The sequence below is a fragment of the Streptomyces sp. P1-3 genome (assembly GCF_050613155.1).
Classification (GTDB): Bacteria; Actinomycetota; Actinomycetes; order Streptomycetales; family Streptomycetaceae; genus Streptomyces.
In genome coordinates this window covers 5,805,811-5,861,976 of sequence record NZ_CP192512.1, presented here as the reverse complement: position 1 = coordinate 5,861,976, position 56,166 = coordinate 5,805,811, and the positions used below count along the sequence as shown (strand labels likewise).

Annotated in this window: 50 protein-coding genes, 1 pseudogene and 1 riboswitch (2 of these 52 cut by a window edge); of the genes and pseudogenes, 27 read left to right on the top strand and 24 right to left on the bottom strand. The window is 72.0% G+C overall.

Annotation, left to right across the window (positions count from 1 at the left end):
• The 4 genes from ACQUSR_RS24980 to ACQUSR_RS24965 form a co-directional block, all read right to left on the bottom strand.
• Positions 1-995, bottom strand: the 5' portion of a protein-coding gene (locus ACQUSR_RS24980) for an NlpC/P60 family protein (protein WP_431044850.1). The gene continues 52 nt to the left of window position 1, outside the view; only the first 995 of its 1,047 coding nucleotides appear in the window; it begins with the start codon at positions 993-995; the stop codon falls past the left edge of the window.
• A gap of 231 nt (positions 996-1,226) precedes the next feature.
• Positions 1,227-2,249, bottom strand: coding sequence for an NlpC/P60 family protein (locus ACQUSR_RS24975; protein ID WP_431044849.1), 1,023 nt, complete (start codon positions 2,247-2,249; stop codon positions 1,227-1,229).
• 306 nt (positions 2,250-2,555) lie between these two features.
• Positions 2,556-3,896, bottom strand: coding sequence for an NYN domain-containing protein (locus ACQUSR_RS24970; protein ID WP_431047820.1), 1,341 nt, complete (start codon positions 3,894-3,896; stop codon positions 2,556-2,558).
• Positions 3,897-3,937: 41 nt separating this feature from the next.
• Entirely contained in the window at positions 3,938-4,183 is a 246-nt protein-coding gene (locus ACQUSR_RS24965) for a hypothetical protein (RefSeq protein WP_431044848.1), read from the bottom strand.
• Positions 4,184-4,383: 200 nt separating this feature from the next.
• Between ACQUSR_RS24965 and ACQUSR_RS24960 the strand changes: the two genes are divergently transcribed.
• Positions 4,384-5,100, top strand: coding sequence for a rhomboid family intramembrane serine protease (locus tag ACQUSR_RS24960; protein WP_431044847.1), 717 nt, complete (start codon positions 4,384-4,386; stop codon positions 5,098-5,100).
• A 42-nt stretch (positions 5,101-5,142) separates the two neighbouring features.
• Positions 5,143-5,424, top strand: a complete 282-nt coding sequence (locus ACQUSR_RS24955) for an Lrp/AsnC family transcriptional regulator (protein WP_431044846.1) — start codon at positions 5,143-5,145, stop codon at positions 5,422-5,424.
• Between the two features lie 39 nt (positions 5,425-5,463).
• Here the strand turns inward: ACQUSR_RS24955 and ACQUSR_RS24950 are convergent, their stop codons facing one another.
• From ACQUSR_RS24950 to ctaE, 6 genes are all read right to left on the bottom strand, one after another.
• Positions 5,464-6,837 (bottom strand): aminotransferase class V-fold PLP-dependent enzyme, encoded by a 1,374-nt coding sequence (locus ACQUSR_RS24950; protein WP_431044845.1) that lies wholly within the window; start codon positions 6,835-6,837, stop codon positions 5,464-5,466.
• A gap of 133 nt (positions 6,838-6,970) precedes the next feature.
• Positions 6,971-7,088, bottom strand: a riboswitch (SAM riboswitch).
• An 85-nt stretch (positions 7,089-7,173) separates the two neighbouring features.
• Positions 7,174-8,241, bottom strand: a complete 1,068-nt coding sequence (gene trpD / locus ACQUSR_RS24945) for an anthranilate phosphoribosyltransferase (protein ID WP_431044844.1) — start codon at positions 8,239-8,241, stop codon at positions 7,174-7,176.
• Between the two features lie 232 nt (positions 8,242-8,473).
• Complete coding sequence (qcrB, locus tag ACQUSR_RS24940) at positions 8,474-10,105, bottom strand: cytochrome bc1 complex cytochrome b subunit (protein WP_431044843.1); 1,632 nt, start codon at positions 10,103-10,105, stop codon at positions 8,474-8,476.
• Complete coding sequence (qcrA, locus tag ACQUSR_RS24935) at positions 10,102-11,160, bottom strand: cytochrome bc1 complex Rieske iron-sulfur subunit (RefSeq protein WP_431044842.1); 1,059 nt, start codon at positions 11,158-11,160, stop codon at positions 10,102-10,104. The genes qcrB and qcrA overlap by 4 nt, the downstream gene beginning before the upstream one ends.
• A complete protein-coding gene (qcrC, locus tag ACQUSR_RS24930) occupies positions 11,157-11,966 on the bottom strand; it encodes a cytochrome bc1 complex diheme cytochrome c subunit (RefSeq protein WP_431044841.1) in 810 nt (269 codons plus the stop codon). Before qcrC ends, qcrA begins: the two co-directional genes overlap by 4 nt.
• A 92-nt stretch (positions 11,967-12,058) precedes the next feature.
• The gene (gene ctaE, locus ACQUSR_RS24925) at positions 12,059-12,679 is read right to left on the bottom strand and encodes an aa3-type cytochrome oxidase subunit III (protein WP_431044840.1); all 621 of its coding nucleotides are present in this window, start codon (positions 12,677-12,679) and stop codon (positions 12,059-12,061) included.
• A gap of 169 nt (positions 12,680-12,848) precedes the next feature.
• Between ctaE and ACQUSR_RS24920 the strand changes: the two genes are divergently transcribed.
• Positions 12,849-13,253 (top strand): hypothetical protein, encoded by a 405-nt coding sequence (locus tag ACQUSR_RS24920; RefSeq protein ID WP_431044839.1) that lies wholly within the window; start codon positions 12,849-12,851, stop codon positions 13,251-13,253.
• Positions 13,254-13,267: 14 nt separating this feature from the next.
• Here ACQUSR_RS24920 and ACQUSR_RS24915 read toward each other — a convergent pair whose 3' ends face one another.
• From ACQUSR_RS24915 to ctaC, 4 genes are all read right to left on the bottom strand, one after another.
• Entirely contained in the window at positions 13,268-14,521 is a 1,254-nt protein-coding gene (locus ACQUSR_RS24915; RefSeq protein WP_431044838.1) for an Ig-like domain-containing protein, read from the bottom strand.
• Between the two features lie 109 nt (positions 14,522-14,630).
• Entirely contained in the window at positions 14,631-15,029 is a 399-nt protein-coding gene (locus tag ACQUSR_RS24910) for a cytochrome c oxidase subunit 4 (RefSeq protein ID WP_431044837.1), read from the bottom strand.
• Positions 15,026-16,765: an aa3-type cytochrome oxidase subunit I gene (ctaD, locus tag ACQUSR_RS24905; protein WP_431044836.1), complete on the bottom strand. Its 1,740-nt coding sequence runs from the start codon at positions 16,763-16,765 to the stop codon at positions 15,026-15,028. Before ctaD ends, ACQUSR_RS24910 begins: the two co-directional genes overlap by 4 nt.
• A complete protein-coding gene (gene ctaC, locus ACQUSR_RS24900) occupies positions 16,762-17,733 on the bottom strand; it encodes an aa3-type cytochrome oxidase subunit II (protein ID WP_431044835.1) in 972 nt (323 codons plus the stop codon). The genes ctaD and ctaC overlap by 4 nt, the downstream gene beginning before the upstream one ends.
• A gap of 349 nt (positions 17,734-18,082) precedes the next feature.
• Between ctaC and ACQUSR_RS24895 the strand changes: the two genes are divergently transcribed.
• Entirely contained in the window at positions 18,083-19,477 is a 1,395-nt protein-coding gene (locus ACQUSR_RS24895) for a cysteine desulfurase/sulfurtransferase TusA family protein (protein ID WP_431044834.1), read from the top strand.
• A 73-nt stretch (positions 19,478-19,550) separates the two neighbouring features.
• On the opposite strand, the gene ACQUSR_RS24890 is transcribed toward ACQUSR_RS24895, so the two are convergent.
• Positions 19,551-20,525: a carbohydrate kinase family protein gene (locus ACQUSR_RS24890; RefSeq protein WP_431044833.1), complete on the bottom strand. Its 975-nt coding sequence runs from the start codon at positions 20,523-20,525 to the stop codon at positions 19,551-19,553.
• 287 nt (positions 20,526-20,812) lie between these two features.
• Here ACQUSR_RS24890 and ACQUSR_RS24885 point away from each other — a divergent pair, with 287 nt between their 5' ends.
• Positions 20,813-20,995, top strand: a complete 183-nt coding sequence (locus tag ACQUSR_RS24885) for a hypothetical protein (protein WP_431047818.1) — start codon at positions 20,813-20,815, stop codon at positions 20,993-20,995.
• Positions 20,996-21,153: 158 nt separating this feature from the next.
• Positions 21,154-22,776 (top strand): hypothetical protein, encoded by a 1,623-nt coding sequence (locus ACQUSR_RS24880; protein WP_431044832.1) that lies wholly within the window; start codon positions 21,154-21,156, stop codon positions 22,774-22,776.
• 68 nt (positions 22,777-22,844) lie between these two features.
• Here ACQUSR_RS24880 and erpA read toward each other — a convergent pair whose 3' ends face one another.
• Positions 22,845-23,201 (bottom strand): iron-sulfur cluster insertion protein ErpA, encoded by a 357-nt coding sequence (erpA, locus tag ACQUSR_RS24875; protein ID WP_304461287.1) that lies wholly within the window; start codon positions 23,199-23,201, stop codon positions 22,845-22,847.
• Between the two features lie 270 nt (positions 23,202-23,471).
• Between erpA and nadA the strand changes: the two genes are divergently transcribed.
• Positions 23,472-24,650: a quinolinate synthase NadA gene (gene nadA, locus ACQUSR_RS24870; RefSeq protein WP_431047816.1), complete on the top strand. Its 1,179-nt coding sequence runs from the start codon at positions 23,472-23,474 to the stop codon at positions 24,648-24,650.
• A gap of 133 nt (positions 24,651-24,783) precedes the next feature.
• On the opposite strand, the gene ACQUSR_RS24865 is transcribed toward nadA, so the two are convergent.
• Genes ACQUSR_RS24865 through ACQUSR_RS24850 form a run of 4 tightly spaced genes read right to left on the bottom strand, consistent with a single transcriptional unit; the run spans position 24,784 to position 27,902 of the window.
• The gene (locus tag ACQUSR_RS24865; RefSeq protein ID WP_431044831.1) at positions 24,784-25,461 is read right to left on the bottom strand and encodes a response regulator; all 678 of its coding nucleotides are present in this window, start codon (positions 25,459-25,461) and stop codon (positions 24,784-24,786) included.
• Entirely contained in the window at positions 25,458-26,744 is a 1,287-nt protein-coding gene (locus ACQUSR_RS24860) for a sensor histidine kinase (protein ID WP_431044830.1), read from the bottom strand. The genes ACQUSR_RS24865 and ACQUSR_RS24860 overlap by 4 nt, the downstream gene beginning before the upstream one ends.
• Positions 26,745-26,796: 52 nt before the next feature.
• Entirely contained in the window at positions 26,797-27,075 is a 279-nt protein-coding gene (gene pspAA / locus ACQUSR_RS24855) for a PspA-associated protein PspAA (RefSeq protein WP_304461290.1), read from the bottom strand.
• A 38-nt stretch (positions 27,076-27,113) separates the two neighbouring features.
• On the bottom strand, positions 27,114-27,902 hold the full coding sequence (locus ACQUSR_RS24850; protein WP_431044829.1) for a PspA/IM30 family protein: 789 nt from the start codon (positions 27,900-27,902) through the stop codon (positions 27,114-27,116).
• A gap of 263 nt (positions 27,903-28,165) precedes the next feature.
• Between ACQUSR_RS24850 and ACQUSR_RS24845 the strand changes: the two genes are divergently transcribed.
• The 3 genes from ACQUSR_RS24845 to ACQUSR_RS24835 all read left to right on the top strand — a co-directional run bounded on the left by ACQUSR_RS24845 (position 28,166) and on the right by ACQUSR_RS24835 (position 30,996).
• Positions 28,166-28,762, top strand: coding sequence for a DUF3043 domain-containing protein (locus ACQUSR_RS24845; protein ID WP_431044828.1), 597 nt, complete (start codon positions 28,166-28,168; stop codon positions 28,760-28,762).
• Positions 28,763-28,845: 83 nt separating this feature from the next.
• Positions 28,846-29,562: a class I SAM-dependent methyltransferase gene (locus ACQUSR_RS24840; RefSeq protein WP_431044827.1), complete on the top strand. Its 717-nt coding sequence runs from the start codon at positions 28,846-28,848 to the stop codon at positions 29,560-29,562.
• 324 nt (positions 29,563-29,886) lie between these two features.
• Positions 29,887-30,996, top strand: coding sequence for a S1C family serine protease (locus tag ACQUSR_RS24835; RefSeq protein WP_431044826.1), 1,110 nt, complete (start codon positions 29,887-29,889; stop codon positions 30,994-30,996).
• Positions 30,997-31,288: 292 nt separating this feature from the next.
• Here ACQUSR_RS24835 and ACQUSR_RS24830 read toward each other — a convergent pair whose 3' ends face one another.
• On the bottom strand, positions 31,289-31,489 hold the full coding sequence (locus ACQUSR_RS24830; RefSeq protein WP_431044825.1) for a hypothetical protein: 201 nt from the start codon (positions 31,487-31,489) through the stop codon (positions 31,289-31,291).
• A 193-nt stretch (positions 31,490-31,682) separates the two neighbouring features.
• On the opposite strand from ACQUSR_RS24830, the gene ACQUSR_RS24825 reads away from it, so the two are divergent.
• The 4 genes from ACQUSR_RS24825 to ACQUSR_RS24810 all read left to right on the top strand — a co-directional run bounded on the left by ACQUSR_RS24825 (position 31,683) and on the right by ACQUSR_RS24810 (position 37,031).
• Positions 31,683-32,879, top strand: a complete 1,197-nt coding sequence (locus tag ACQUSR_RS24825; protein ID WP_431044824.1) for a bifunctional adenosylcobinamide kinase/adenosylcobinamide-phosphate guanylyltransferase — start codon at positions 31,683-31,685, stop codon at positions 32,877-32,879.
• A 266-nt stretch (positions 32,880-33,145) separates the two neighbouring features.
• Positions 33,146-34,192 carry a nicotinate-nucleotide--dimethylbenzimidazole phosphoribosyltransferase gene (gene cobT, locus ACQUSR_RS24820; protein WP_431044823.1) on the top strand — a complete coding sequence of 349 codons (1,047 nt, stop codon included), beginning with the start codon at positions 33,146-33,148 and terminating at the stop codon, positions 34,190-34,192.
• A gap of 101 nt (positions 34,193-34,293) precedes the next feature.
• Positions 34,294-36,060: a phosphatidylglycerol lysyltransferase domain-containing protein gene (locus ACQUSR_RS24815; RefSeq protein WP_431044822.1), complete on the top strand. Its 1,767-nt coding sequence runs from the start codon at positions 34,294-34,296 to the stop codon at positions 36,058-36,060.
• Positions 36,057-37,031 (top strand): hypothetical protein, encoded by a 975-nt coding sequence (locus ACQUSR_RS24810; RefSeq protein WP_431044821.1) that lies wholly within the window; start codon positions 36,057-36,059, stop codon positions 37,029-37,031. The genes ACQUSR_RS24815 and ACQUSR_RS24810 overlap by 4 nt, the downstream gene beginning before the upstream one ends.
• Here the strand turns inward: ACQUSR_RS24810 and ACQUSR_RS24805 are convergent.
• Positions 36,977-37,702: pseudogene (locus ACQUSR_RS24805) on the bottom strand (hypothetical protein); the annotation flags it as partial. The gene ACQUSR_RS24810 and the pseudogene ACQUSR_RS24805 overlap by 55 nt on opposite strands.
• A gap of 34 nt (positions 37,703-37,736) precedes the next feature.
• Between ACQUSR_RS24805 and ACQUSR_RS24800 the strand changes: the two are divergent.
• The 7 genes from ACQUSR_RS24800 (at position 37,737) to ACQUSR_RS24770 (ending at position 48,566) form a co-directional block, all read left to right on the top strand.
• Positions 37,737-38,561 (top strand): adenosylcobinamide-GDP ribazoletransferase, encoded by an 825-nt coding sequence (locus ACQUSR_RS24800; protein ID WP_431047814.1) that lies wholly within the window; start codon positions 37,737-37,739, stop codon positions 38,559-38,561.
• Positions 38,562-38,769: 208 nt separating this feature from the next.
• The gene (locus ACQUSR_RS24795; protein WP_431044820.1) at positions 38,770-40,308 is read left to right on the top strand and encodes a leucyl aminopeptidase; all 1,539 of its coding nucleotides are present in this window, start codon (positions 38,770-38,772) and stop codon (positions 40,306-40,308) included.
• Positions 40,309-40,601: 293 nt separating this feature from the next.
• Positions 40,602-41,990, top strand: a complete 1,389-nt coding sequence (lpdA, locus tag ACQUSR_RS24790) for a dihydrolipoyl dehydrogenase (RefSeq protein ID WP_431044819.1) — start codon at positions 40,602-40,604, stop codon at positions 41,988-41,990.
• Positions 41,991-42,038: 48 nt separating this feature from the next.
• On the top strand, positions 42,039-43,814 hold the full coding sequence (gene sucB / locus ACQUSR_RS24785; protein WP_431044818.1) for a 2-oxoglutarate dehydrogenase, E2 component, dihydrolipoamide succinyltransferase: 1,776 nt from the start codon (positions 42,039-42,041) through the stop codon (positions 43,812-43,814).
• Between the two features lie 134 nt (positions 43,815-43,948).
• The gene (locus ACQUSR_RS24780) at positions 43,949-44,575 is read left to right on the top strand and encodes a GntR family transcriptional regulator (protein WP_431044817.1); all 627 of its coding nucleotides are present in this window, start codon (positions 43,949-43,951) and stop codon (positions 44,573-44,575) included.
• A 250-nt stretch (positions 44,576-44,825) separates the two neighbouring features.
• Positions 44,826-47,480: a pyruvate dehydrogenase (acetyl-transferring), homodimeric type gene (aceE, locus tag ACQUSR_RS24775; protein ID WP_431044816.1), complete on the top strand. Its 2,655-nt coding sequence runs from the start codon at positions 44,826-44,828 to the stop codon at positions 47,478-47,480.
• 54 nt (positions 47,481-47,534) lie between these two features.
• Positions 47,535-48,566 carry a helix-turn-helix transcriptional regulator gene (locus ACQUSR_RS24770; RefSeq protein ID WP_431044815.1) on the top strand — a complete coding sequence of 344 codons (1,032 nt, stop codon included), beginning with the start codon at positions 47,535-47,537 and terminating at the stop codon, positions 48,564-48,566.
• Positions 48,567-48,603: 37 nt separating this feature from the next.
• Here ACQUSR_RS24770 and ACQUSR_RS24765 read toward each other — a convergent pair whose 3' ends face one another.
• Entirely contained in the window at positions 48,604-49,539 is a 936-nt protein-coding gene (locus tag ACQUSR_RS24765) for an SDR family oxidoreductase (protein ID WP_431044814.1), read from the bottom strand.
• 193 nt (positions 49,540-49,732) lie between these two features.
• Here ACQUSR_RS24765 and ACQUSR_RS24760 point away from each other — a divergent pair, with 193 nt between their 5' ends.
• The gene (locus tag ACQUSR_RS24760) at positions 49,733-50,251 is read left to right on the top strand and encodes a DUF4240 domain-containing protein (RefSeq protein ID WP_431047812.1); all 519 of its coding nucleotides are present in this window, start codon (positions 49,733-49,735) and stop codon (positions 50,249-50,251) included.
• 320 nt (positions 50,252-50,571) lie between these two features.
• Positions 50,572-51,885 (top strand): NAD(P)/FAD-dependent oxidoreductase, encoded by a 1,314-nt coding sequence (locus ACQUSR_RS24755; protein WP_431044813.1) that lies wholly within the window; start codon positions 50,572-50,574, stop codon positions 51,883-51,885.
• A 44-nt stretch (positions 51,886-51,929) separates the two neighbouring features.
• On the opposite strand, the gene ACQUSR_RS24750 is transcribed toward ACQUSR_RS24755, so the two are convergent.
• The gene (locus ACQUSR_RS24750) at positions 51,930-53,381 is read right to left on the bottom strand and encodes a regulator (RefSeq protein WP_431044812.1); all 1,452 of its coding nucleotides are present in this window, start codon (positions 53,379-53,381) and stop codon (positions 51,930-51,932) included.
• A gap of 301 nt (positions 53,382-53,682) precedes the next feature.
• Here ACQUSR_RS24750 and lipB point away from each other — a divergent pair, with 301 nt between their 5' ends.
• The 4 genes from lipB to ACQUSR_RS24730 form a co-directional block, all read left to right on the top strand.
• Positions 53,683-54,498, top strand: coding sequence for a lipoyl(octanoyl) transferase LipB (gene lipB, locus ACQUSR_RS24745; protein ID WP_431047810.1), 816 nt, complete (start codon positions 53,683-53,685; stop codon positions 54,496-54,498).
• A 151-nt stretch (positions 54,499-54,649) separates the two neighbouring features.
• Complete coding sequence (gene lipA / locus ACQUSR_RS24740; protein ID WP_431044811.1) at positions 54,650-55,627, top strand: lipoyl synthase; 978 nt, start codon at positions 54,650-54,652, stop codon at positions 55,625-55,627.
• Between the two features lie 194 nt (positions 55,628-55,821).
• The gene (locus tag ACQUSR_RS24735; RefSeq protein ID WP_431044810.1) at positions 55,822-56,022 is read left to right on the top strand and encodes an SCO2195 family GlnR-regulated protein; all 201 of its coding nucleotides are present in this window, start codon (positions 55,822-55,824) and stop codon (positions 56,020-56,022) included.
• Positions 56,023-56,032: 10 nt separating this feature from the next.
• Positions 56,033-56,166, top strand: partial view of a DUF4191 domain-containing protein gene (locus tag ACQUSR_RS24730; RefSeq protein WP_431044809.1) — the 5' end (the start) only. Its footprint extends 547 nt past the window's final position; 134 of the gene's 681 nt are visible here — the first part of the coding sequence; its start codon is at positions 56,033-56,035; its stop codon lies off the right edge, out of view.

Below are 56,166 nucleotides of genomic sequence, written 5' to 3'. Positions count from 1 at the left end.
ACCGCCGCCCCCGGATACGGCGCGTGGATCACCTGGCCGTTGCCCGCGTACATGCCGACGTGGCTCGCGTCGGAGCGGTAGACCACCAGATCGCCGGGCTGGGCCTGGGACAGCGGCACGGACCGCCCGGCGTAGCGCTGCGCCTGCGAAGTCCTCGGGATGGCCACCCCCGCGGCACCGTACGCCCACTGGGTCAGCCCGGAGCAGTCGAAGGCGCCCGGCCCGGCCGCTCCCCAGGCGTACGGCAGGCCGACCGCCTGCCGCGCCGCCGCCAGCGCGGCCGCGGCCCGCGGGGAGGAACCCGTCATGTCCGGGAACGGCAGGAGCCCGCCGTCCGCGCGCCGGCCGTGCCGCGACGCGCGCGCGAACCGCGCCCGCTCCTCGGGAGACAGGGCGTTGAGCAGTCTTTGGGCGGTGGCGAGCTTGCGCTGCACGGTCCTCTTGTGGCGGACCACGGCCTTCCGGCTGTCGGAGAGTTCGACGAGCTTGCCCGCCGCCTCCGTACGCTGCTGCCGCAGGCCCCGCAGCGCGGTCCGCAGCGAGCGCAGCCGCTCCGCGTGCCGCTGCCCGATGCGCTCCAGCGCCGACGCCTTGTCCAGATAGCCGTCGGGGCTCTCGGACAGGACCAGCGCAATGGCCGGGTCGAGGCCGCCGGAGCGGTACTGCGCCCCGGCGAGCCCGCCGAGCGCGTTCCGTATCGCGTTGACGCGCTCCTGGCCGCGGGCCGCCCGGTCGCGGAGCAGGTCGACCTCCTCGGTCAACTTCCGGGAGCGCTCCTCCGCGGCGTTGAACAGTTCGGTGGCGCGCTCGGCCTGCGCGTAGAGCCGGTCGACCGCGCCGCGGGCCGATACCGCGTCGGAGGGCGGGTCCTCGGGCTGGGCACCGGCCGGCACGGCCGACAGTGCGGCGGCCGCGGATGCCGCGGCCGCGGACAGAACGGTGACCCGCTTCGTCCGGTCGAGGCCGGACGACGAGGGACGGCGATGGGACGCCACGGACGCCGCACTCCCTTCCGCTGGGACGCGGCCCGTACACCGGGCCGCGGGGAACTGCGCGCAGACAGTAGCCGCACGGACACGCACCGTACAAAAAGGCCGTGCCGGGCGGACAGCGCGACGCCCCGCCGGAGACGCAGGTCACCGGCGGGGCGCGGGGTCAGCGGACGGTACCGGGATTCGCCCTAACGGGCGTCTCCCGGCGCGTTCTTCGGATCGGACGGCCGCGCCTCAGACGCGCACGCCGAACATGAACGGCATGTTGTTGATGGACTCGTAGCGCACGTTGGCGCCCGGCTTCGGGGCGTGCAGCACCTGGCCGTTGCCCGCGTACAGCCCGATGTGGTGCAGGTCGTCGTAGAACAGCACCAGATCGCCCGGCTTGAGCTGGTCCTGCGAGATGCGGGTGCCGTTGTTGGCCTGCGCCTGCGAGGTGCGGTCCAGCTGCACGCCGGCCTGCGCGTACGCCCACGAGGTGAGCCCGGAGCAGTCGAAGGAGCTGGGGCCGGTGGCGCCCCAGACGTACGGCGAGCCGATCTTGGTCTTGGCGGCGGACAGGGCGGCGGCGGCACGCTGCGACTCGGGCACGTCGTCGCCCAGGTCCACGCGGTCGTTGGAGCGGTTTGCGCGCTCCTCCTTCTCCGCGAGTGCCTGGCGCTCCTTCTCGGTGAGGGTGTTCAGGAGTTCCTGGGCCTTGGCGAGCTTGCCCTGGATCTCCTCCTTCTTCTCCCCGAGCGACTTGCGGGTCTCGGCGAGGTCCTGGAGCTTGGTGGTGGCCTCGGCGCGCTGCTGCTTGAGCGTGCGCTGCTTGTCGCCGATCTGCTTGAGCGCGCCGGCCTGCTTGCCGCTGAGCTGGTCGAGGGTGGAGGCCCTGTCGAGGTACTCGTCCGGGTCGGAGGAGAGGAGCAGCTGCACGGACGGGTCGATGCCGCCGGAGCGGTACTGCGCGGTGGCCATCGAACCCAGGCCGTCGCGCAGCTTGTTCAGGTCCTCCTGGCCGCGCGCGACCTTGTCCTGGAGGTCGTCGACCTGCTCCTTGAGCTTGTCCTGCTTGGCCTTGGCCCCGTTGTACTTCTCGGTGGCCTGCTCCGCCTCTTCGTAGAGCTTGTCGACCTTGGCCTTGACATCTTCCTTGGACGGCTTGGGTGCGGCTTGGGCCGCCTGGGAGCTCAGGGCCACGGCAGCGGCGGCGGTCGCGGTGAGCACGGTTACCCGAGTGCGGCTCGGCTGCTTGGGTCGACGGTGGGACGCCACGAAGGCGATCTCCTTCTTCCTCCAGCCGCCTACCGGGTGGTGGGGGTTCAAGACCCCGGCTCCGCGCACGTGCTCCACGGACTCGGCGGTACCTCCGCTGTCACCCCGGTTGGGCGATCAACCACGCGGAGATTCGTGGCCTGAGATTAGTAAGCTCATCGTGATCGCTTCAAATCCCACTGACGAAAATCTCGCTCGTGAGGCACATCTTTTACAAACATCACACGTTTGGTGACGGGAGTTCGACGCTGCGCTGTTGAATCGCGCCGATGAACCGTGCCGAGACGCCGATGAACCGTGCCGAGATCAGGTGCGCGCAAGTCGCCTGAGCAGCAGAGCGGATGCCACCGGGCGCGCCCCGACCTTCGCCACGCCGTCCGCCACCTCCCGGTCGGTCGAGACCACGACCACGGGTCGGCCCGGTGGTTCGGCCCGTACCAGCTGCCTGATGAGCTCGTCCGCCGTCACGCCCGGCTTGCTGAACAGCACCCGCACCCCGCGCGGGGGCGCGAGCAGCACCGGCGCGGCCAGTTCGGCCCCGTCGAAGACGCAGGTCATCTCCGCGCCGGTCTGGGCGGCCAGCACCGCGAGCCCGCCCAGCAGGCGCAGCCGCTGCTTCTCCAGCGGCATCGTGGGATAGCCGGTCTTGGTGACGTTGTAGCCGTCCACCACCAGATGCGCCTGAGGCAGCGCCAGCAGCTGGTCCAGCAGCGCGGGATCGGTCTCCGACAGCGCCCGCCGCGCGATGTCCTTCGGGGTCATCTTGCCCGGCTCGACCGCGTCCACGGTGTCCGCCGGGCGGCTGAAGGCCGGCGGCAGCGCCAGCTCCCGGCGCAGCCCCTGGGCCGCGTCCAGCACCGTGTCCAGCAGCAGCCGCACCCGCATGTCCTCGACGCTGCGGCCCTCGCGCGCGGCCCGCCGGCTCGCCTCCAGCGCCGACTCCGCCTCCGCCAGCCGGGACCGCAGCCGTCGGGCCTCCCCGTCGACCGTCGCCGCCTGCGCCGCGGCCGCGGACCGGACCGACTCCAGCTCCGCCTCGGCCTTGCGCAGGGCCGCCTCGCCGCGCTTGACGTCGCTGAGCGCGCTGCGCAGCTTCCGGTGCAGGCCATCGGCCTCCTTGCGGGCCGCCTCCAGCTCCGCCCGGGTCCGCTCCGCTTCCGTACGGGCCGCGGCGCGCGCCTGCGTCAACTCCTCCCGCAGCCGCCGCAGCTCGCGCTCGGCCTCCTCGCCGGCGCGCTCGGCGTCCGCCCGCTGGGCCTCCTCGCCCGCCGCCTCGACGAGCTTCACCCAGCCCGCCGGGCGCAGCACGAAGGCCAGCGCCGCCACATCCACCGGATCGGCGGCGGCGGGCGGCGAGCCGCCCTCGATGGCCTCGGCAAGCTCGGTGTGCGTCTCGCGCAGTCGGGCCCCGATCCGCTGCCGGAACAGCGGCTCGGTCTCCACCGCGGCGGCCATCGCGTTCCCCGCGAACTTCGCCCGACGGGTCGGGGTGAAACGGGCGTACTGCCGCAACTGGGGTGGGAGTTCGGTGACCGTGAGGCCGCCGAAGGCATCCGCGACGAGCGCCACGACGCGGCGCCGCACACCCTCCGGCAGGGGACGGTCCAGCGCCTCGGTGCCGCCGCTGTCGACGTCACCGGCCGCCATGGGCCCGTCCGTCCGCTCCACCACCTGTCACCGCTCCGTTCTCAGGCGCCCGCGCCCGCGCCCGGGCGGTCCACCAGCTCGATCCGGTCGACCGCGTTGCACCAGCGGCAACGCACCGACTCGATGGTCTCACCGAGCACCTCGCGCTCCTCGACCGTGGGCTCCCCCGCGAGGTCCAGATGGACGTACTCCACGGCCCTGGTCGACCGGGTGACGTCGAAGCGGGTGAGGTTGCCGCACAGCGTGCAACGCCACCGGGTCCGGTCGGTCGGCTGGGGAACGGCCATCGTCCTGTCCTCTTCCTCGGGTGCCGCGTCTGGGCGGGCGCGGCTGGGGGCACCACCAGCGTCAGCCGGGGGAGGCTGCGACATGCCGCGTGCTGTAACCCTACGGCCTGAAGGGTGGGAGGCGCCGGGGCCGGGCCGCCGCCGACGGGCGGCGGCGAGGCGCTCTGTGCACGTTGTGCCCGGTACGCCATGATCTGGCCATGATCGATACGTCAGCGGGCCCGGGGCGGCCCACCGTGACGTACACCCTCATCGGTGTCTGCTGCCTGGTCTTCGCCGTGAGTCCGGCCTCCGGCCTCAACCCCGGATACGGCTCAGGTGGCGCGCTGCTGGAGGCGCGGGCCGCCTTCTTCGAACGCTGGGGCGTGGTCCCCGGTGCGCTGTGGAACGGCCCGGCGGCCGAGGCCCTCACCCCGCTCACCGCGCTCTTCGTACACGGGAACTGGCTGCACCTGCTCGGCAACATGCTGTTCCTGTACGTCTTCGGCGCGATGGCCGAGGAGCGCATGGGCCGGTTGCAGTTCACCCTGTTCTACCTGGCCACCGGCTATCTGGCACTGGTCGGCTACGCCGCCGCGCACGCCGACTCCACCCAGACCCTGGTCGGCGCCTCCGGGGCCATCTCCGGGGTGCTGGGCGCCTTCCTGTGGCTCTTCCCGCGCGCCCGGGTGACCAGCCTCTTCCCGTTCCTGCTCTTCCTGCCGCTGCGGTTCCCCGCCTGGGCGGTACTCATCTTCTGGTTCGCCCTGCAGTGGCTCGCCATCCAGCAGGCGGGCCCCCGGCCCGGTGTGGCGTACCTGGCCCACCTGGTCGGGTTCGTGCTCGGCTTCCTCTTCGCGTGGGCCCGCTTCGGGCGGGAGTCCAAGGGGCGCGGAGCACCTTCCTTTGAGGGCGGTGGCGGGAGACGGGAGGGATAGAGTGAGCGGCGCAGCCCGCCCCACAGAGGGAGACAGCCCACCGTGATCACCGCGATCGTGCTCATCAAGACCGATGTCGACCAGATCCCCGAGATCGCCGAGAAGATCGCCGCCCTGGACGAGGTCAGCGAGGTGTACTCCGTCACGGGCGTGCACGACCTGATCGCGATGGTGCGGGTGGCCCGGCACGACGACCTCGCGGACGTGATCCCGGGCCGGATCAACAAGGTGCCGGGCGTCGCCTCGACGGAGACGCATGTGGCGTTCCGTACGTACTCCAGCCACGACCTGGAAGCGGCGTTCGCGATCGGCCTGGACGCGTAGCCCTTCGCGGGGGTACTCCGCGAGCACCCCCGCCAGGCATCAGCCGCGGTCCGGCACGCAGCGGCCGTCCTCGGTCCGGTAGGACCACTTCGCCCCGTCGCGGACCAGTTCCCGCACCGCCCGTACGAACCGCTCCACGTGCTCGTCCGGGGTGCCCGCGCCGAAGCTGACCCGGATCGCGTTCAGCGACTTCTCGCCGGGGGCCGCCTCAGGGGCGCCGCACTCCCCCGGGTCCTCCGGCTCGCTGCCCAGCAGGGTCCGTACCAGCGGGTGGGCGCAGAACAGGCCGTCGCGTACGCCGATGCCGTACTCGGCGGAGAGCGCCGCCGCGAAGTGCGAGCTGTTCCAGCCGTCCACGACGAAGGACAGGACGCCCACCCGGGGGGAGTCGTCGCCGAACAGCGACAGCACGCGCACCTCGGGCACCTGGGCCAGCCCGCGCCGGACCGTCTCGATCAGCTGCCGCTCGCGCGCCACCAGGGCGTCGAACCCGGCCTCGGTCAGCGCCTTGCACGCGGAGGCGATGGCGTAGACGCCGATGACGTTCGGCGAACCGGCCTCGTGCCGGGCGGCCGTGGTGTGCCATTCCACGTCGACCCCGCCGTCGCCGCGGCGCGCCACCGTACGGCTCGCGCCGCCCCCGGCCAGGTACGGCTCCGCGTCCCGCAGCCAGTCGGCGCGCCCGGCCAGCACCCCGGAACCGAACGGCGCGTACAGCTTGTGCCCGGAGAAGGCCACCCAGTCCACGTCCCACTCCGCGACGTCGACCGGGTGGTGCGGGGCGAGTTGGGCGGCGTCCAGGACGATGCGGGCGCCGTGCGCGTGCGCGGCGGCGGTCAGCTCCCGCACCGGCCACAGCTCTCCGGTGACGTTCGACGCGCCGGTGACGCACACCAGCGCCGGGCCGTGGGGTTCACGTGCAGCCAGCGCCCGCTCCAGGGTCTCGATTGCCTCGCGGTGCGACCGGGGCGCGGCCAGGTAGGTCACCTCGACGTCGTCCCGGCGCTCCCAGGGCAGCAGCGAGGCATGGTGCTCGGTCTCGAAGACGAAGACCCGGGCGCCGGCCGGGAGAACGGCGGCGAGCAGGTTGAGCGAGTCGGTGGTGGACCGGGTGAAGACGACCTGGTCGTCGGGGCGGCAGCCGAGAAACGCGGCGACGTCCTCGCGGCTGCTCTCGAACAGGTCGGTGGACAGCTGCGAGAGGTAGCCCGCGCCGCGGTGGACGCTGCCGTAGTACGGGGCGAAAGCGGCGACGTCGTCCCAGACCCGCTGGAGCGCCGGGGCGCTCGCCGCGTAGTCGAGGGCGGCGTACGTGACCTCTCCGCCGGTCACGAGCGGCACGAGGACATCTCGGCCGAGAACCGGCAGCGGGGAACAAACCGACGGGTCGGTGGCAAGGGTGGAGGCAGACATGGCGGACTCCCGGAAATGAGCAGGCGAAACCAGGGGAAAGGGTGGGTGTGCGGAGAACGGGCCGATCGGCCCTAACGCATTCGCTTGCTCACGAGACTGCTCCCTTGAGGACCAGGACCCCAGGGGCTGCAGGGGTCCGCGCTTGCCGCAGACCTCGCTGCCTGCGGCCTGGTCATCACCCGGGGCACCCCGCCACGGACGGAGGGTTGCCGGACAGCGGGCCGGGGCCGAAGTCGCTGTCACTCGTGACCTGCGGAGCAGTATGCCAGCTGATCACCGACACGCAAGTAGCCGTCCGCATAGCGGAACGGGGGTCCGACTGGACCCCCGTCACGGCTACGCGTTGGTGGCCTCGACCCAGCGTTCCAGGGCCCGCTGGGCCGCCCCCGAGTCGATGGACTCCGCGGCCTTCGCCATGCCCGCCGCGAGCTGCTCGGCGAGCGTCCCGCCGCCCGGCTCCAGGGCGACCAGCGCGGCGGCGGAGTTGAGCAGCACCGCGTCCCGTACCGGCCCGGTCTCGCCGGCCAGCAGCCGCCGGGCGACGTCCGCGTTGTACGAGGCGTCGGCGCCGCGCAGCGCCTCCACCGGCACCAACTCGATCCCGACGTCGCGCGGGTCGAACGACTGCCGCGTGACGGTGCCGTCCCGGACCACCCACACCTGCGAGGTCGCGGTGGTGGTCAGCTCGTCCAGCCCGTCGTCGCCGCGGAAGACCAGCGCGGAGGAGCCGCGCTCGGCGAGCACCCCGGCGACGATGGGCGCCATCCGGGCGTCCGCCACGCCCGTCGCCTGGGCCTTCACCCGCGCCGGATTGGTCAGCGGGCCGAGGACGTTGAAGGTGGTGGGGATGGCCAGTTCGCGGCGGGCCGGGGCGACATGGCGCAGCGCCGGGTGGAACTTGACCGCGAAGCAGAAGGTGATGCCGGCCTCCTCCACGACCTCGGCCACCCGCCGCGGGGACAGGTCCAGATTGACGCCGAGCTTCTCCAGCACGTCCGAGGCGCCGCTGGCCGACGAGGAGGCGCGGTTGCCGTGCTTGACCACCTTCGCGCCGGTGCCGGCGACGACCAGCGCGGACATGGTGGAGATGTTGACGGTCTTGGCGAGGTCGCCGCCGGTCCCGACGATGTCGACGGTGCGGCCGGGCACCTCGATCACGTTGGCGTGGGCGTACATCGTGCGGACGAGTCCGGTCACCTCGGCGACGGTCTCGCCCTTGGCCCGCAGCGCGACCAGGAATCCGGCGATCTGGGCGTCGGTCGCCTCCCCGAGCATGATCCGGTCCATGGCCCAGGCGGTGTCGTCGGCGCTCAGGTCGGCACCGGCGAGCAGCGACTTCAGTACGTCGGGCCAGGTGCGGGCCGTCGCGCGGTTGTCGCCTCCGGCTGGGGTCACAACGTTCATGGTCCGCTCCTGGGTCCGACGATGGGCACGGGGCCGTCTCGGGGCCCCGGCGCCAGCCTAGCGGCGGATCGGCCCGATGCCGTCGCCGTGCCCGATGACTGGACATCCCCCGGACGGCCGGCCGTCCGCGGGCGTTCGGCCGTCAGCCGCCGCCCATGGCCGAGGGCCCCGGCCCGCCCCCGGGAAGGGGCGGGGCCGAGGCCCTCGGACGTGGCGTCAGCGGATGCGCGGCTCAGTGGTGGCCGTGGCCGCTGGTGATCTCCTGGTACTCCTCCGCGGTGGCCTTGGGGATCTGCGTGCCGTCGCCGTAGAAGCCCTTGGAGAGCTTCACCCGGAGCTTCTGACCGCGCGTCACCTTGCGGCGCACGCCGTTCTCGTCGACCTCCGGGCCGAGTTCGAGCGGCTGCGGCTGCTCGTGCGAGGTCAGCGTGTGCAGCTGGTCCTGCGGGAGCGGCTCGTGTACCTCGATGAACTCGCCGTGCGGCAGCCGCTTGATGATGCCGGTCTCGCGACCGTGCAGCACCTTGTCGCGGTCGCGCCGCTGCAGACCCAGGCAGATCCGCTTGGTCGCGATGAACGCGAGCACCGGGCCGACGAAGAAGCCGATCCGCACGAACCACGTGATCGCGTTGATCGACAGGTGGAAGTGCGTGGCCCACAGGTCGTTGCCACCACCGATGAGCATGATCAGGTACGCGGTCAGCCAGGCCACACCGAAGGCGGTGCGGGTCGGAGCGTTGCGCGGCCGGTCCAGCAGGTGGTGCTCGCGCTTGTCACCGGTGACCCAGGACTCGATGAACGGGTACACCGCGATGGCCACGAGGACGAGCGGGAAGAGCACGATCGGGATGAAGACGCCCAGGACGAGCGTGTGACCCCACAGGTTGATCTCCCAGCCCGGCATCACACGCACCAGACCCTCGGCGAAGCCCATGTACCAGTCGGGCTGGGCGCCGGTGGACACCTGGTCCGGCCGGTACGGGCCGATGGCCCAGATCGGGTTGATCGTCGCGATCGCGGAGATGAACGCGATGACACCGAAGACCAGGAAGAAGAAGCCGCCCGCCTTGGCCATGTAGACCGGCATCAGCGGCATGCCGACGACGTTCTTCTCGGTCCGGCCGGGGCCGGGGAACTGCGTGTGCTTGTGGTAGAAGACCAGGATCAGGTGCGCCACCACGAGGCCGAGCATGATGCCCGGCAGCAGCAGGATGTGCACCGAGTACAGCCTCGGGATCACATCCATGCCGGGGAACTCGCCGCCGAACACGAACATCGAGATGTACGTGCCGACCAGCGGGATCGACAGGAACACACCCTGGATGAACCGGATACCGGTACCGGAGAGCAGGTCGTCCGGGAGCGAGTAGCCGGTGAAGCCGGTGAACATGCCCAGCACGAACAGCAGGAAGCCGAAGAGCCAGTTGATCTCACGCGGCTTGCGGAACGCGCCGGTGAAGAACACGCGCATCATGTGCACGAGCATGGCGCCGAGGAAGATCAGCGCGGCCCAGTGGTGGATCTGCCGGATGAGCAGACCGCCGCGGACCTCGAAGCTGATGTCCAGGGTCGAGGCGAACGCCTCGGACATCCGCATGCCCTGCATCGGGACATACGGGCCGTGGTAGACGACCTCTTCCATGCTGGGGTGGAAGAACAGCGTCAGATACACACCCGTGAGGATGATGATGATGAAGCTGTAGAGGGCGACCTCGCCCAGCATGAAGGACCAGTGGTCCGGGAAGACCTTGCGCAGGTTGGCCTTGGCGGCACCGTAGATGCCCAGCCGGCCGTCCATCCAGTCGGCGACCCGCTCCCCGCGGGGTGCCGGCTTGCCGCGGCGCGGCGTCTCGTTCGTACTCATCCGCGCTCCCAAAACGCCGGGCCGACGGGCTCCCGGAAGTCGCTCACGGCTTCGAGGTAACCCTCCTTGTTCACGGTGATCTGCAGCTGCGGCAGGGCGTGGCCGGCCGGGCCGAAGATCACCTTGCCGCCGTCGGCCAGGTCGAAGGTCGACTGGTGGCACGGGCACAGCACGTGGTGGGTCTGCTGCTCGTACAGGCTGATCGGGCAGCCGACGTGGGTGCAGATCTTGGAGAACGCGACGATGCCCTCGTGCGACCAGTCCAGCTCGCGCTTGTCCTTGATGTCGTCCGGCTGGATGCGGACGATCATCAGGGCGGCCTTGGCGATCTGCACCTGGAAGTCGTGGTCCTCCTCGTGCATGCCCTCGGGCATGGCGAAGGTCAGCGAACCGACGGCGATGTCCTCGGGGCGCAGCGGCTGCATGGTGTTCTGGTTCATCAGCCGCTTGCCCTTGCCCCACTTGGTGTGGCGGAGCTTGTCCTCCGGCAGCGGGCCGAGGTCGCGCAGCAGGACGATGCTGGAGAGCGGCAGCAGCGCCAGGGCGCCGAACATGGTGTTGCGGGCGAGCTTGCGGCGGCCGAAGCCGGAGTCCGCGGCGCCGTCCCGGAAGTCCTGGAAGACCTTCTCCTTGACTTCGGGGGTGGCCGCGATCGGGTGCCGCTCGTGGACGATCTCCACGTCGGACATCAGGGTGCGGGCCCAGTGGACCGCGCCCGCGCCGATGCAGAACAGCGCCACCGCGAGCGTGATGCCCAGCGAGAAGTTCAGCGCGCTGACGTGCCCGATCGGGAAGATGTAGACGATCTTGTCGACCGGGAAGGCCACGAAGGAGGCGATGAAGCCGACCGTGGCGAGCATCGAGAGCGTGAACAGCAGGGCGACGGTGCGCTCGGAGCGCTGGGCGGCCCGGGCGTCGATGTCCTGGACGCGGTGCTCGTGCGGCGGCAGCCCGGGGTCGGCGAAGGGGTTCTCGCGGACCGCTACCTCTTCGCTGCCCTTGGCGACCTGCTCTTGCGGCAGGTTCTCTTCTTCTGGAATGTCTTGGGTACTCATGACTTCTTGGCCTTTGCGGTCCGGGCGGCGACCCAGATGGTGACGACGATCATGGCGCCGAGACCGAAGATCCAGCCGAACAGGCCCTCACTGACCGGACCGAGCCCGCCCAGTTCCATGCCGCCGGGGGTCTCGGTCTGGGAGCTGTTGACCTTGTCGAGGTACGCGATGATTTCCTTCTTCTCCTTCTCCGGCATGACCGTGTCCGGGAAGGAAGGCATGTTCTGCGGGCCGGTCTGCATGGCCTCGTAGATGTGCTTCGGGTCGACGTTGTCGAGCTTCGGCGCGTACTTGCCGTTGGTCAGCGCGCCGCCCTTGCCGACGAAGTTGTGGCACTGCGCGCAGTTGGTGCGGAACAGCTCGCCACCGCGGGCGGCGTTGGCGTCCCCGGGGTTGTACTGCTCCTTGGTGGGCGTCACCGGGCCGGGGCCGAGCGAAGCGATGTACGCGGCCAGCTGCTCGGTCTCAGCGTCCGTGTAGATCTTCTTCTTCTTGGGCACCTGGGCGCCGGGCTGCTGGGCGGGCATACGGCCGGTGCTGACCTGGAAGTCCACGGCGGCGGAGCCGACGCCGACCAGGCTCGGACCGTCGGTCGTACCCTGACCGCCCGTTCCGTGGCAGGTCGCACAGCCCACGGAATAGAGCTTCTTGCCCTCCTCGATGGTGAGGGACTGGGAGGCGTCGTCGGCCTTGGCCTTGTCCGCGGGCGCGAACGCGGCGTACAGCCCCCCAGTGACCGCCAGCGCGAAGAGTAGGACGACGACCGCCGCCAGCGGATGGCGTCGTCGTGCGGAGAGCTTTTTCACGGATTACCCCGGTGTCAGGATCTTCTGCGTCGATGCTTTAAGGACGTGGTTCCGGTGCGGGGCGCGAGGGGTCCTCGGGCCCGGGAGCCGGATTACTTGATCATGTAGATCGTGGCGAAGAGGCCGATCCAGACGACATCGACGAAGTGCCAGTAGTAGGACACGACGATGGCCGCGGTCGCCTGCTCGTGGGTGAACCTCTTGGCCGCGTACGTCCTGCCCAGGACCAGCAGGAAGGCGATGAGTCCGCCCGTCACGTGCAGGCCGTGGAAGCCTGTGGTCAGGTAGAACACCGAGCCGTACGGGTCCGACGAGAGCGACAGGCCCTCGTGCTTGACGAGCTCGGTGTACTCGAAGACCTGGCCGCCGACGAAGATCGCGCCCATGATGAAGGTGATCACGAACCACATGCGCAGCTTCTTCACGTCGCCGCGCTCTGCCGCGAAGACGCCGAGCTGGCAGGTGAGGGAGGAGAGCACCAGGATCGTGGTGTTGGTGGCCGAGAACGGGAAGTTCAGCGCATCGGCCATTTCCTTCCAGTGCTCGGCGCCCGTCACCGATCGCAGGGTGAAGTACATCGCGAAGAGGGCCGCGAAGAACATCAGCTCGGAACTGAGCCAGATGATGGTTCCGACACTGGTGAGGTTCGGCCGGTTGACCGACGGGTGCGCGTGCCCGGTATCTACTGCTGTTGCTGTCGCCACGACCGACATTATGTCGGTCGCTTATCCAGCCCTCACTCCGGGGGGTGCCGTTCGGTGTGTCAACGCCGTGTGCGCGGCCCGAACGGCCCATCCGCGCGCGGTACGACACCCTGCCCGCCCCTCGGGTGACGGAGTAGCATCCGCGCCAAGGTTCCCGAACCAACGACGCGGAGGAACAATGCAGCCGACCGCCACGGTGCTGGTCTACAGCGACGACGCCACCATCCGCGAGCAGGTCCGGCTGGCCGCCGGGCGGCGCCCCGCCGCCGACGTCCCGCCGGTCGAATTCCTGGAATGCGCCACTCTGCCCGCCGTGTTGTCGGCCCTGGAGGAGGGCGGCGTGGACGTCTGCGTCCTGGACGGCGAGGCCGTTCCCGCGGGCGGGATGGGCGTCTGCCGGCAGATCAAGGACGAGATCTTCCAGTGCCCTCCGGTGCTGCTGCTGATCGGCCGCCCGCAGGACGCGTGGCTGGCCACCTGGAGCCGCGCGGAGGCCGCCGTCACCCATCCGGTGGATCCTGTGGAGTTCGCCGACGCGCTCGCCGGGCTGCTCCGCAAGGGCAGGCGGCTGGGCGCCGCCTGAGCCGGCCGCCGGGCTCAGACCTCGGGGCGGAGCCTGGCCGCGTCGGCCGGGCCGCTCCCGTCCGGCCGGGTCTGGGCCAGCGCACTGCCCTCCTGCCATTCGGTCCACGTCAGATTCCAGTCGCCGAAGCCGTTGCCGAAGGGCGTCATGGTCTCGCCTCCGGTGCCCACAACCTTGACGATGTCACCGACATGGATGGTGTCGAAGAACCATTTGGCGTTCGCGGTGCTCATGCCCGTACAGCCGTGGCTGACGTTGGCGTACCCCTGTGAGCCCACCGACCAGGGCGCCGCGTGCACGTACTCACCGCTCCATGTGACCCGGGTGGCCCAGTAGACGGGCAGGTCGTAGGAGTCCGCCGAGCCCGCCGGGATGCCGATGCTGGTGCCGCGCATGCGTACGAAGGCTTCCCGGGCCAGTACGACCTTGACACCGTTGCGGGTGTCGAAGCCGGGCTTCCCGGTGGTGACGGGAATCCTGCGGATCTCCTTGCCCTCGCGCCGCACGGTCATCTGGTGCGTGACCGCGTCCGTGACGGCCTCGATCCGCTCCCCGGTGCGCAGCTTCAGCGGCTTGGAGGAGCCCCCGTAGAGGCCGCCGCCGACCTTGACGCCCTCCAGGGCGGAGCGGACGTCGATCGTGGCGTGGGTGGGCCAGTACTCGCGCGGACGGTAGTGCAGGGTCCGGTTGTTCACCCAGTGCCAGGAGCCCTGCACGGCGGGGCGGGACTGGACCTTCAGGGCGCGCTCGACGACGGCGCGGGCCGAGGCGTCCCGGACCGCCTCGCTGAGTTCCGCGGTGATCGGCTGGCCCACGCCGTACGTACCGCTGTCCGGGCCGAAGGAGACGCGCAGCTTCCCGTCGGTGGGGGCGGTGTCGAAGCCGATGGTCCGGCGGCCCTGCCTGCCGTGGCGGTTCTCGGTACTCACCCGCACGGTGTAATGCGCCCCCGCGGCGAGCGGGGCGGTGCTGCGCCACCGGCTGCCGTCGGGCCTGAGTTCGCCGCGTACGTACCGTCCCGCGGCGTCCGTGGCGGTCACGTCGGTGATGCGGCTGCCGTCCCCCTTGGCGGTCACCTCGAGGGGCTTGTCGGGATCGACCTTCCGGCCCTCCTCCACCCCACCGAAGCTGATCTGTCCGGAAGCGTCGTACGGCTTGGCGGCCAGCGGATCCGAGGAGGGACCGCCGCAGCCCGCGGCGGCCGCCGCGAGGGGTGCCAGCAGCAGCGCGCAGACCGGGACCGTCCGGGACCGAGATCTCTGACTCATGACCACAAAACTAGGGAGATCCGCCCGGTTCGGCGCGCGGAGTGCTGCAAAAGAGGGGCCCGATGCACCTGGGTAGGTGCACCGGGCCCCGGTCGCGGAGCGGACTCCGCTACTGGTTCTGGTTCTCGCCGCGGTAGTACTCGAAGACCCAGCCGAAGAGGCCGACGAGGATGATCGGGGCGGAGAAGTACAGCAGCCACCAGCCGAAGACGACGCCCAGGAAGGCGAACGCGCCACCGACGGCCAGGGAGAGCGGCTGCCAGCTGTGCGGGCTGAAGAAGCCCAGCTCACCGGCGTCGTCCGCGACATCGGCGTTCTTGTTGTCCTGTGCTCCGGTGTCCACCCGGCGAGCCGTGAAGGCCAGGTAGTAGCCGATCATGATGCACAGGCCGAAGGCCAGGAACAGCGCGGTGGTACCGGCCGGCTCCTTCGACCAGACGCCGTAGACCACGGCCATGGCGAGGACGAAGACGGAGAGCCAGATGAACATCCGGCCTTGGACCTTCACTTGCCGGCCTCCTTGCCACCCGCGAGGGCCTTGTCTTCGGACTCGACGTCCACGTTCTCAAGCTGGTCGAGCGCCGCGATCTCGGGGTGGTGCAGGTCGAACGCCGGGGATTCGGAGCGGATCCGGGGCAGCGTGAGGAAGTTGTGCCGCGGCGGCGGGCAGGAGGTCGCCCACTCCAGCGAGCGGCCGTAGCCCCACGGGTCGTCGACCTCGACCTTCTTGCCGTACTTGGCCGTCTTCCAGACGTTGTAGAAGAACGGCAGTATCGACAGACCGAGCAGGAACGAGGCGATCGTGGAGATGGTGTTCAGCGTGGTGAACCCGTCGGCGGCCAGGTAGTCCGCGTACCGGCGCGGCATGCCCTCGGCGCCGAGCCAGTGCTGGACGAGGAAGGTGCCGTGGAAGCCGATGAACAGCGTCCAGAAGGTGATCTTGCCGAGTCGCTCGTCCAGCATCTTGCCGGTGAACTTCGGCCACCAGAAGTGGAAGCCGGAGAACATCGCGAAGACCACGGTGCCGAAGATGACGTAGTGGAAGTGCGCCACCACGAAGTACGAGTCCGAGACGTGGAAGTCCATCGGCGGCGAGGCCAGGATGACACCGGTCAGACCACCGAAGGTGAAGGTGATCAGGAAGCCGACCGCCCACAGCATCGGCGTCTCGAAACTCAACGACCCCTTCCACATGGTGCCGATCCAGTTGAAGAACTTCACACCGGTCGGAACCGCGATCAGGAACGTCATGAACGAGAAGAACGGCAGCAGCACCCCGCCCGTGACATACATGTGGTGCGCCCACACCGTCACCGACAGACCCGCGATCGCGATCGTCGCCGCGACCAGACCGCCGTAACCGAACATCGGCTTGCGCGAGAAGACCGGGATGACCTCGGAGATGATGCCGAAGAACGGCAGCGCGATGATGTACACCTCGGGATGCCCGAAGAACCAGAACAGGTGCTGCCACAGCAGCGCCCCGCCGTTGGCCGCGTCGAAGATGTGCGCCCCGAACTTCCGGTCCGCCTCCAGCGCGAACAGCGCGGCGGCCAGCACCGGGAAGGCCAGCAGCACCAGCACACCGGTCAGCAGCACGTTCCAGGTGAAGATCGGCATCCGGAACATCGTCATGCCCGGAGCGCGCATGCAGATGATCGTGGTGATGAAGTTGACCGAGCCCAGGATCGTACCGAAGCCCGAGAACGCCAGACCCATGATCCACATGTCGGCGCCCACACCCGGCGACCGGACCGCGTCAGAGAGCGGGGAGTACGCGAACCAGCCGAAGTCGGCCGCGCCCTGCGGGGTCAGGAAGCCCGCCACCGCGATCAGCGAGCCGAACAGGTAGAGCCAGTAGGCGAACATGTTCAGCCGCGGGAACGCGACGTCGGGGGCGCCGATCTGGAGCGGCATGATCCAGTTCGCGAAGCCCGCGAACAGCGGGGTGGCGAACATCAGCAGCATGATCGTGCCATGCATGGTGAACGCCTGGTTGAACTGCTCGTTCGACATGATCTGCGTGCCGGGCCGGGCCAGCTCGGCGCGCATGAACAGCGCCATGAGCCCGCCGATGCAGAAGAACGCGAACGACGTGATGAGGTACAGCGTGCCGATCGTCTTGTGGTCGGTGGTGGTCAGCCACTTGACGACGACATTGCCGGGCTGCTTGGTGCGGACGGGCAACTCGTCCTCATACGAGGCGGTCGCCTCGGCACCCTGGGATTCGTTGAGGATGCTCACTGCTGCTTCGTCTCCGCGTTCTTGGCGGGGTCCGTCTGCTCAATACCCGACGGGATGTAGCCGGTCTGGCCCTTGTTCTTGAGCGCGTCCAGGTGGTCCCGGTACTCCTTCGGGGAGACGACCTTGACGTTGAAGAGCATCCGGGAGTGGTCCACGCCGCAGAGCTCGGCGCACTTGCCCATGAAGGTGCCCTCCTTGTTGGGGGTCACCTGGAAGCGGTTGGTGTGGCCCGGGATGACGTCCTGCTTCATCAGGAACGGCACCACCCAGAAGGAGTGGATGACGTCGCGCGAGGTCAGGACGAACTCGACGGTCTCACCCTTGGGCAGGTACAGGGTCGGGCCCGGCCAGCCCTTGTCGGGGTTCCGGTCGCCGGGGGTACCGACGTCGTACACGCCCTCGGCGCCCTTGGGCACGGTGTCGAGCATGCGGTCCGGGATGTTGGAGATGTTCTTGATCTCCCGGTACGGCTTCCCCGGCGTGGCGGCGTTGCCGTCCACGTTCTCCATGTAGTTGAAGCCCCAGCTCCACTGGAAGCCGACGACGTTGATGACGTGGTCGGGCTTCTTGTCGACCTTGAGGAGCTCGTTCTCGTCACGTGCCGTGAAGTAGAACAGCACCGAGACGATGATGATCGGGACCACGGTGTACAGCGCCTCGATCGGCATGTTGTACCGGGTCTGCGGAGGTACCTCCACCTTGGTCCTGCTGCGCCGGTGGAAGATGCAGCTCCACAGGATCAGGCCCCAGACCAGGACGCCCGTGGCGAGCGCCGCCGCCCACGAGCCCTGCCACAGGGAGAGGATCCGCGGCGCCTCCTCCGTGGCGGGGTCGGGCATCCCGAGGTTGGGGAAGTCCTTCGATGTGCAACCGGTGGCGGTCGCCAGGACCAAGCCCGCAGACAGCGCCTGCAGCAGCTTCCGCCGCACCGGGCGCCGCGACGAGCGGTCGGAGCCGTTGGGACTCACGTAGCGCCTTCCCGAGAGTCTCGCCCGCGCGGCCGGCTGCGGCCGTCTCGCTGGTCGGTCGCCGGCCCGGTGCGGGCAGGGGTTTGGATGTTTATGCGGACCAAACCCTACTGGACGCGTTTTAGGGCTGCGCGGGGAGGGTGCCCAACGCGCCGGGTCACTCCCCGAAGGGGTGGAAGCGACCCCTCCGCCGGTTCCCTGACGGTCCGTGGGGGCACCTGCCGCGGGTTTGCGGGCGGCGTTCCTCCCGCTGAGGGAGGGTGGGTACAAAGCGGCCACCGGCCCGCGGCCGCGTGCGAGACGGGCACGCCCGGCGGTGGGTGGCACGCGGTGGGACTAGCGTTGAAGCGTGCCCTACTTCGACGCCGCCTCATCCGCTCCCCTTCATCCCGTCGCCCGCCAGGCGTTGCTCGCCGCCCTCGACGAGGGGTGGGCGGACCCGGCGCGGCTGTACCGGGAAGGCCGGCGCGCCCGGCTGCTGCTGGACGCCGCGCGGGAGACCGCCGCGGAGGCCGTCGGCTGCCGCCCGGACGAGCTGGTGTTCACCCCCTCCGGCACCCGCGCGCTGCACGACGGGATCGCGGGCGCGCTGGCGGGCCGCCGCCGCGTGGGCCGCCATCTGATCGTCTCCGCCGTCGAGCACTCCGCCGTGCTGCACGCCGCCGCGGCCCATGAGTCGGGGGGCGGCACCGTCGCCGAGGTGGCGGTGGACCGCGCCGGCCGGGTCGCGCCCGGGGCGTACGCGACCGCGCTGCGCGACGCGCCGGGCCCCACCGCGCTGGCGTGTCTGCAGTCCGCAAACCACGAGGTGGGCACCGAGCAGCCGGTGGCCGAGGTGGCCCAGGAGTGCCGGGCGGCGGATGTGCCGCTGCTCGTGGACGCCGCCCAGTCGCTGGGCTGGGGCCCGGTCGCGGGCGACTGGTCGCTGCTCACGGCGAGCGCGCACAAGTGGGGCGGTCCGGCGGGCGTGGGGCTGCTCGCGGTGCGCAAGGGCGTGCGGTTCGCCGCGCACTCCCCGGCGGACGAGCGGGAGTCGGGGCGCGCGCCCGGATTCGAGAACCTGCCCGCGATCGTCGCGGCCGCCGCGTCGCTGCGGGCCGTACGGCAGGAGGCGGCGGCCGAGGCGGCGCGGCTGCGGGAGCTGGTGGACCGGATCCGGGCCGGAGTGCCGGAGCTGGTGCCGGACGTGGAGGTGGTCGGCGACCCGGTCCGCCGCCTGCCGCATCTGGTCACGTTCTCCTGTCTCTATGTCGACGGGGAGACATTGCTGCACGAGCTGGACCGGGTGGGCTTCTCCGTCTCGTCCGGTTCGTCGTGCACCTCCAGCACGCTGACGCCCAGCCATGTGCTGCGGGCGATGGGGGTGCTGTCGGAGGGCAACGTGCGGGTGTCGCTGCCGGCGGGTACGGCCGCGGCGGACGTGGAGCGCTTCCTCGACGTGCTGCCGGGAGTGGTCGGGGAGGTACGGGAACGGCTGGGCGCGCCGGTGTCCGCGTCGACGTCGGCATCCGTCGCCGACGTGCCGGAGCTGGTCGTCGACTCGCTCGGCAAGCGCTGCCCCCTTCCGGTGATCGAACTCGCCAAGGTGATCGGCGACGTACCGGTGGGCGGGGTGGTGACCGTACTGGCCGACGACGAGGCGGCCCGGCTGGACATCCCCGCGTGGTGCGCGATGCGCGGACACGACTATCTGGGCGAGCGCCCGGCGGAGGGCGGCACGGCCTACCGGGTCCGCCGGAAGTGACCTCTCCTTCCCCGGTCGCCGGGCAGGCGCGCGGGCCGGCCCGGCGACCGGGGACCGGGGAAGTCGGGGGCGGTCAGGCCAGGTGGCCCTGGACGTCCGCGGCGGCCTCCGACCCGTAGGCCTTGGCGAACCGCTCCATGAAGTGGCCGCGCCGCAGCTCGTACTCCTGCGTGCCCAGCGTCTCGATCACCAGGGTGGCGAGCATGCAGCCGACCTGCGCGGCCCGCTCCAGGGTCAGCCCCCAGGACAGGCCGGAGAGGAAGCCCGCGCGGAACGCGTCGCCGACGCCGGTCGGGTCGACCTTGGCCTCCTCCTGCGCGCAGCCGACGAGGATCGGCTCCTCGCCGGCGCGCTCGATCCGCACCCCCTGCGAGCCCAGGGTGGTGACGCGGGTGCCGACCTTGCCGAGGATCTCCTCGGAGGTCCAGCCGGTCTTGGTCTCGACGAGCGCCTTCTCGTACTCGTTGGTGAACAGATAGGAGGCGCCCTCGATCAGCACGCGGATGTCGTCGCCGTCCATCCGGGCCAGCTGCTGCGAGGGGTCGGCGGCGAACGGGATGCCGCGGGTGCGGCACTCCTCGGTGTGCCGGACCATCGCCTCCGGGTCGTCCGCGCCGATGAGGACCAGGTCGAGGCCGCCGACCCGGTCGGCGACGGGCTGCAGTTCGATCTGGCGGGCCTCGCTCATCGCACCGGTGTAGAAGGACGCGATCTGGTTGTGGTCGGTGTCCGTGGTGCACACGAAGCGGGCGGTGTGCAGGACCTCGGAGATCCGGACCGAGGCGGTGTCGACTCCGTGCCGGTCCAGCCAGGCGCGGTACTCGGCGAAGTCCGACCCGGCGGCGCCGACCAGGACCGGCCGCAGGCCGAGGACTCCCATGCCGAAGCAGATGTTCGGGGCGACGCCGCCGCGGCGGACGTCGAGCGTGTCGACGAGGAAGGAGAGGGAGACCGTATGCAGCTGGTCGGCGACCAACTGATCGGCGAAGCGGCCGGGGAAGGTCATCAGATGGTCGGTGGCGATGGAGCCGGTGACTGCGATACGCACGGCGGGTCTGCTCCTGCGGAGGGAGGCGAAAACGGACGCTTCACGCTACCGGGTTCGCCCCGCCCCTTCGAACACGAGAAACTACCCGATAGTAGGGCTTTTTCCGCTCAACGGACGATGCGTACGGTGCGGGTATACGGGCTGGCGTCCGCGCGGCCCCGACGGATACGGGAGCTTCCATGCCGAAGCACGTCTCCCCCACCACCCCCTCGCGCGCGACCGCGGATGCGGCCGCGGGCGGGAAGGCGAGTCGTACGACGCCCCCGGCGGCCGGCGCGACCGGCGGCCTGGGTGCGGCGGAGCCCGAGTCCCTGACCCAGTTGCGCGGCGACTGCGCCCGCATGGCGCCGCACTGGGCGGCTACCGTAGCGCCCGCCCCGCCCCGCGTCTCCCCCTCGCGCATCCATGGCGTCCAGGTCCCGGCCTCCTCCGCGCATCTCCTGGACGGCATGTCCGACTACGGCGACTGAAGGCACCATCGCGTCCACCCTTCGGACAGCGGGACGGGGTCCTCGAACCCCGTCCCGCTGTCCGAGGGAACCGCTTGCACCTCCGCTCCGTCCCATGGGCGTCCCTCGCACAGAGGGGCGTACCGGGATCAATCGCGTGGAGTACGAAGGAGTGAGCGGTGAGCACCAGCACCGAGGACACCTCGCAGACCCCCGACAACGACGGCGACGGCGAGACCACGGCGCGGCGGCGGCGCTCGCCGCTGGCGATCGCCTCGGTGGCCGCCGCGGTGCTGCTCGCCGGGGGCGGCGGAGCGTACTGGGCGGCAGCGGCGGGCGACGGCGGCGGTTCGGACGGCGCCTCCCAGGGCGGGTCGCCGGAGCCGCTGGCCCTGGACGGCTACGGCGGGAAGCGGCAGGGCGGCCATGAGGGCATCGCGGTCGGCGAGCACAACCCGTACGGCAACCGCTACCAGGCCCCGGAGAAGCTGCCGGACACCCCGGACGCGACGCCCGCGTATCTGACGCCCGGCAAGGTCACCAAGGACGAGGTGGCGCGGCTGGCCGAGGCGCTGGACGTGTCCGGCACACCGCGCCTGGACCACGGCGTGTGGAAGGTCGGCGGCACGCCGGACGCCATGAGCCCGCTGCTGGAGGTGAACGCCAAGGGGCCGGGCGGATGGGCGTACACCCGCTACGGCGCTCCGGGCGGGACGTCCTGTGTGGAGCGGCCCGGCGCCGACTCGCCCGATGACAGCGCGAGTTCGCCGGAGCGGACGAGCCACGAGGGCTGCCCCACCTTCCGGGGCGGGACCAAGCCGCCGGGCGGCAGCGAGGCCGTGTCGGAGAAGGCGGCGAAGCGAGCGGCCGCGCCGGTGCTCAACACCCTCGGACTGGACGACGCGAAGCTGGACGCGCGGCAGGTGTACGGGGCGCTGCGGACGGTCAGCGCGTCCCCGGTGCTGGACGGGCTGCCCACGTACGGCTGGCAGACGGAGCTGGAGATCGACGCCGCCGGGCAACTGGTGGGCGGCAAGGGGATGTTGTCCGTTCCGAAGAAGACCGCCGACTACCCGCTCATCGGCGCGGGCGAGGCGATCAAGCAGTTGAACACGCCGGCGCGCGAGTGGCGGGTCCCGGCTGAGCCCGGCGAGTGCGCGACGCCGGTTCCGCACCAGGACCGGACCGACGCGACGGAGGAGGGCGCGGCCGTCGACACCGCCAGGCCGTGTGAGCCCGCGCCCACCTCGTTCTCCGGCTCCGCGTCCGCGCAGAAGCCCCGGCCGTCGAAGATCGTGAAGTCGGTGTTCGGGCTGGCGGCGCACTACGTGGACGGGCGGCAGGCGCTGGTGCCGTCGTGGATCTTCACCGTGCAGCCGCCCGGCACCGAGGGGCAGCAGGCGCGGACGGTGACGACCTACCCGGCGATCGCCCCGAAGTACATCGCCGACCAGTCGGAGCAGCGGAAGGCCCCCGGCGAGGCACCTCCGGGGTCCGAGCCCGGCCACCCGGTGGAGCGCAAGCCCGGGCGGCTCGACATGACGGAGCGCGCCGAGGGCTACACCGACAAGGGGCAGACTCTGACGCTGCACTTCGCGGGCGGGGTGTGCAGCACGTACACCGCCAGCGCCGACGAGTCGTCCTCGACGGTGAAGGTGAAGATCACCGGCAAGTGGAACAGGCCCGGCCGTGCCTGCATCGCGATCGCGAAGGAGCAGGACGTGAAGGTGGAGCTCGACAAGCCGCTGGGCGACCGGAAGGTCGTGGACGCGGTCAGCGGCAGGGCCGTGCCCGAGCAGTGACACGCGGGTACGACTGAGGCGGTGGTCCCGGCCGGGACCACCGCCTCACCGCTGTGTGCCGAGACGGCTCAGCTGAAGGAGTCGCCGCAGGCGCAGGAGCCCGTGGCGTTCGGGTTGTCGATCGTGAAGCCCTGCTTCTCGATGGTGTCGACGAAGTCGATGGAGGCACCGCCCAGGTACGGGGCGCTCATCCGGTCGGTGACGACCTTGACGCCGTCGAAGTCCTTCACCACGTCGCCGTCGAGCGAGCGCTCGTCGAAGAAGAGCTGGTAGCGCAGGCCGGAGCAGCCGCCGGGCTGGACGGCGACACGCAGCGCGAGGTCATCGCGACCCTCCTGCTCCAGCAGGCTCTTGACCTTCGCCGCGGCGGCGTCCGACAGGATGATGCCGTCGCTCACGCTGGTCTTCTCGTCCTGAACGGACATCTGCTTCTCTCCCGGGTTGTACGGACTGCTTGCCGTCAGCTGGAACCGTCGGCGCCCCGGATTCATTCCGGGTCCCGGCGATTTCCCTCGCCGCTCTGTGCTCCTCATGCTCGCACACCGTGCCGAGCACCCGTAATGCGTCACATTGACGCGAGGGCCATCGTCAACGTGACGCGAAGCGGTTATGATATATAGCGTCATTTTGACGACAAGCCTGATGACATGCCGGTCAGAGGCTTCCAGCAGACGAAGAAAGAAGGGTGCGTGCCCGTGACCACCGCCCAGCCCCTGGACGTCCAGCCGTCTCCGCTGGCCCTGCTCCTCCTGGGCCGCGAGGCCGATCCGCGGAGCGAGCGAGGCGTGGAGTGCCCCGGCGATCTGCCGGCGCCCTCCGACCCGGACCTGGTGGAGCGGGCCCGCGCGGCCAAGGCGAAGCTCGGGGACAGGGTCTTCGTCCTCGGCCACCACTACCAGCGGGACGAGGTCATCGAGTTCGCCGACGTCACCGGCGACTCCTTCAAGCTCGCCCGCGACGCGGCGGCCCGGCCGGACGCCGAGTACATCGTCTTCTGCGGTGTGCACTTCATGGCCGAGTCGGCGGACATCCTCACCGGCGACGACCAGCAGGTCATCCTGCCCGACCTGGCCGCCGGCTGCTCGATGGCGGACATGGCCACCGCCGAGCAGGTCGCCGAGTGCTGGGACGTGCTGACCGAAGCCGGGATCGCCGAGGTGACGGTCCCGGTCTCGTACATGAACTCCTCCGCCGACATCAAGGCGTTCACCGGCAAGCACGGCGGCACGATCTGCACCTCCTCCAACGCCAAGCGGGCACTGGACTGGGCGTTCGAGCAGGGCGAGAAGGTGCTCTTCCTGCCCGACCAGCACCTGGGCCGCAACACGGCCGTGCGCGACATGGGGATGTCGCTGGACGACTGCGTGGTCTACAACCCGCACAAGCCGAACGGCGGGCTGACCGCCGAGGAGCTGCGCGCCGCGAAGATGATCCTGTGGCGCGGCCACTGCTCGGTGCACGGCCGCTTCTCGCTGGACTCCGTCAACGACGTACGGGAGCGCATACCGGGCGTCAACGTGCTGGTGCACCCGGAGTGCAAGCACGAGGTGGTGGCGGCGGCGGACTACGTCGGCTCCACGGAGTACATCATCAAGGCCCTGGAGGCCGCGCCCGCCGGCTCCAAGTGGGCCATCGGCACGGAGCTCAACCTGGTGCGGCGCCTGGCGAACCGTTTCGCGGACCAGGGCAAGGAGATCGTCTTCCTCGACAAGACGGTCTGCTTCTGCTCCACGATGAACCGGATCGACCTCCCGCACCTGGTGTGGGCGCTGGAGTCGCTGGCGGCGGGCAAGGTCGTCAACCGCATCCAGGTCGACAAGGAGACCGAGAGCTTCGCGAAGCTGGCGCTTGAGCGGATGCTGGCGCTGCCGTAGGCAGCGTCGACCACGGACGAGAGCCCGGGGCCGCACCACGAGGTGCGACCCCGGGCTCCGTCGCGTCGCCCCCGGGCCGAGAGGTCCGGCCGGGGGCTCCGGTCGTCCCGGAGAGGTCTGGCCTGAGCGGCGGTCAGGCCGTTCTCGGGTGCACCAGGCCCGTCTCGTACGAGATGACGACCAGCTGCGCCCGGTCCCGGGCGCCCAGCTTGGCCATCGCGCGGTTCACATGCGTCTTGACGGTGAGCGGGCTGACCGCCAGGCGCTCGGCGATCTCGTCGTTCGACAGGCCGCCCGCCACCTGGACCAGCACCTCGCGCTCCCGCACCGTCAGGGCGTCCAGGCGCTCCGCGTCGTAGTCGCTCGGCCGTTCACCGCCGCCCTGGGCCAGGAACTGGGCGATGAGTCCCTTCGTCGCGGCCGGGGACAGCAGCGCCTCCCCGCCCGCCGCCACCCGGATCGCGGCCAGCAGTTCCTGGGGTTCGGCGCCCTTGCCCAGGAAGCCGCTGGCGCCCGCGCGCAGCGACTCCACCACGTACTCGTCGACCTCGAACGTCGTCAGCATCACCACCCGCACCCCGGCCAGGTCCGGATCCTCGCTGATCATGCGGGTCGCGGTGAGCCCGTCCGTACCCGGCATGCGGATGTCCATCAGGACGACATCGGCTCGTTCCGCGCGGGCGAGCGCCACGGCCTCGGCGCCGTCGGACGCCTCCCCCACCACCTCCATGTCCGGCTCCGAATCGACCAGCACGCGGAACGCGCTGCGCAGCAGCGCCTGGTCGTCGGCGAGCAACACCTTGATCGTCATCTGTCGTCCCCTCCCGTGCGGACCTGCAACGGAAGTCTCGCCCGCACCCGGAAGCCGCCCTCCGGCAGGGGTCCCGCTTCGCACTGGCCGCGCAGCGCGGCGATCCGCTCGGACATCCCGATCAGCCCGTGGCCGCCGCCACCGCCGGCCTGCTCGCCGCCGTCCGAGGCGCCGTCCGGTTCGCCTTCCGGATCCCCGTCCGCGTCCGCCGCCGCCCCCGCCCCGTCGTCCAGCACGGTGATCTCCAGCCACCCCGGCCCCCGGACGATCCGCACCTCGGCCTTGGCCTGCGGTCCGGCGTGCTTGTGCACGTTGGTCAGGGCCTCCTGCACCACCCGGTACGCGGTGAGATCCACCGTCGCCGCCAGCGGACCCGGCCCGTCCGCCGGCTCCATGACGACCTCGACCCGCAGCCCGGCCCGGACGAATCCGTCGACGAGCTGGTCGAGGACGCCGAGGCCGGGCGCGGGCTCGGTGGGGGCGGCGGGATCCCCGTACTGGCGCAGCAGGCCGACCGTGGCGCGCAGTTCGTCCAGCGCCGACCGGCTCGCCTCCCGTACGTGCGCCAGCGCCTCCTTGGCCTGGTCCGGGCGGCTGTCCATGACGTGTGAGGCGACCCCGGCCTGCACATTGACCAGCGCGATGTGGTGCGCGACCACGTCGTGCAGATCGCGGGCGATCCGCAGCCGCTCCTCGGCCACCCGGCGCCGGGCCTCCTCCTCACGGCTCCGCTCGGCCCGCTCCGCCCGCTCCTCGATCGCCGCGACGAAGGCGCGCCGGCTGCGCACCGCGTCACCGACGGCCGCGGCCAGAGCCGTCCAGGCCAGCACCCCGACGTTCTCCTGCCCGTACCACGAGCCGGCGCCGAAGATCATCCCCGTGCTGGTGATCACCACGACGGTGGCCGCGCCGATCCGCCAGGTGGTGGGCCGGTCGGTGCGCGAGGCGACGGTGTACAGCGCGACGACGACGCTGACCGCGATGGCGCTGCGCGGCAGGCTGTGGCTCCCGGTGATCACGAGCTCGGCGAGCGTGAGAGCGGAGGTGAAGGCGAGCACTCCGCGCGGAAAGCGGCCCCGCAGCACCAGCGAGCCGGACGCCAGGGCACTCGCCAGCACGAAGACCGGGGAGAGCGGAGGGGCCGACGTGTACTTCGCGGCGTTCGCGGAGCCGATCAGGGTCACCGCGAAGACGACCAGGGCCAGCGCGGAGTCCATCGCGCGCGGGTGCGCGCTCAGCCAGCGGTACGGGCGGGCCACGGCGAGAGGGGTCACGGCACCCAACGGTAAGCGCTGAAGGAGGCCCCTCCCACCGTGCCGGGGCCCGCGCGGACGGTCAGCCAGGGATGAGTCCGTCGTCGCTGAGCATTTCCTTCACCTCTTCGAGGGTCGCGTCAGGCGCGGGCAGGATCAGCTCCGAGGGCTCCAGGGAGTCGTCGGGGATGCGCTCGCCGAGGCTGCGCACGGCGTCGAGGAGTGCCGCGAGCGTGCGCCGGAAGCCGCTCTCATCACCGCTTTGGACCTCGGTGAGCAGTTCCTCGTCCAGCTTGTTCAGCCCGGACATGTGGCTGTCCGCCAGCCGCAGCTGCCCTTCCCCCATGATCCGCACGATCATGACTCCTCCTCGGGGATCTCGCTTCGCGAGGCGCCGGGCTACTGCTTGTCGAACTTGTGCTGTCCCTGCGGCTGCCCGGTACGGTCCGACTGCCCGCCCTCAATAGCCTGCTGGGTGCCGCTGCCGCCCGCCAGTTCTGCCTTCATCCGCTGGAGCTCCAGCTCCACGTCGGCGCCGCCGGAGATGCGCTCCAGCTCGGCGGTGATGTCGTCCTTGGCCGCGCCGGACTGGTCGTCGAGCGCGCCGGAGGCCAGCAGCTCGTCGATCGCGCCCGCGCGCGCCTGCATCTGCGCGGTCTTGTCCTCGGCGCGCTGGATCGCCATGCCGACGTCGCCCATCTCCTCGGAGATGCCGGAGAACGCCTCGCCGATGCGGGTCTGCGCCTGGGCGGCGGTGTAGGTGGCCTTGAGAGTCTCCTTCCGCGTACGGAAGGCGTCGACCTTGGCCTGAAGCCGCTGTGCCGCCAGCGTCAGCTTCTCCTCCTCGCCCTGGAGGGTCTGGTGCTGCACCTCCAGGTCGCTGGCCTGCTGCTGGAGCGACGCGCGGCGGGAGAGCGCCTCACGCGCCAGGTCCTCCCGGCCCAGCGCGAGCGCCTTGCGGCCCTGATCCTCGAGCTTCGCGGACTGGCTCGACAGCTGGTTGAGCTGGAGCTCCAGACGTTTGCGGGAGGTCGCCACGTCCGCGACTCCGCGGCGCACCTTCTGCAGCAGCTCCAGCTGCTTCTGGTACGAGTAGTCGAGGGTCTCGCGGGGATCCTCTGCCCGGTCCAGGGCCTTGTTGGCCTTCGCGCGGAAGATCATCCCCATACGCTTCATGACACCGCTCATGGGCTTCGCGCGCCCCCTTCTGACGGACGAGAGACTCCGGCACTCCTGCTACAGACCCCAGCGTACGGGCCCTGGTTCCATTACCGCACTGTTCAGGCTCCCCCGCGCTCCTCCTGCAGAACGATCGGTCCCGCGGCCCGTCCCGCGCAGGGATGAGGCGGCCTCCGGGGGGTGGAACCGGGCCGGGTGGGGCACGTGCCGTTGCCGGATCGTTCCCCCTGGGGCTGGGGTCCACACCCCGCTACCCCGTACCCTTGGGTTTCGTGTTCCGAAGCCGTTCCAAGGATGAGCAGGCCGCGCCCTCCAAAGTGACCGCGGACCAGCCACAGCAGCCCCGTAACCCACAGGCGCCCAAGGGCCGCCCGACACCCAAGCGCAGCGAGGCCCAGTCGCAGCGCCGCAGCCTGGCCAAGACGCCGAGCAACCGCAAGGACGCCGCCCGGCGCCAGCGGGAGGCCCGGCGCGCTGATCTCGCCCGCCAGCGCGAGGCGCTGGCCGGCGGCGACGAGCGGTACCTCCCCCTGCGGGACAAGGGCCCGGTCCGCCGTTTCGCGCGGGACTTCGTCGACTCGCGGTTCGTGGTCGCGGAGTTTTTCCTGCCGCTCGCGGTGATCATCCTGGTCCTGAGCATGGTCCAGGCCGGCGCCATGCAGAGCTATGTGCTCCTGCTGTGGATGCTCGTGATCCTGCTGATCGTGATCAACTCGTTCGTCCTCGCCTTCCAGCTCAAGCGGGCGCTGCGCAAGCGCTTCCCCGACGAGAACCTGCGCGGCGCCGTGCCCTACGCCCTGATGCGTACGCTCCAGATGCGCCGACTGCGGCTGCCCAAGCCCCAGGTCAAGCGCGGAGAGCGGCCCTGAGCGCGCAGCCGTCCGGTTTTCTCGGCGGCGCGAGCGGTTGGCTGAAAGGCCTCGGCGGCCTGCGGAACACCGTCCGGCAGGAGTTGGTGGCGCGCCAGCTCGACGAGCGGATCGCCGCCCGCTTCCCGGTGGGCCGGCGGCTGCGCGTGCTGGACGTCGGCCTCGGCCAGGGCACCCAGGCGCTGCGGCTGGCCCGCGCCGGTCACGAGGTGACCGGCCTGGAGTCGGATCCGGCGATGCTGGCGGCGGTGCGCGAGACGCTGACGACCGAGCCGGAGGGCATCCGCGAGCGGGTCCGGCTGATCGAGGGCGACGGCCGGGACACCGGCGCGCACTTCGCGCCCGGCGCCTTCGATGTCGTGCTCTGCCACGGCGTGCTGATGTACGTACCCGAGCCGGATCCGATGCTGGCCGCGATGGCGCGGGTGCTGGCCCCCGGCGGGCTGCTGTCCCTGCTGGTACGGAACGCCGACGCGCTCGCGATGCGGCCCGGCCTGGCCGGCGACTGGGAGACGGCGCTGGACGCCTTCGACTCCCCCTCGTACACCAACCGCATCGGCCTGCGGGTACGGGCGGACCGGCTGGCGGACCTGACCGCGACCCTGACCGGCGTCGGGGCACCGCTGGACACCTGGTACGGCGTACGGGTCTTCACCGACCAGGCGGCCGACGACGCGGTGCCGCCGGAGCCGGAGGAACTGGCGCGGCTGCTGGCGGCGGAGGAACGGGCCGCGCGCACCGATCCGTACCGCGCGGTCGCGGCGCTGCTGCATCTGTGCGGCGTACGGGGCGGCGGCTGACGGTCCGCCTCCCGGCGAGGGGCCGTGGGGGTGCGCCGCCGCGCAGGGCGCCTTTGCCGAGCGGGTGGGTCGCCGCCCGGCGGGACTGCGTGGCAGGTGGGTCGCCGCCCGGCGGGACTGCGTAGCAGGTGGTCGCCGCCCGGCAAACACGGGCTGCGGTGCTCGGCCGCTTCCGGCCACCGGCGCGCAGAACGCCGAACCGGCGAGGCGGCGAACCCGGCGCGGGCAAGGCACCGCCCCGGACCGGCTCGCCGGATGCGCGGGAAAGGACCCGTACGGCCGACAGCCATGGCCGTCTTCCCTTGTCGCGGGGACACTGCGCTCATGGACGGATCTCGCCTTCGGGGACTTCCGCCGCGCGCCACCGCCGTGCTGGGCGCGGCGGTGCTGCTCGCCGGCTGCGGCTGGGGGGACCACGGCGGGGCCGGCCGGGCGGAGTCGGACACCGCCGCCCATCGGTCGTCGTCGGCGTCGGTGCCCGCGCACTCCAGGGCCGCCCCGCGGGGCAGCGGAGAGCGGCCGGAGGGGTACGGGCGGACCGTGGCGGCCGTCCTGCCGTCGGTCGTGCAGATCACCACGGGTGACACGCTCGGCTCCGGCGTGGTCTACGACCACCGCGGCCACATAGTCACCAACGCCCACGTCGTGGGGGACGCCGACACCTTCGAGGTCACGCTCGCCACCGGCCGGGGCAGCCACCCGGCGAAGCTGGTCGCCAGCTATCCCGCCCAGGACCTGGCCGTCATCAGACTCGACAGCGTGCCGCGCGGGCTGAAGCCCGCCGCCTTCGCGGACTCCTCGAAGGTCGAGGTCGGGCAGATCGTGCTGGCCATGGGCAGCCCTCTGGGCCTGTCCAGCAGCGTGACGCAGGGCATCGTCTCGGCGGTGGGCCGCACGGTCGACGCGGGGAGCGCGGAGGACGGGACCGGGACCGGGGCCCCGATGAGCGATCTGGTGCAGACGTCCGCGCCGATCAACCCGGGCAACAGCGGTGGTGCGCTGGTCAATCTGGACGACCAGGTCATCGGGGTGCCGACGCTGGCCGCGCGGGACCCGGACCTGGGGGACGCGGCAGCCGGGATCGGGTTCGCGATCCCGTCGTCGACGGTCACCCACATCGCGGACCAGATCATCAGGAACGGCGAGGTCACCTCGTCCGGGAAGGCCGCGCTCGGCATCACCGCGCGGACCGTGCTGGGCGACGACTACGAGCCCTCGGGCGTCGCGGTGGTCTCGGTCTCCGACGACGGGCCCGCCGCCGGGGCGGGCATCGCGACGGGCGACATCATCACGGCGGTGGACGGCACCCCGATCACCTCGATGACGTCGCTGTCCAGGGCGCTGGCGGACCATGAGCCCGGGGACAGCGCGACGGTGACGTACGAGCGGGACGGCCGGAGCCGGACGGCGCGCGTCACACTGGGCGAGCTGTGACGGCGCCGCGCGCCGCCGGGGCGAGCCGTGGGATGGCCCGGGTCGCCGTGGTGAACCGCGTGATGGCCCAGGTCGTCGTGGCGAGCCCTGACGGCACCGTCCGTCGGGGACGAGCCGTGAGGACGTGGGGCGTCGGGGGCGAGCCGTGAGGCGTGGATCGCCGTGGGCGAGCCGTTCCGGGGCCTGGAGCGGCCGCCCCCCTCGGGGGGCGAACCGTGACGGCACCCTCCGCCCCCCTCCGCCGGTCCCCGCGTGGCGCGAACCGGTGCCGCCGGCCCGTCCGGCGGCAGGCCTAAGCGTTCAGGCTCATCGGCCCGTAGATCTCATCGCCGTCCTCGAAGAGCCGCACCTGGTCGGCGCCGCCGTCGAGCAACTCCTTCCAGTACAGCCCGATCCACGACTCCGCGTCACCCTGCGTGGAGAACTCCTCCGGCTGCACCGCGGGCTCCGTCTCCGTCCCGTCCGACGTCTCGAACCGCCACGTCCATGCCATGTCTGCCTCCTCGTTCGCGCCGGTCACCCTCGATGTCTGCCCGCAGCCTAGGGGACTGATCTCTCCGAACGGGATGGCCTTGACCACTCCGGGCCGCCCGCCGGAGCTCCCCGCGGGACTCCCGGCAGGGGCCCGACTCCATACGGCGGTGGCCCCGCGCGCCCGCTCCGCGCCGACGCGAGACGATCGGGGCGTGGAACTGACTCTCCTCGGCACCGGGGCCCCGGACGGGCTGCCGCGCCACGGCTGCCCCTGCGCGGCCTGCGCCACCGCCGTCGGCGACGAGGCGCGGGCGTCGACCGCGGTGCTCGTCGACAACGCGCTGCTCCTCGATCTCACCCCGGGCCCCGCGTTCGCCGCCGCGCGCGCCGGACACTCGCTGATCGGCGTACGGCAGGTGCTGCTGTCGCATCCGCACGACGGCCCGCCGGTCGAGTACCCGGCGGGGCTGCCCGCGCCGGGGCGGGTGCCCGACGGCCGTGAGCTGTCGCTGATCAGCGGGCACCGGGTACGGGCGGTGGCGCTGGACGCGCCGGGCACGGGGTACGAGGTCACCGGCATGGACGGCGACCGGCTGCTGTACCTGCCGCCGAACGCCGCTCCCGCGGGGCTGGCGCACGGGGCGCAGCCCTTCGACATAGTGCTGCTGGATGTCGTCGGCCGCCCCGACGCGCTGGCCCGGCTGCGGGCGGCGGGCGCGGTCGCGGCCACCACCGATGTGCTCGCGGTGCATCTCGACCACACCGTGCCGCCCGGCCCCGAGCTGCACCGCAGGCTGGCGGCGGCGGGCGCCCGGGCGGTGCCCGACGGGACGACGCTGCTGGTCGGCGAGTACCACGCCGTACCGGACCTGCCGCGCCGCACGCTCGTCCTGGGCGGCGCCCGGTCCGGCAAGTCGGTGGAGGCGGAGCGGAGGCTGGAGTCCTCCCCCGAGGTGCTGTACGTGGCCACCGGCGGCACGCGCGACGGGGACGTGGAGTGGGCCGAGCGGGTTGCCCTGCACCGTGACCGCCGCCCCGGCAGCTGGCGTACGACCGAGACGTGCGACCTGGCGCCGCTGCTCGCGGAGGAGGGGCCGCCGCTGCTGATCGACTGTCTGGCGCTGTGGCTCACCGACGCCATGGACGCGGCGGGGGCATGGGACGACGCGACCTGGGCGGCGACCGGGGAGCAGGCATTGCGGGAGCGGGTGGCCGAACTGGTGGCGGCGGTGCGGGCCACCGGGCGGACGGTGGTGGCGGTGAGCAACGAGGTGGGGTCCGGAGTGGTCCCGGCGACGGCCGCGGGCCGCCGGTTCCGGGACGAGCTGGGCCGCCTGAACGCGGCGTTCGCCGACGAATGCGAGCACGTGCTGCTGGTCGTGGCGGGCCAGGCCCTCCGGCTGCGCTGACGGTCGCCGGGGCGACCGCGTGTCCTGTCCTTGGGGTGGCCGGCATCGCGCCGGGTTCGCCGCGGTGCCGGTGGCGTTCTGCGGGCCGGTGGCGGGGCACGCACCCACGGCCCCGCCGCGAGGCACCCCGTACGGCGGCGCGTCGGACGCCAACAGCCCCTGGCCAGGAGGCCGGCCCGCACGGTGCGGCAGACCCCACAGCCCCCGCCGCGAGGAGGCCGTACGCACCCCACGGCCCCTCGCCGGGAGGCGATAGGGTTTCGGGCGTGAGCGGTCTGAATCTCGATGACTTCGTCGACCTGATCGAGCGTCCCGACGGTACGGTCCGGCGGGACGCCGAGGAGCGGCGGGAGCGGCTCGTGGCGGCGCCCGGCGCGCTTGGGCGGCTGGACGACCTGGGCGAGTGGCTGAGTGCCGCGCAGGGCCAGGTGCCCGTGCGGCCGGTCGAGCGGCCGCGTGTGGTGCTGTTCGCCGGTGACCACGGCGTGGCGGAGCTGGGTGTGTCGGGGCGGCCCGCCGGGTCCGCGACCGCGCTGGTGCGTGCCGCGCTGGACGGGGAGAGCGCCGTGGCCATCCTGGCCCGCCGCTTCGGCGTGCCGCTGCGGGTCGTCGACATGTCGCTGGACTGCGACCCGGCCGAGCTGCCCGACGAGGTGACGCGCTACCGGGTGCGCCGCGGCTCGGGGCGGCTGGACGTGGCGGACACGCTCACTCCCGAAGAGGCCGAGCAGGCGTTCCGGGCGGGGATGGCGGTGGCCGACGAGGAGGCCGATGCCGGCACCGATCTGCTGGTGCTGGGCGATCTGAGCGTGGGCGGCACCACGGCCGCCGGGACGCTGATCGCCGCGCTGTGCGGCACCGACGCCTCGGTGGTCACCGGGCGCGGCGGGGCGGGGATCGACGATCTGGCCTGGATGCGCAAGTGCGCCGCGATCCGGGACGGGCTGCGCCGGGCGCGGCCGGTCCTCGGTGACCAGCTCGAGCTGCTGGCGGCGGTCGGCGGGGCTGACCTCACCGCGATCACCGGGTTCCTGCTGCAGAGCGCCGTGCGCCGGACGCCGGTGATTCTGGACGGGGTGGTCTCGGCGGCGTGCGCGCTGGTCGCGCAGCGGGTGGCGTTCCGCGCTCCGGACTGGTGGCTGGCCGGGCAGGCGAGCGGCGAGCCGGCGCAGGCGAAGGCACTGGACCGGATCGCGCTCAACCCTCTGCTCGACCACGGCGTCTGCCTGGGTGAGGGAACGGGAGCGCTGCTGGCCCTGCCGCTGGTGCAGGCGGCCGCCGCGCTCTCGGCGGAACTGCCCGAGCGCGGCTGACCGCCGGTCACCGACGACCGCCGGCTGCCGGTCACTGACGACCCCGCAAACGATTCGTCCGATTTACACCGGAACGTTCTCCCCTCATAAGATCACCTTTCATGGGAGATGTCCGGTTGAATCCGCACGAGGGAACTCTTCGGCATGCCTGGGCGCGGCGCGGCGCGGCGTTCACCGTCTGGTACCTGCGCGTCGTCGCGTTCGTCAACCTGCTCGGCGCGGTGTGGGTGTCCTTCGGCAACGACATCAAGCGGCACAACGCGGACGAGTACTTCACTCCGTATCTGCTGACCGCGGGCTTCTTCTCCAGCGCCCTGTCGGTGTTCCTGGCCATCACCATGCGCCGCCGCAAGCGCGCCGCGTGGATCCTGAACCTGGTGCTCGGCACACTGCTGCTGGTGCTGTTCCTGTGGGCCATGAGCTGGCCGGAGTTCCGCGGACACACGCAAAACTGGATCTCCGTGGTCCTCACGCTGGCCTTCGTCGCCGCGCTGCTCGTCGGGCGGCGGGAGTTCTACGCCAAGGGCGACCGCTCGAACCCGAAGCTGGCGGCCGTCGTCGGCGTCCTCGGGCTGCTCGTCGGCTCACTGCTCGCCGCCGCGCTGGTCACCGTCACCAACGACGCCCCGCACGAGAAGCGCGCGTCCTTCCTCGACCGCTGGCACTACGGCGTCGTGCGGCTGGTCTCACTGGCCGCCGACGACTCGTCGTTCGCGGACATCGAGACACCCGGATGGGTCAACGTCACCATCAACGTGATGAGCACGCTGCTGCTGCTCCTCGTGCTGTACGCGGCGTTCCGCGCCCGCCGCGCGGTGGACCCGCTCTCCGAGGACGACGAGAACCGGCTGCGCGCCCTCCTGGACCGGCACGGCGACCGCGACTCCCTGGGCTACTTCGCCCTCCGCCACGACAAGAGCGCCATCTGGTCGCCGTCGGGCAAGTCGGCGGTGACCTACCGGGTGGTGGGCGGGGTCTCCCTGGCCTCCGGCGATCCGATCGGCGACCCGGAGGCGTGGCCGCAGGCGATCGACCGCTGGCTGGCGGAGGCCCGCGAGCACGGCTGGATCCCCGCCGTGATCGGCGCGAGCGAGGAGGGCGGCACCATCTACGCCCGGCACGGCATGGACGCACTCGAACTCGGCGACGAGGCGATCGTCGACACGGGCGAGTTCACGCTGGAGGGCCGCGCCATGCGCACCGTCCGCCAGGCGTACAACCGGGTCAAGCGGGCCGGGTACACCGTCGAGATCCGGCGCCACGAGGACGTACCGCCCCAGGAGATGTCCGAACTCGTGCGCCTGGCCGACGACTGGCGGGACGGCGAGACCGAGCGCGGCTTCTCCATGGCGCTGGGGCGGCTGGGCGACCCGCGTGACGGGCGCTGCGTGGTGCTGGTCTGCTCGGACGCCGAAGGGCGGCCGCGGGCGCTGCTCAGCTTCGCGCCCTGGGGCACCCGCGGGCTCTCCCTGGACCTGATGCGGCGTGACCGCGACTCCGACAACGGCCTGATGGAGTTCATGGTGCTGGAACTGATCCAGCGCGCCAAGGAGGTCGACGTCACCCAGGTCTCGTTGAACTTCGCGATGTTCCGCTCGGTCTTCGAACGCGGCGCCAAGCTGGGCGCGGGCCCGGTCCTGCGGCTGTGGCGCTCGCTGCTGAGCTTCTTCTCCCGCTGGTGGCAGATCGAGTCGCTGTACCGCGCCAACGCGAAGTACCGCCCTGTCTGGGAACCCCGCTACCTGCTCTTCGAGAAGAGCACGGACCTGCCCCGCATCGGGCTCGCCAGCGCCCGCGCCGAGGGCTTCCTCGAAGCGCCCGGCCTGCCCAAGTGGCTCAACCGGTCCCATCTGGAGACGGCGCCGTGACCCGCGCCGGGGCCGTGGCCGGCCCGACCGCCCGTACGGCGCTGGGGCGTGCCGCACGGGCCGAATGGGGTCCGCTGCTGCGCGCGCTGCGGGACGGGCTGCGCGACCGCAAGGCCGCCGCCGTCGCCCTCACGCTGACCGCCGTCTGCCTGACCGGGCTGTTCCAGTACGTCCAGAACCAGCCCTGGGGGTTCGGACCGGTCCGGCACCTGGGCGCCGTACAGGCGGACCAGCCGTGGTGGTCGGCGCTGCTGCGCACACCGCTGTCGCTGTACGTACCGGCGCTCGACCTGCCGGTGTGGGGCGCGCTCGCCCAGCTCCTGCTGGCCTTCGGCATCGCGGAGATCTGTGTCGGGCCGCTGCGCACCCTGCTCGTCGCGTACGCGGCCACGCTCGCCGGGACGTTGTACGCGCGCCTGGGGATCGCGGTCGGCCCCGGCGGCCTGCTCGGGCTGCCCGGGCACGAGGCCCACACCACCGACACCGGTCCCTCCGCCGCCGTGGTGGGACTGGCGGTGTACGTGTGCTGGCGCTACCGGGCGTGGTTCACCTGCGCGGTGGTGGCCGCCGCGATGGTGGTCGAGGCGTTCGTCAAGCCCAACCTTGCGGGCAAGGAGCACGTGGCCGCGGTCGTGGCGGTGCTGGCGCTGTGTGTCGCGGGCGAGGTGCGGCAGCGGATGCGCCGTCAGGGGCCGGGCGGGCCCGCGGGACCGCGCGGGCCCGGCGGACCCGGCGGGTCGGGCCGGTCCGACGTACCGGAGCCCGAGTCCCGGCCAGAGCACGCGTCCCGGCCGGTCCCGGAGTCCGGGTCCGTCCCGGAGCCCGAGCCAGGTCCAGGGTCCGACCCGGTCCGCGGGTCCGAGCCTGTCCGCGGGTCCCGGCCGGACCCCGAGTCCGGGCCCGTGGACTCGGAGAATCCGCCGAGCCAGTCCTGGAGTCGGCGGCGCCACGCGTTCCAGCGTCTGTCGTGACGGTCTGCCCGTACGCGCGCTCGGGCGCGGGTACGCGGTCTGGCCCGGTAGACGTGCCGCGCCCACGGCGAATCCGGCCGCGCGAGCCGTACCGCGCCGACGACCGCCACCGGCGGCACCAGCACGCCGACCACCGCGATCCGCGGCTTGCCCTTGACCAGGGCCAGCAGCGCGATCAGGAAGTTGCCGCACACGGTCACCATCACCGTCGCCCGGTCGCCCTGCTCCTCGGCTGACAGGTCGTTGACCCCGAACGGCACGAAGCCGCTGAGCAGCAGCCCGACCAGGGCGGCGGTGACCACCACGACCTCGACGCTCTGCCGGCCCTGTTCGCTCCAGTACACGTCGTGCAGATGGAGGATCAGCGCGAACTCGTCCAGCACCAGGCCCGCGCCGGTCCCGAACAGCACCGCCGACGCCAGTGCCCCGAAGCCGTGCGTGCCGCTGCCGACCGCGCCGAAGCCGCCGATCACGCACAACACGACGCCGGGGACGACGTGGTGGATGTGCAGCCCGCCTTCCGACGTCACATTGCGGAACGGCCCCTTCCCCGCCTTGATCATCCGGGTGATGGTCCGCGTGATCAGGAACGACAGGATGAACGACATCAACGCGAGGAACAGCGGCAGCTTGCCGGGCTCCACGATGTTCCGCTCCCACCAGTGCCCCATGACCCTCCAGCGAAGCGCGATAGCCTGCGCCGCGATGGACACCACGCCGCCACGGTCCCCCGCACGCCCACCCCGCCCCCCGTACGCGCCTCTTGGCGACGGCCTCCGCTTCGCCTTCGGCACGCTCACCGCGCTGCCGGTGCGGGTGACGCGCTGGGACCGCCCCGCCGCGCGCACCGGCATGCTGTGCGCACCGGCGGCCGGTCTCGTGGTCGGCCTGTGCGCGGCCGCGCTCGGCGGGCTCCTGCTGCTGCTCGGCGCGGGGCCGCTGCTCGCGGCGGTCGCCACGGTCGCCGTACCGGCTGCACTGACCCGCGGCCTCCACCTCGACGGGCTCGCCGACACCGCCGACGGGCTGGGCAGCGGCAAGCCCGCGGACGACGCGCTGCGCATCATGAAGCGGTCGGACATCGGGCCCTTCGGGGTCGTCACCCTGCTGTTCGTGCTGCTCGCCCAGGTCGCGGCGGTGGCCGAGCTGTACGGGGACCACTGGGCGCGCGGCGCGGTCGCGGCGGCCGTCGCGGGCGGCACGGCGCGCTGCGCCCTCACCCTCGCCGCCCGTTCGGGGGTGCCCGCGGCCCGCCCCGAGGGCCTGGGCGCGGCGGTCGCGGGCGCCGTTCCCGCACGGCCCGCGGTGGTGGCCGCGGCGCTGGTGACCGCCGGGTGCGCGGCGGCGGGCGCGCTGTGGGGTCCGTACGCCGCCGTCGGGCACGCGCTCGCCGCCGTGGCCGCGCTCGGCGCCGCCGAACTGCTGCTGCGGCACTGCCGCCGCCGCTTCGGCGGGGTGACCGGCGACGTGTTCGGCGCGCTCGCCGAGACCGCCGCCACGGTGGCGCTCATCGCCCTGACGCTCGGCTGACCCGAAGGACGCCGGCCCGCCCGGCAATGCGGACAAACGCAGAAGGCGCCAGGCAGAGTTAGGCTCGCGATGGCCAAGTCAAGCCCGCTCCACGGCATCCGCGGAGGCCCTCACCCCAGCGGCCCGGAGACCGACGCATACGATGCCCCCGGGCGCGGCTGACCCACCCATCGGCCGAGCAACTACCGGAAGTAGGGACCCGAACACCGTGACTGCACTGACTCTCAGCACCTCTTCCGCGGCGACGCTGCGCGCGGACGCCGTCGTCGTCGGTGTGGCGAAGGGGCCGAAGGGCCCCGTCGTCGCACCCGGCGCCGAGACCGTGGACGCCGCGTACGACGGGAAGCTCGCGAGCATCGTCGAGACGCTCGGTGCGAGCGGCGCCGAGGGCGAGGTGACCAAGCTCCCGGCCCCGGCCGGGTTCAAGGCGCCGGTCGTGCTGGCGGTCGGTCTCGGCGACGTACCCCGTAAGGACGACGACGGCGCGGGCCGGTTCGACGCCGAGGCGCTCCGCCGCGCGGCGGGTGCCGCCGCCCGCGCGCTGTCCGGTGCCAAGAAGGGCGCGTTCGCGCTGCCGGTCCAGGACGCCGAGGACGCGGCCGCGATCGCCGAGGGCGCGCTGCTGGGCGCGTACGGCTTCACCGCGCACCGCAGCGACAACGGCGCCAAGAAGGGCAACGGCAGCGGCGCACCGCTGGCCGAGGTCGCCGTCCTGGGCGCCAAGCCCCGCGACAAGGCGTTCAAGGCCGCGACCGAGCGCGCCGCCACGCTGGCCGCCGAGGTCAACCGGGCCCGCGACCTGATCAACACCGCGCCCAACGTGCTGGACCCGAAGGCGTTCGCCGCCGCCGTCCAGGATGCGGGCAAGGAGCACGGCCTCAAGGTCGAGGTGCTGGACGAGAAGGCCCTCAAGAAGGGCGGCTTCGGCGGCATCCTCGGCGTGGGGCAGGGCTCGGAGGCCCCGCCGCGCCTGGTGAAGGTCGCCTACACGCACCCCAAGGCGGACGCGACCCTGGCGCTGGTCGGCAAGGGCATCACGTACGACTCGGGCGGCATCTCCCTGAAGCCGGCCGGGCACAACGAGACGATGAAGTGCGACATGAGCGGGGCCGCCGCCGTGTTCGCCGCCGTCGTCGCCGTCGCCAGGCTGGGCCTGAAGGTCAACGTCACCGGCTGGCTGGCGCTCGCGGAGAACATGCCGTCCGGCTCCGCCACCCGTCCGGGCGATGTCCTGACGATGTACAGCGGCAAGACGGTCGAGGTGCTGAACACCGACGCCGAGGGCCGGCTGGTGCTCGCCGACGCGCTGACCCGCGCCTCGCAGGAGAAGCCGGACGCCATCGTCGACGTGGCCACCCTGACCGGTGCGATGGTCGCGGCGCTGGGCAACCGCACCTTCGGGATCATGTCCAACGACGACGCGTACCGCACCGCGATCCACGAGATCGCGGAGCAGGCCGGCGAGCCGTCCTGGCCGATGCCGCTCCCGACGCACCTGCGCAAGAGCATGGACTCCCCGGTCGCCGACATCGCCAACATCGGTGAGCGGATGGGCGGCGGCCTGGTCGCCGGCCTGTTCCTGAAGGAGTTCGTCGGCGAGGGCATCACCTGGGCCCACCTGGACATCGCGGGCCCGGCCTTCAACGAGTCCGGCCCGTTCGGCTACACGCCCAAGGGCGGCACCGGCTCCGCCGTCCGTACGCTGGTCCGGCTCGCCGAGCGCACGGCCGCCGGCGACCTGGGCTGACGTACCGCGACGCAGGACGGTCCCGGGCGTTTTGTCCGGGACCGCCCGGCCCGTGCGAATGATTTCGCCCTCAACGAAATCCGTGCGGGTCTACGCGTGAGTAACCCCTGGACAGAGGTTGACGGGTGTCTCACACACCGGGCCCCGCGTCCCGCCGTCCGCCAACAAGTGCGAAGATGTTGTCCCGGCAGGACAGGGCCCCCATCAGAGGGCCGAAGCAATAGCGGCCGAACAACAGCCGCCGCCCGGTCATCGACGACCGGCCCCGGCGCACCATGCATGGAGGACGTGACGTGGCGAACGACGCCAGCACCGTTTTCGACCTAGTGATCCTCGGAGGCGGAAGCGGTGGTTACGCCGCAGCCCTGCGAGGTGCTCAGCTGGGCCTGGACGTCGCACTGATCGAGAAGGACAAGCTGGGCGGCACCTGCCTGCACCGCGGCTGCATCCCCACCAAGGCCCTGCTGCACGCCGGCGAGATCGCCGACCAGGCACGCGAGGGCGCCGAGTTCGGTGTCAAGACCTCCTTCGAGGGCATCGACATCGCGGGTGTGCACAAGTACAAGGACGACGTGGTCGCCGGGCTCTACAAGGGCCTGCAGGGCCTGGTCGCCTCCCGCAAGGTCACCTATGTGACCGGCGAGGGCCGGCTGTCCTCCCCGACCTCCGTCGACGTGAACGGCCAGCGGTACACCGGCCGCCACGTCCTGCTGGCGACCGGCTCCGTGCCGAAGTCGCTCCCGGGCCTGGAGATCGACGGCAACCGCATCATCTCCTCGGACCACGCGCTGGTCCTGGACCGCGTTCCGAAGTCCGCGATCGTGCTGGGCGGCGGCGTCATCGGCGTCGAGTTCGCCTCCGCGTGGAAGTCCTTCGGCGTGGACGTGACCGTCATCGAGGGCATGAAGCACCTCGTCCCGGTCGAGGACGAGAACAGCTCCAAGCTGCTGGAGCGCGCCTTCCGCAAGCGCGGCATCAAGTTCAACCTCGGCACCTTCTTCGACAAGGCCGAGTACACGGCCGACGGCGTCAAGGTCACCCTCGCCGACGGCAAGACGTTCGAGGCCGAGCTGCTGCTCGTCGCCGTCGGCCGCGGCCCGGTCTCCCAGGGCCTGGGCTACGAGGAGGCCGGGGTCGCCATGGACCGCGGCTACGTCCTCGTGGACGAGTACATGCAGACCAACGTGCCGACGATCTCGGCGGTCGGCGACCTGGTCCCGACCCTCCAGCTCGCGCACGTCGGCTTCGCAGAGGGCATCCTGGTGGCGGAGCGGCTGGCCGGTCTCAAGACCGTGCCGATCGACTACGACGGCGTGCCGCGCGTGACGTACTGCCACCCGGAGGTCGCCTCCGTCGGTATCACCGAGGCGAAGGCCAAGGAGCTGTACGGCGCTGACAAGGTCGTCGCCCTGAAGTACAACCTGGCGGGCAACGGCAAGAGCAAGATCCTCAAGACCGCGGGCGAGATCAAGCTCGTCCAGGTCCGCGACGGTGCCGTGGTCGGCGTCCACATGGTCGGTGACCGTATGGGCGAGCAGGTCGGCGAGGCCCAGCTGATCTACAACTGGGAGGCGCTGCCGGCGGAGGTCGCCCAGCTCGTCCACGCGCACCCGACGCAGAACGAGGCTCTCGGCGAGGCGCACCTGGCGCTGGCCGGCAAGCCGCTGCACTCCCACGACTAATCCCCGAGCGCGACCCATCAGCACAGATCGTTAGGAGCAACCGAAACCATGGCGGTTTCCGTAACCCTGCCGGCGCTCGGCGAGAGCGTGACCGAGGGCACCGTCACCCGCTGGCTCAAGGCCGAGGGTGAGCGCGTCGAGGCCGACGAGCCCCTGCTCGAGGTCTCGACCGACAAGGTCGACACCGAGATCCCGGCCCCCGCGTCCGGCATCCTCTCCTCCATCAAGGTGGCCGAGGACGAGACGGTCGAGGTCGGCGCCGAGCTCGCCGTCATCGACGACGGCACCGGCGCCCCGGCCGAGGCCCCCGCCCCGGCCGCCGCCGAGGCTGTCGCCGAGGCCCCGGCCCCGGCGGCACAGCCCGAGCCCACCCCTGCCCCGGCGCCGGTCGCCGAGGCCCCCGCCGCCCCGGCCGGTGGCGCCGCGGGCACCGGCACCGACGTCGTCCTGCCCGCGCTGGGCGAGTCGGTCACCGAGGGCACCGTCACCCGCTGGCTGAAGGCGGTCGGCGACTCGGTCGAGGCCGACGAGCCGCTGCTCGAGGTCTCGACCGACAAGGTCGACACCGAGATCCCGGCCCCGGTCTCCGGCACCCTGCTGGAGATCCTGGTCGACGAGGACGGCACCGCCGAGGTCGGCGCCAAGCTCGCCGTGATCGGCGCCGCCGGCGCGGCTCCGGCTGCCCCGGCCGCTCCGGCCGCCCCGGCCCCGGCGCCCGCCGTCGAGGCCCCGGCCGCTCCCGCCCCGGCCGCCCCGGCGCCCACTCCGGCCCCGGTCGCCGCCCCGGCTCCGGCCGCCCCGGCTCCGGCTCCGGCGGCCCCCGCGGCTCCGGCTCCGGCGCCCGCTCCGGTGGCCCCGGCCGCCCCCGCTCCGGCCGTCGCTGCCGGTGGCGAGGGTGCCTACGTCACCCCGCTGGTGCGCAAGCTCGCCGCCGAGTCCGGCGTCGACCTGGCCGCCGTCCAGGGCACCGGCGTCGGCGGCCGTATCCGCAAGCAGGACGTCATCGCCGCCGCCGAGGCCGCCAAGGCCGCCGCCGCTGCCCCGGCTCCGGCCGCCGCCGCGCCGGCAGCCGCCAAGAAGGCCCCGGCCCTCGAGGTGTCCCCGCTGCGCGGCCAGACGGTCAAGATGACCCGCATGCGCAAGGTCATCGGCGACAACATGATGAAGGCGCTGCACAGCCAGGCCCAGCTGTCCTCGGTCGTCGAGGTCGACATCACCAAGCTGATGAAGCTGCGCGCCCAGGCGAAGGACGCCTTCGCCGCCCGCGAGGGCGTCAAGCTCTCCCCGATGCCGTTCTTCGTGAAGGCGGCGGCCCAGGCGCTGAAGGCCTACCCGGTCATCAACGCCCGGATCAACGAGGACGAGGGCACGATCACCTACTTCGACACCGAGAACATCGGTATCGCGGTGGACTCCGAGAAGGGTCTGATGACCCCGGTCATCAAGGGTGCGGGCGACCTGAACATCGCCGGCATCGCCAAGAAGACCGCGGAGCTGGCGGGCAAGGTCCGCGGCAGCAAGATCACCCCGGACGAGCTGGCCGGCGCGACCTTCACCATCAGCAACACCGGCTCGCGCGGCGCGCTGTTCGACACGATCATCGTGCCGCCGAACCAGGTCGCGATCCTGGGCATCGGCGCCACGGTCAAGCGTCCGGCCGTCATCGAGACCGCCGAGGGCACCGTCATCGGCGTCCGCGACATGACGTACCTGACGCTCTCCTACGACCACCGTCTGGTGGACGGCGCCGACGCCGCCCGCTACCTGACGGCCGTCAAGGCGATCCTGGAGGCCGGCGAGTTCGAGGTCGAGCTCGGCCTGTAAGGCGTAAGGCCACCGAGGCCCCAGGGCCCGGTTGTTACCAGCCTCACCAGCGGCGCCCCCGTCCGGAACCCCTTCCGGGCGGGGGCGCCGCCGTATTGTCTACGCATCGCCCCGCCGCCGCCGAGGAGCCCTTCATGACCAGCCCGCCCGTCGTCCACTCGCTGCGCGAACAGATCCGCGAGCACATCGTGGAGGGGATCGTCAGCGGGCGCTGGAAGCCGGGTGAGCGGATCGTGGAGCGGCGGATCGCGGTGGAGCTCCAGGTCAGCCAGACGCCGGTGCGGGAGGCGCTGCGCGAGCTGGAGGCGCTGCGGCTGATCGAGTCCGCGCCCAACAAGGGCGTCCGGGTGCGGAACCTGACCGCCGCCGACCTGGAGGAGATCTATCCGGTGCGCGCGGGTCTGGAGCAGATCGCGGCGGAGCTGGCGGTGGGCCGGCTGGCCGAGGACGTCTCGGCCCTGGAGCCGGAGGTCGCGGCGCTGTACGAGGCGGACCGCGCGGGCGACGGGGAGGCGCAGGTGCGCCATACGGTGGCCTTCCACCGGGAGCTCGTGCGGGCCGCCGGGAACAGCGTGCTGCTGCACACCTGGGAGGGCCTGGGCATCGAGGTGTTCACGGCGCTGTCGATCCGCTGGCTGGGGACCCGCCAGCAGTCGTACGCCGAGGAGCACGAGGCGCTCGTCGAGGCGTTCCGGCGTCGCGACCCGCGGATCGGCGAATTGGTCAAGGCGCACGTACTGGGCTGCGCGCCGCGCGCGTAAGGGCCGCTTGCGGGCGGGCGCCGTCGCCCCTCCGCACCACCCGACTCACCCCTTTTGTCCCGGCACTCCGTGCCTTATTTCGCGGCACGGAATGCCAATTTCGCCCAATGGAGAAGTTTTTCATTCCAACACTTTGATCGATCATCGATCAGCGGCTTACAGTCGACGGCGGGCCACCGCCCACCGCCCTGTCCTGCCAACTTCAGGGCTTACTGCCACCACCCCCTTCGAGTCCGGAAGGCGGCGCTTCATGACCGACCTCGTACCCCCTCTGCCGAGCGAGCTCGACCAGCTCCCGGACCGGGACCCCGAGGAGACCGCCGAGTGGGCGGCCTCCCTGGACGCCGTCGCCAAGGCCGCCGGCCCGCACCGGGCCGAGTACCTGATGCGCCGCACGCTGGAGCACGGCCGGAGCGCCGGCCTGGCCCTGCCGGAGCTGGTGGCGACCGACTACGTCAACACCATCCCGACCGCGGCCGAGCCCGCCTTCGACGGCGACGAGGAGATGGAGCGGCGGATCACCGCCTGGAACCGCTGGAACGCCGCCGCGATGGTCACCCGCGGCTCCCGGTTCGGCGTCGGCGGCCACATCGCCACCTTCGCCTCCGCCGCCTGGCTGTACGAGACCGGCTTCAACCACTTCTTCCGCGGCAAGGAGGGTGACGGTTCCGGCGACCAGCTCTACATCCAGGGCCACGCCTCCCCCGGCATCTACGCCCGCGCCTTCCTCGACGGGCGACTGACCGAGGAGCACCTGGACAACTTCCGCCAGGAGGCGGGCGGAGCGGGCCTGCCGTCCTACCCGCACCCGCGCCGACTGCCGTGGCTGTGGGAGTTCCCGACGGTCTCCATGGGCCTCGGCCCGCTCTCGGCCATCTACCAGGCGCGCTTCAACCGCTATCTGACCAACCGCGGCATCAAGGACACCTCCGCCTCCCACGTCTGGGCGTTCCTGGGCGACGGCGAGATGGACGAGCCGGAGTCGACCGCGGCACTCGCCCTGGCGGCCCGTGAGCGGCTGGACAACCTCACCTTCGTCATCAACTGCAACCTCCAGCGCCTGGACGGCCCGGTCCGCGCCAACTTCAAGATCGTGCAGGAGCTGGAGGCCCAGTTCCGCGGCGCCGGCTGGAACGTCGTCAAGTCGCTGTGGGGCTCCGCCTGGGACGAGCTGTTCCAGCTGGACACCACCGGCGCGCTGGTCCGCCGCCTCCGCGAGGTGCCGGACGCCCAGTTCCAGACGTACGCCACCCGCGACGTCGCGTACATCCGCGAGCACTTCTTCGGCGCGAACCCGGCGCTGGTCCAGCTCGCCGGCGTGCTGTCGGACGCGAAGATCGCCGAGTGCTTCCACACCTCGCGCGGCGGCCACGAGGCCCGCAAGGTCTACGCGGCGTACAAGGCGGCCGTGGAGTTCAAGGGCGCGCCGACCGTGATCCTGGCGCAGACGGTGAAGGGCTACACGCTCGGCCCCGGCTTCGAGTCCAAGAACGCCAACCACCAGATGAAGAAGCTGTCGGGCAAGGAGTTCCGCGCCATGCGCGACCTGCTCGACCTGCCGATCCCGGACGCCAGGCTGGACGAGGACCTGGTGCCCTACGGCCACCCCGGCCCCGACTCCCCCGAGGTCCGCTACCTCCAGGAGCGCCGCGCGGCCCTCGGCGGCCCCGCGCCGGCCCGCCGCGTCCACGCCGTGGCGCTGCCCGAGCCGGAGGAGCGCGCCTTCGCGCCCCTGTACAAGGGCTCCGGGAAGCAGGAGATGGCCACCACCATGGCCTTCGTCCGCCTCGTCAAGGACCTGATGCGGGACAAGCAGTCCGGCAGGCGCTGGGTGCCGATCGTCCCGGACGAGGCCCGTACGTTCGGTATGGAGTCGCTCTTCCCGTCCGCCGGCATCTACTCGCCCCTGGGCCAGACCTACGAGCCGGTCGACCGCGACCAGCTGATGTACTACAAGGAGGCCGCGGACGGCCAGATCCTCAACGAGGGGATCACCGAGGCCGGGGCCATGGCCGACTTCATCGCCGCCGCCACGTCGTACGCGACGCACGGCGAGACGATGATCCCCTTCTACATCTTCTACTCGATGTTCGGCTGGCAGCGCACCGGCGACCAGATGTGGCAGCTCGCCGACCAGCTCGGCAAGGGCTTCATCGTCGGCGCCACCGCGGGCCGCACCACCCTGACCGGCGAGGGCCTCCAGCACGCCGACGGCCACTCGCACCTCATCGCGTCGACGAACCCGGCGTCGCTGAACTACGACCCGGCCTTCGCCTACGAGATCGCGGTGATCGTCAAGGACGGCCTGCGCCGCATGTTCGGTCCGGACGCGGAGGACGTCTTCTACTACCTGACGGTCTACAACGAGCCCAAGCACCAGCCCGCGATGCCCGAAGGCGTCGAGGAGGGCATCGTGCGCGGCCTGTACCGGTTCACCGCCACCGAAGACGCCCGGCTCCAGATCCTGGCCAGCGGCACGGCGATCCACTGGGCGCTCGACGCCCAGCGCCTGCTCGCCGAGGACTGGGGTGTGGCGGCCGACATCTGGTCGGCCACCTCCTGGAGCGAGCTGCGCCGCGACGCCCTGACCTGTGACGCCGCGCGGCTCCAGGGCGAGGACCGGGTCCCGTACGTCACCCGTGCCCTGGCAGGCGCACCGGGCCCGGTCCTGGCCGTCAGCGACTGGATGCGCGCGGTCCCCGACCAGATCGCGCCCTGGGTGGAGCAGGACTGGACCTCTCTGGGCACGGACGGGTTCGGGCTCTCCGACACCCGTGAGGCGGCCCGCCGCCACTTCCGGGTCGACGCCGAGTCGATCACGGTCGCGGCGCTGGCGGCGCTGGTCAAGCGGGGCGAGGTCGAGCCCGCCATGGTGGCGAAGGCCCGGGAGCGCTACGGGCTCTGAGCCTGCGGCAGGCTCGGTGACCTGGATGTCAGTGGCAGCGTGCACGATGGACGCATGCGCGCTGCCCGGCTGATCAAGTTGGTGCTCCTGCTCCAGTCCCGGCTGTCGATGACGGCGGCCGAGCTGGCGCGGGAGCTGGAGGTCTCCGAACGGACGGTCGCGCGGGACGTCCTCGCGCTGTCCGAGGCCGGGGTGCCGGTGTACGCGGATCGCGGGCGGGCCGGGGGGTACCGGCTCATCGGCGGCTATCGCACCCGGCTGACCGGCCTCGGGCGTGCGGAGGCCGAAGCGCTGTTCCTGTCCGGAGTGCCGTCGGCGCTGCGGGAGATGGGGTTGGCGGACGCGGCCTCGGCGGCGCGGCTGAAGGTCTCGGCGGCGCTGCTGCCGGAGCTGCGCGACGCGGCGGACGGCGCGGCGCAGCGCTTCCACCTCGACGCGCCGGGCTGGTACCAGGAGCCGGACACGCCCGAGCTGCTGCCCGCCATCGCCGAGGCGGTCTGGGACGACCGGCTGATCCGCGTCCGGTATCTGCGCAAGGACGCCAGGTTCCGGACCGCGGACGACGAGGTGGAGCGGGAGCTGGCGCCGTACGGGCTCGTGCTGAAAGGGGGCGTGTGGTACCTGGCGGCCCGGGTGGGCGACCTCGCCGAGCCGGGTGACCTGCGCGTCTATCGCGTGGACCGGTTCGCGTCCGTCTCCGTGCTGGAGGAGCGGTTCATACGGGACCCGGCGTTCGCGCTGCCGGAGTTCTGGGAGGAGCGGGCGGCCGCGTTCGCCCGCTCGCTCCTGCGCACCGAGGTGGTGCTGCGGCTGAGCCCCGAAGGAGCGCGCCGCCTGCCGTACGCCACGGACCGGACCGCCGGACACGAGGCGCTGGCGACGGCCGGGGACCCCGACGAGCAGGGGCGGGTGACCGTCACCCTGCTCGTCGAGACGCTGGATGTCGCCTACGCCCAGTTGCTGGCGCTCGGCCCGGAGGCGGAGGTCCTGGCCCCGCCGGAGCTGCGCGAGCGCTTCGCGGGGGCCGCGGAGCGAAGCGCGGCGCTGTACGGCTGGACCCCTGGGGGTGGAGCCACCCCCAGGTGAGGGAAGGGGCGGGGAAAGGTGCCCCACCCGCGCCCGGCTACCGGTAGTCCGCCTCCTGCGGCTCCTTCCCCGCCTCGTCGTCCATGATGAAGCGCCACCCGTCAGGCTGGGTCCCGTCCACGTCCGTGAAGCCGTAGACCTGGGCCAGCTGCCCGCTGGACAGCGACTGCCCGTTCCAGCGCGCCACGTCCGGGTCGGCGGCCAGGGCCGCGACGGCCCGGCCGACGTAGACGGGCGACTCGGAGATGCAGAAGTGCCGGTCCTGCTTGACCGCCTCGCGCCAGTTCTCCTCCGTCACCTTGAAGTGCGTGTCGAGCATCGCCTCGGACCGCAGGTATCCCGGCGTGATGCAGACCGCCGTACAGCCCAGGTCCTTCAGCTCCTCGCCGAGGTCGAAGGCCATCCGGATCGGCGCGTACTTGGCCAGGTCGAAGTGGAACTGTCCGCGGTACTTCGCGTTGTACTCGGCCGTGCCGTCGGTGACCTCCACCACCAGCCCGCCCGGCCGCCGGGCCAGCAGCGGCAGCGCGTAGTGGCTGGTGATGATGTGGCTCTCGACGCCCAGTCGCAGCATCCGCAGCCCCGCGTCCAGGTCGATCTCCCACATCTTCTTCGTGTGGAAGCCGCCGGCGCCGATCCACAGATAGTCGCCGCCCCACATGCCGTTGACCAGCACGTCCAGTCGCCCCTGCTCACTGTCGATGCGTTCGACCAGTGCCCGGACCTGCTCGCGCTCCAGGTGGTCGGTGGGCACGGCGATCCCCACGCCACCCGCCGCGGTCACCAGCTCCGCCGTCTCCTCGATGGTCTCGGTCGGCCGTCCGACCTCGCTGACCCGGTCACGGGTGGTGCGGCCGGTGACGTAGACGGTGGCGCCCTCGGCCCCGAGGGCCACGGCCATCGCCCGGCTCGCGCCCCGCGTCGCCCCCGCGACCAGCGCGATCTTGTCCGCCAGTACGCCCTGTGTGCTCATCGCCCGCTCTTCCCTTCGGTCCGCCGTGCGGTTGACGTATCGACGCTCCCAGTCAAAGCAGACACCTCCTGTCCGCTTTTCGCAGGAATCCGTGGGGGGAGGAGTTCAGGGGAGGCCGGGCCGCCGGAGAGACAGCCGCGTCTGGGCCGCTCCGCGTGCGGGGGCGGTGCACAGGCACGATCCTGGTCCCGTGATGGACGAAACGGAGTTCTGGGAGCTGGTGGACAGCACCCGCGAGGCCGCCGCGGGAGACCCCGAGGACCAGTCCGACCTGCTGGTCGAGCGGCTGGTGCGGATGGACCCGGACGCCGTGCTGGACTTCGCCCGGCACTTCGAGGCGCGGTTCAACCGCGCCTACCACTGGGACCTGTGGGGCGCCGCCTCGGTGCTGCTGTACGGGGCGAGCGACGACGCTTTCGACAACTTCCGGTACTGGCTGATCGGACAGGGCCGGGAGGTCTTCGAGGGCGCCCTGCACGATCCGGACAACCTGGCGGATCTGCTGGACGACTTCGACGAGGAGCGGGACGGGGACTGCGAGGACCTGGGCTTCGCGGCCGACGAGGCGTACGAGCGGCTGACCGGCCTCCCGCTGCCGGACCTGGGACTGCCGGCACGGGCGGACGACCCGGCGGGGACGGTGCTGGACTTCGAGGACGACGACGCCCTGGCGGAGCGGTTCCCCAGGCTCTGGGACCGCTTCAGGGGGTGAGCGGCCGGCATGCCCGGCTTTCTCGTGAGGCGCCTCGGCTGACACACCTCGGCTGAAGCGCCTCGGCCGCGAGTCCGCCACGAGCGGGAAGCGACAGCCGCGGAGGGAGGGGCGCGCGGGGTGTGCACGCGCCCCCGCCCCGTCCCGCTGAGCGACTCCGGTCACACCGGTGCGGTTCGTGCGACCGGCGTGCGCCTGTGCCCGGTCGGTGCGCGACTGTCGACAAGCGGTTTCCCTCCTACCGTCGTCGTCAGACGCATCCCGGCCGCCCGCCCGGGGCATGAGGCTCCCGAGCGACGCACCGACCTCGGGGAGGGCACGTGCTCCAGCGCGCGGAACGCACAGACGTCGTGATCGTGGGGGCCGGGCCGGCCGGCCTGTCCGCCGCTCACCAGCTGATATCCGCGGGGGTGTCGGTCACGGTCCTGGAGGCCGCGCCAGAGGTGGGCGGCCGGATGGCCACCGACGGCGTGGACGGCTTCCGGCTGGACCGCACCGGTCGGCTGCTCATCACCTCCTTCCCCGAACTGCGGCGCCTGCCCGGCCTGAACGGGCTCACGCTGCGGCCGTTCTCGCCCGGCGTACTGGTGCACGGCGACGGCCGTACGCAACGCGTCGGCCCGCCCTGGAGCGGAAGGGGCGCGTTCACCACGGCGCGCGCCCTGGCGACCGCCGCCCGGGCCCCGCTCGGCGGCGCGCTCGACCAGGCGCGGCTCAGCACGGCGCTGGGCAGGCTCGCCGCGCTGCCCCCGGCCCGGTTGCTCGCCCGCCCGGACCGGCCCGTCGGCGAGACCCTCACCGGACGCGGCCTGCCCACCCGCACTGCCGAAAGCTTTCTGCGCCCGTTACTCGTCTCGCTCCTGGGCGACCCGGGCCTGACCACGTCCAGCCGCTGCGCCGACCTCGTCCTCCGCGGCTACGCCCGCGGCCGCCTCTGCCTCCCGGTCGGCGGTACGTCGGCCTTACCCGAGCTCCTGGCGGCGGCGCTGCCCCCGGGAACCGTCCGTACCGGGGTGCGCGTCACCTCGGCGTCCACCACCACGGTGACCACCGCCGAGCACGGGGAGTTCGGCTGCCGTTCCGTCATCGTGGCCACCGGCGCCCACGCCGCGGCCGAACTGCTGCCGGGTCTGCGGCTACCGGACTTCCACCCGGTCACCGTGCTGCACCACACGGCCCCGTGCTCCCCGCTGCGCGAGCCCTCGCTGATCCTCACCGCCGACCGCCGCGGCCCGCTGGCGCACACCGCCGTGGTCAGCGAGGTCGACCCGTCCCGCGCCCCGCAGGGACGCCCGTTGATCACCTCGACGGTGCTCGGGGCCGCCGCCGGCCTCCCCGTGACGGACCTCGACCGCGCGGCCCGCCGCCAACTCTCCGGCGTCTACGGCACGTCCACCGCCGACTGGCAGCTGCTGGGCGCCCACCACGACCCGTACGCGATCCCCGCCATGCCCGCCCCGCACGACCTGAGCCGTCCGGTACGGCTGCTGAGCGGGCTGTACGTCTGCGGCGACCACCGGGACACCAGCTCGGTGCAGGGCGCGCTGTTCTCGGGCCGCCGCGTGGCCCGCGCGGTCCTGCGCGACTTCGGCCTCACGCCGACCACGGACATGCCGATGCCATCGGCGGCGTAACCAGGACTCGCCGACCGGTACCGGCACCGGCACCCGGCCGGCCCTCACCCCAGCGCCGCCACCCGCTCGCGATACCCCCGGACCGGCGCCGCGTCCCGATACGGTTCCAGCCGCCGCTCGAAGTCGCGCACGTACTCCACCGCCCGAGCCGACCGCATCTCGGAGGCCTGCTGCGCCGCCTCCGCCCCCAGCGCGCACGCCTGCTCCAGCTCACCGAGCCCCAGCCGCGCCGTGGCCAGCACCACCCGGCAGAACAGCCGGCTGCGCGCGTACCCCGCGCCCCGCAGCTGGAGTGACCGCTCCGCGTGCTGCGCCGCGCTCCGGTACTGCTGCAGGTCCCGGTAGCTGTGCCCGAACTCGTCCGCCAGCTGCGCCTCGTCGAAGAACCGCGCCCAGTGCGGCACCTCGTCGCCCGGCCGCGCCGTCTCCAGCGCCCGCTCCGCCCGCGCCAGCGAGGCCGAGCAGGCCCGCACGTCCCCCAGGACCGCGTGGCCGCGCGCCTCGACCGCGTGCAGCAGCGACTGCACCACCGGGGGCGCCCCGCTGCCCACGCCCTGCTGGGCGACCCGGGCGAGCTGCACGGCTTCGCGCCCGTGCCCCAGGTAGACCGCCTGCCGGCTCATCGTCACCAGCACATAGCTCCCGTACGCCCGGTCCCCCGCCGCCTGCGCCAGCCGCAGCGCCTGGACGAAGTACCGCTGGGCCAGTCCGTGCGCCGCGATGTCGTACGACGTCCAGCCGGCCAGCCGGGTCAGGTCGGCGACGGCCGCGAACAGCCGCCGCCCGGTCGCCTCCCCGTACGTGCCGCGCAGCATGGGCTCGCCCTCGTGCTCCAGGTAGCGCACCAGGGCCTGGCGGGCGTGCCCGCCGCCGTACGCGTGGTCCAGGGTCCGGAACAGTTCGCCCACCGACCGCAGGGCCGCGATGTCCCCCATCGACACCCTGTGGCCGGGGCCGCGGTCGGCGGTGATCTGGCGCTGCCGCGGCACGACCGGCCGCCCCTGCGCGGGCACCCGGCCCGGCGGGGGCAGCACCGGCTCGCCGCGCGCCACCCGGTCGTCGGGGCGCCCGATCAGCCAGTCGCGGCTGGGCACCACCAGACCGGCCGGGGTGAAGGCGATCTTGCGCAGTTCGACGTGGTTGCCGGAGTCCTTGCGCCACAGGCCGCTGACGATGTCCACCGCCTCCTCGGGCGTCGCGGCGAACTCCAGCCCGGCGTACACCGGGGCGCACGCGTCCAGCCCGAGGTCCTGCGCGGACAGCCGCCGGCCCAGTCTGCGGGTGAAGACCTCGGCGATGAGGGCCGGGGTCGTCCCCCGCGGCTGCTGCCCGCGCAGCCACCGGGTCACGGACGTCTTGTCGTAACGCAGATCGAGGCCGTGCTCAAGGCCGAGCTGGTCGACCCGCCGGGCGAGCCCGGCATTGGAGAAGCCTGCCTCGGCGATGAGCGCGGCGAGCTGACGGTTGGGGTTGCGCTGTGGGGATCGTTCCGTCATCAGCCTGCGGGTCTCCCTGATCGCTCTGTGGAACGGCGCGAATTTAGCGGTCCCAGCGCGCCTCCTGGCCCCCTCTGACCCGCATTCATCCGATCGTGTGAGCACAGGCCAAGGGCGGGCGACGGGGCCGCCGGGGCCCGTCCCGACCTCGTGGTTCCCGCCGGAACCGCCCACCGCCGCCCGCCGCCGCCTTGCCGCCCCGACCCGCTCCCGCCCCGCCGCCGCCCTCCGGCCGCCCGCGGCCGTTTCGTACGGCGGTCGTACAGTGGCTGTGGCGCGAAAGGTCGCCATGGCCACCGCCATGGCGGCGAACAAGGTTCGAAGAGGAGCTGCCGTGAGTGAGCTGCGCTTTGTCCACCTGGGTTTCGGGGCGGACGCCGTCGACTACCAGGAGGCGTGGCAGGAGCAGCGCCGGGTGCACGCGGCCCGCTTCGCGGACGAGGTCCCGGACACGTGCCTGCTGCTGGAGCACACCCCGGTGTATACGGCCGGGCGGCGCACCGCTGACAACGAGCGCCCCCTTGACGGCACCCCGGTGGTGGACGTCGACCGCGGCGGGAAGATCACCTGGCACGGCCCGGGCCAGCTCGTCGGCTATCCGATTCTGAAGCTGCCGCGCCCGGTGGACGTCATCGCGCACGTGCGCCGCCTCGAAGAGGCCATGATCCGCACCTTCGCGGAGCTGGGCCTGGAGACCACCCGGGTGGAGGGCCGCAGCGGGGTGTGGGTGCTCGGCGATCCGGTCGAGCAGCGCCCGGCCCTGGGCGGTCTGAACCTGGACTTCGACCCCCGGCTGACGGACGAGGAGTTCGACGCGCGGCTGCACGGCCCGGAGTACGCCCCGTCCAACGCCGGGCAGCGCCGCGAGGACCGCAAGCTGGCGGCGATCGGCGTGCGGATCGCCAAGGGCGTGTCCATGCACGGCTTCTCGATCAACTGCGACCCGGACAACACCGGGTTCGACAAGATCGTGCCGTGCGGCATCCGCGACGCGGGCGTGACGTCGCTCGCGAACGAGCTGGGCCGGAAGGTCCCGGTGACCGAGGTCGCCCCGCTGATCGAGAGGCATCTGCGGGAGGTCCTGGAGGCGTCGGTCCCCATGCCGCGGGCGGTGTGAGCCGCCGTCCCGGCCGGAGCGCCGAGGCGGGCCGGACCGGGGTCGGCGGGAATGCGCCCGCGAAGGCACCGGTTGCCCTGGGCGTAAAAGCGTAGGAATCACGGGCGTACCCTGGTGTGCGCCGAGGAATCGAAGTCATAGGGAGCCGGACGTGGCCGCTGTCGCACCCGACGGACGCAAGATGCTGCGCCTGGAGGTCCGGAACAGCCAGACCCCCATCGAGCGCAAGCCCGAGTGGATCAAGACCCGGGCGAAGATGGGCCCCGAGTACACCGAGCTGCACGGCCTGGTGAAGCGCGAGGGCCTGCACACGGTGTGCCAGGAGGCGGGCTGTCCGAACATCTACGAGTGCTGGGAGGACCGCGAGGCGACGTTCCTCATCGGCGGCGACCAGTGCACCCGGCGCTGCGACTTCTGCCAGATCGACACCGGCAAGCCGCAGGCGCTGGACCGGGACGAGCCGCGCCGGGTCGCCGAGTCCGTGCAGCAGATGGAGCTGAAGTACGCCACGATCACCGGTGTCGCCCGTGACGACCTGGAGGACGGCGGCGCCTGGCTGTACGCGGAGACGGTCCGGCAGATCCACGCGGCGATGCCCGACACCGGCGTCGAGCTGCTGATCCCGGACTTCAACGCGGTGCCGGAGCAGCTCGCCGAGGTCTTCTCCTCCCGCCCCGAGGTGCTCGCGCACAACGTCGAGACGGTGCCGCGGATCTTCAAGCGCATCCGCCCCGGCTTCCGCTACGAGCGCTCGCTGGAGGTCATCACGCGGGCGCGCGAGGCGGGCCTGGTCACCAAGTCCAACCTCATCCTGGGCATGGGCGAGGAGCGCGAGGAGATCAGCCAGGCGCTCCAGGACCTGTACGACGCGGGCTGCGAGCTCATCACGATCACGCAGTACCTGCGCCCGTCCGTCCGCCACCACCCCATCGAGCGCTGGGTCAAGCCCCAGGAGTTCGTGGAGCTGAAGGAGGAGGCCGAGGAGATCGGGTACGCGGGCGTCATGTCGGGCCCGCTGGTCCGCTCCTCGTACCGCGCCGGGCGCCTGTACCAGCAGGCAATCGAGCAGCGCCGGGCCGGTGGCGCGGCGGGGCCGGACGCGGCGGAGGTCACCCGTCAGGCGGTGTGAACACCAGCACAGGCGAGGTCGCGCGGTCCGTACAGCTCCCCAGGTGGGAGGCGGTGTACGGGCCGCGCTGGCGTTTCATCGGCGTTTGACCCGCCGGTCACGCACTGGTAACACCTTTGGGTAACGATTGAGGCACACCCTGAGCGCGCGCCGAGCGCGCTCCCGCCCCGCCCGCTCCCGAGGGGGACACCGCCATGCAGGCCGCGCCTGTACGCCCGCCGTCCGTCACCAAAGCACTGCTGATGATCGAGGGCCTGCTGTTCGGCCGCGGGCAGCGCACCGCGCGCCGGAACGCCTGGACCGCGGTGCTGGAGGACCGGCGCCGCGCGAAGGACCGCCGCGAGGCCCAGTACGTCCTGGAGACCGCGTCCGCCGGGACTCCTCGGGCCACGTAAACTTCGCTACATGGCGAGGCAGGAATCAACCGAGACCCCGGGGCGACTGAAGCAGATCGCCCTGACGTACAAGATGACCAAGAAGGTCGACAAGAAGGTCGGCCTGGTGGTCGCGGCCGTCGGCATCGTCGTCTTCGGCGCCTT

What these genes read in the sequence shown, in the direction of transcription:
- lipB (WP_431047810.1), top strand. Translation starts at nt 53,683, where the DNA reads ATGGCGGCGAACAAGGTTCGAAGAGGAGCTGCCGTGAGTGAGCTGCGC.
- ACQUSR_RS24865 (WP_431044831.1), bottom strand. Translation starts at nt 25,461, where the DNA reads ATGACGATCAAGGTGTTGCTCGCCGACGACCAGGCGCTGCTGCGCAGC.
- ACQUSR_RS24800 (WP_431047814.1), top strand. Translation starts at nt 37,737, where the DNA reads ATGGACACCACGCCGCCACGGTCCCCCGCACGCCCACCCCGCCCCCCG.
- ACQUSR_RS24850 (WP_431044829.1), bottom strand. Translation starts at nt 27,902, where the DNA reads ATGAGCGGTGTCATGAAGCGTATGGGGATGATCTTCCGCGCGAAGGCC.
- ACQUSR_RS24920 (WP_431044839.1), top strand. Translation starts at nt 12,849, where the DNA reads ATGCAGCCGACCGCCACGGTGCTGGTCTACAGCGACGACGCCACCATC.
- ACQUSR_RS24960 (WP_431044847.1), top strand. Translation starts at nt 4,384, where the DNA reads ATGATCGATACGTCAGCGGGCCCGGGGCGGCCCACCGTGACGTACACC.
- qcrA (WP_431044842.1), bottom strand. Translation starts at nt 11,160, where the DNA reads ATGAGTACCCAAGACATTCCAGAAGAAGAGAACCTGCCGCAAGAGCAG.
- ACQUSR_RS24765 (WP_431044814.1), bottom strand. Translation starts at nt 49,539, where the DNA reads ATGAGCACACAGGGCGTACTGGCGGACAAGATCGCGCTGGTCGCGGGG.
- ACQUSR_RS24780 (WP_431044817.1), top strand. Translation starts at nt 43,949, where the DNA reads ATGACCAGCCCGCCCGTCGTCCACTCGCTGCGCGAACAGATCCGCGAG.
- ACQUSR_RS24835 (WP_431044826.1), top strand. Translation starts at nt 29,887, where the DNA reads ATGGACGGATCTCGCCTTCGGGGACTTCCGCCGCGCGCCACCGCCGTG.
- ACQUSR_RS24950 (WP_431044845.1), bottom strand. Translation starts at nt 6,837, where the DNA reads ATGTCTGCCTCCACCCTTGCCACCGACCCGTCGGTTTGTTCCCCGCTG.
- ACQUSR_RS24750 (WP_431044812.1), bottom strand. Translation starts at nt 53,381, where the DNA reads ATGACGGAACGATCCCCACAGCGCAACCCCAACCGTCAGCTCGCCGCG.
- ACQUSR_RS24830 (WP_431044825.1), bottom strand. Translation starts at nt 31,489, where the DNA reads ATGGCATGGACGTGGCGGTTCGAGACGTCGGACGGGACGGAGACGGAG.
- ACQUSR_RS24770 (WP_431044815.1), top strand. Translation starts at nt 47,535, where the DNA reads ATGCGCGCTGCCCGGCTGATCAAGTTGGTGCTCCTGCTCCAGTCCCGG.
- sucB (WP_431044818.1), top strand. Translation starts at nt 42,039, where the DNA reads ATGGCGGTTTCCGTAACCCTGCCGGCGCTCGGCGAGAGCGTGACCGAG.
- qcrB (WP_431044843.1), bottom strand. Translation starts at nt 10,105, where the DNA reads ATGAGTACGAACGAGACGCCGCGCCGCGGCAAGCCGGCACCCCGCGGG.
- aceE (WP_431044816.1), top strand. Translation starts at nt 44,826, where the DNA reads ATGACCGACCTCGTACCCCCTCTGCCGAGCGAGCTCGACCAGCTCCCG.
- ACQUSR_RS24735 (WP_431044810.1), top strand. Translation starts at nt 55,822, where the DNA reads ATGCAGGCCGCGCCTGTACGCCCGCCGTCCGTCACCAAAGCACTGCTG.
- ctaE (WP_431044840.1), bottom strand. Translation starts at nt 12,679, where the DNA reads ATGTCGGTCGTGGCGACAGCAACAGCAGTAGATACCGGGCACGCGCAC.
- pspAA (WP_304461290.1), bottom strand. Translation starts at nt 27,075, where the DNA reads ATGATCGTGCGGATCATGGGGGAAGGGCAGCTGCGGCTGGCGGACAGC.
- ACQUSR_RS24815 (WP_431044822.1), top strand. Translation starts at nt 34,294, where the DNA reads ATGGGAGATGTCCGGTTGAATCCGCACGAGGGAACTCTTCGGCATGCC.
- erpA (WP_304461287.1), bottom strand. Translation starts at nt 23,201, where the DNA reads ATGTCCGTTCAGGACGAGAAGACCAGCGTGAGCGACGGCATCATCCTG.
- ACQUSR_RS24965 (WP_431044848.1), bottom strand. Translation starts at nt 4,183, where the DNA reads ATGGCCGTTCCCCAGCCGACCGACCGGACCCGGTGGCGTTGCACGCTG.
- ACQUSR_RS24970 (WP_431047820.1), bottom strand. Translation starts at nt 3,896, where the DNA reads ATGGCGGCCGGTGACGTCGACAGCGGCGGCACCGAGGCGCTGGACCGT.
- trpD (WP_431044844.1), bottom strand. Translation starts at nt 8,241, where the DNA reads ATGAACGTTGTGACCCCAGCCGGAGGCGACAACCGCGCGACGGCCCGC.
- ACQUSR_RS24915 (WP_431044838.1), bottom strand. Translation starts at nt 14,521, where the DNA reads ATGAGTCAGAGATCTCGGTCCCGGACGGTCCCGGTCTGCGCGCTGCTG.
- ACQUSR_RS24760 (WP_431047812.1), top strand. Translation starts at nt 49,733, where the DNA reads ATGGACGAAACGGAGTTCTGGGAGCTGGTGGACAGCACCCGCGAGGCC.